We start from the raw sequence: 51,970 nt of genomic DNA, 5'->3' as shown, positions 1-51,970 counted from the left end.
GGTCTGGCCCTCATCCTTTCTGGGACGTGCTCATGGTTTCCGCCGCGAGCTTGATCGCCGCACGGACGCGGTTATAGGTGCCACAGCGGCAGATATTGGTGATTTCCGCGCTGATATCGTCGTCGCTTGGGGTTGGTGTGCTGTTGAGCAGGGCGGCAGCCGCCATGATCATGCCGGCCTGACAGTAGCCGCATTGCGGAACGTCGAGCGCAAGCCAGGCTTGCTGGACCGGATGAGAGCCGTCCTCGGACAAGCCCTCGATCGTGACGATCTGTTGATCCTGCGCGATCGCGCTTGCCGGCATGGTGCAGGAACGCGTCGCCACGCCGTCGATAAGCACGGTGCAGGCGCCACATTGCGCAACCCCGCAGCCGAATTTCGTGCCGGTGAGGCCCGCCTGTTCACGGAGCACCCAGAGAAGTGGCGTCTCCGGATCCACTTCGATATCCCTTGTTCGGCCGTTTATGGTCAATCGAGCCATGACATGATCCTATCGTTAGCGAGGAGAACGACGGCGGCGCACCGCCGGCATTCGCGTTGAACCGACCGGGGGAATGCCTAGTGGACCGGCCCTGTCGAAAGATTTTGCAGATAGGTGATGATGGCCGAGCGTTGCGCCTGATCGCGAACGCTCACGCTCATGGTCGTACCCGGCACGGCCTGGCGAGGATTGTTCAAGTAGGCGTGGAGGCGTTCCTCATCCCAGACGAAGCCGGAGGCGCTGAGCGCCTTCGAGTAGCGAGCGTCTGCGACACTGCCGGCAGCACGCCCGAAAAGCTCGGAGAGATGCGGGGCGGCGCGATTTTCGCCTGGGTCCACACTGTGGCAGGAGCCGCAACGGCTGCGGAAAAGCCTCTCGCCCTCGGCAGCGGCCGGTTCCTGTGCCAGACTCGCGTCGGGACAGAGCAGGATGCCGAGAATGCAGGCGGAGATCAGATGCTTGTTCTTCATAATGGTCCTCCGAACGGGCGGCTGCAGGGAGGGCGGAATGCCTCCGATGGAGATCGCTTCGAGAACCAACGGTAGTCGTCATTTGTCGCAGAGATTTGCCGCGGGAACGGCTGAGTTGTAACGAATTATCTCAGAAGCATGCTGGATAAGCCGCGCGCCAAACAGGCTGGCCGCCTGCCACAGACGCAGGGCGATCGAGTTCCCACGCCTCGGCGATAGGTTTGGCCCCTCAAGGTTTGCTCCGCCTGCGCGAGCTGTCCCGGCGGAAGTGCCCCGGATGAATATTCGGCCCTGCTGAGTTTTATATGCCGCATGCTCGGGCCGCCACGCGGCTTTGAATTTATATTTCCGGCTCCTTAAACCAAGCCACCCGGCATATCCTGATACAAATTACCATCGAACCTGGGAAAATATTGCGACAAGTTGCGGCTAAGCTTCGACCATCAATTCATCCCGCAAGGAAGTCCTGGAGCATGAAACGTAAACTCGCCGAGAGTGAGCCTGGGTATGTTCGTGATCGCCGTGAAGCTGTTGCGCGGCCAGCGGCGAATGTACTAGCGGGTTTACTTCTGAGCGCAGCTTCGATCCTCTGCGCCGCGATGATTGTTCCGGCGGCTGACCTTATCGAAGAGACCTGCACGGCTCAGACCGCAAGTGTCGAAAAACAAGCGCCGTGCCTGAAGCCGGCCCCGGCTCAGGTCTACGGCGCGCAAGCTTCATTGCAGCACACAAGCTGAAAGCCGACGTGGGCGTCGCCCGCCAACCAAGGGAGGGCGCGGCCGCACGCATCGCCATTGCACCGCCGGGATGCCGTATGCGCTCGACGCCGATCTGGACGGTAGGGTTGCCGTTATCGGCGCAGGGGGCCGCCGGAACGCCTATCCACAGCCAAGATAGCAGCGCTTCAAGCGCCCCGATCCGACTTGGGAAGCGTTATCGTCGCGCTCAGGCCATTCTTCAGTCGCGACAGGGTGATGTCCCCGCCGTGGTGGCGAACGGTTGCCCGGGCGATCGACAGGCCTAGGCCAACCCCGCCTGTTTCGCGATTTCGCGAGGACTCCAGTCGGAAGAATGGCTCAAAAACACGCTCGAAATCTGCTTCGGGAATCCCGGGCCCCTTATCCTCAATTGCGATTCGAACGGAGGAGGGCGTCTCATTGAGCTGGACGCGAGCCTCGTTGCCGTAGCGCACGGCGTTTTCGATCAGGTTGCGGACGGCGCGTCTGAGCCCGTCCGGACGACAGCGATAGGTGATCTTGGGGCTATCGAGAAATGTTACATTTTGCCCGAGGTCAGCAAGGTCGTCACAGAGGCTTTCGATCAGAGCGGTCAAATTGACGGTGCGTGTTGCCTCCGTCACCGCCTCCTCGCGCGCAAAGGCAAGCGCTGCCTCGGTCATCGTCTGGATCTCTTCGATCGTCGCCATCATTTTCTGCTGAGCGTCGCTATCCGTCACAAATTCAGCCCGCAGACGCAGCGAAGTCAGCGGTGTGCGAAGATCGTGACTGATCGCGGCGAGCATGCGCGTCCTATCCTCGACGAAGCGCGTAAGTCGCGCCTGCATCCGGTTGAAGGCCTCCGTCGTCCTGCGGATATCATCGGGGCCGGTTTCAGGCAGTGGCTCGACGGATTGGCCTCTGCCGAGCGCCTCCGCGGCGCCGGCCAGCCGGCGCATGGGTCTTGCCATGCGGTTAGCTACGAAGACACCGATCAACGCAAGCGTTGTGGCGGTGACAGCGAGCGAGACGAGGGACTGCGTGTTCCAGAAAGGATTCGGCATCGTCTTGCGATAGACGGAGTTCAGCCAACGCCCGTCGCTGAGTTGGACCGCAAGCCCCATGCCGTGGGAATCGCCGAGCGGCAGAAACTTGGCAAATCGGGGCAGGGTCCATATGTCGGACGAAAGGCGCGTCCAGCCCTCGGAGGCAATTGCCCTCTCGAAAAGCTGGAGACCCTTGCCTGACGGCGTCTTGGCTGGCGCAGCCGAGGTTAGCTCAGGCGGGCGATAGGCTGGGAGCAGGTTGGGTAGCGGCTCCTCCAGTTGCGCGACTGCCTGTTTTCGCCAGGCGAGCGTATCGACGGGATCCTGTCCCGACATCCAAAAGCGTGTATACGTTGTTCCGCTTGCCCGCAGGACATCGGTATGGAAACCTGGAGGAATGGACTCGAGCAGAGTTGCAAGCGACGCCGTGCGGCTCAAGAATTCACCCTTCGATGCCGCACGCAAAGCCTTGTCGCGTTCGTCCCAGGAGATCAGAAACCCGATCACTTGCGACAACACAAGCGCCATCAACAGAAAACAGATGAACTGAGCCGCGAGGCTCTTCCTCCACCATCGCATCAGTAGGCTTCTACCTCCGCCACGAAGCTGTATCCTCCACCCCAGTGCGTCTTGATCAAAGATGGATTTTTCGGGTCGCTCTCGATCTTCTTGCGCAACCGACTGACCTGGTTGTCAATGCTGCGATCGAAGCTCTCGGCGGCTCGCCCTGCGGTCAGATCAAGTAGCTGGTCACGGCTCAAGACCATACCGGGGTGTTCCAGGAAGGCATTGAGCAGCCGGAACTCCGCCGTGCTCAACGCCACGCTGACGCCATCGCGTCCGACGAGCTCCCGGCGTCCGGTGTCGAGTTCCCAGATATCGAAGCGGATGGTCTTGGCCTTGATCCTCCCGCGCTGGGGAGGAAGGCTGTTGACACGCCGCAGCACCGCCCGGATTCTTGCCAGGAGTTCGCGCGGGTTGAACGGCTTGGTGATGTAATCGTCGGCGCCGAGTTCCAGGCCGACGATCCGGTCCGTCCCGTCCGCCATCGCTGTCAGAAAGATGACCGGAAGCTCCGTTGTCGTGCGCAACTGACGGCAAACGGTCAATCCATCCTCGCCGGGCATCATGATGTCCAGCACGACGAGATCTGGGGCGCCTTTTTCCAGAAGACGTCGAAGCGCTTCGCCGCTTTCCGCGAGGGAAACGCGGTAACCCTGTTGTGTCAGATATTTTCCTACCAGGTCGCGAATATCGCGATGATCATCCACAACGGCAATGTGAGGGGTCGATTGCATATGGGTCCGCCCGGGGTGGAGTTGTCCTTAGAAACACATACCGCCACCGCTGAGGCGCCGCATTGAAAAAAGTGTATCAAACGGTATCAGTTGCGAAACTTCTATCGGTGGCCACGGCATTCTACCGCATACCCATATTTGCGCTGCAGCATGGCCGAGAGGTATAATTGAGGGCAGCGCAAGGCACCTACCCCGCCGCAACCTTGTTACACTTGGTCACAAACCGCGCATCGCGTCGCATACCCGTGCGACAAATCACGCCTAGGGTTCTCCCGTCCGAGGCCGTGCGTTCTCGCACCAGTCGTGACGTCGTCGCCATCGCGCCCCGATACCTCCCGAACCGGGGCGCGATGGAACAACGGACAAAGGAGAATTCCATGACAATCAAGCATTACATCGCAGCCGCTCTTACGTGGTTTGTTGTACTTGCGAGCGTCGCACCGGCGCTCGCCAACTTCGACTACTATGAAGGCGTCGACATCAATGCGAAGCGCGGCGCCGCTTCGGCCGTCAAGAAACCCGGCGGCGGCGCCACCGGTGGCATCAGGACAAATGCCGCCACCTATGGCTTTCCAAGCACGGCGAAACCGGTTCTACGGGTCGTGAAGGGCGGTGAAGGTGAATACTACCAGGGACTCAGCCGCCAGTGATCCAAACGACTTCGGGCGCTCCGGTGAGACAAATCAGCCTTCAGACTGAAAGAGGAGTTGGCACCGGGCCGCCCGGGGGTGCAAACTCCAATATGCATCAAAGGTTTCGCTCGGCCATCGGGCTAAATCCTCATAAAAGCCTCGCGATCTGCCTCCGATCGATCTGGCAGCGCCGTGTCAGGCCGAACTCAGGCGTGTTGACCCATAACGATCGCAGGCTCAAGGCTGCGCTCATGATCATGAACGCAACATCGAATAGCGCTCCCCATCGGCATCAAACGTGCCATCGCTACGTCCTCGGGAAGCAATGTAGATGCACATTGCAACCGCAGCCTAGCACGAGGGTCGCTGACGCCAGAACAAAATCACCTGATGAAAGCGGGCGTCAGCAGTACACTGCGGAGCGGTGCCGCAGGCGCAAGGCCGGCAGCACGTCGATTTCCGCGTTTCCCGTCGCGGCAATCAGGGCGTCATGGCCAGCTTCGACTTCTTGTCGACCCATTGCGGCGGAGCACCGTATTTTGAGGCAACGACGCCCAGCAGTCCCGGAGCACGGCCGAACGTTTCGCAGGCTGCATATTTCGGCTTTCCGCCGAACCACGACTTGACGCGCTGCCGCGAAGGTATCGACAGGTTCAACCCCTTCGGCTCCTTGCCAGTGATCAGCAGCCGCGATAAGTCGCTTGCGAACTTCGTCGCCAGACCGTAGGCGTCCCCGACCTGCGACACACGAGGATTGTCCTGGATCGAGTTTGCGCCCCGCGCCCAGAGCATCGCCGCGCTTTGGATTCCAGCCCTGTCTACTGCTTCAGCCTCAACCGCAAGTCCGCCCAATCCGAACGGCAGGCGCGGAATGCTGATAGGCAGCGCGAAACCGGAGCCGACGCTGACCGCCGTAGCAACACCCGCCATCGCCTTGTTGGTCGGAACGATGTCGGCGACGGTCGAATGAACGGTCAAGTCCGCCGGCTGATCGGCCGGAACCATCTGATACTTGTCGCTGAGCGCGACGCACAACGCACGATCGAGTGCATTCGTCACTAGAAAACGGTCTGCGTCGGACTTGATCTTGGACGCTGCACTGAAAGAGAATGTGGTCGGCAGGATCCGAACGGTCTTCACCTGCGCCAGATGGCGGCCGTCGACGTAGATCTGCTTTTTTGCCAGCGTCCCTTTGGGAGGACTGAGCTTGCTGTAGGAGCCGAGCGTTCCGGCCTGTTTAATTGGCACGGACGTGCATCCGGCAGCCACGGCGGTCAGAAGCAGCACGATCGACGACGAGAATAAATGTTTGATCGAAAAGGGAAATGACAGGCGAGATTTGCTGGAATTGCTGCGCACGCTCACGGGCCTCCGTCGTTGACTGTGCTAAGGACAGTGGTCAGCAACAATTGCCGCAGCATTACAGACATCGACGGGGCGGGGCTTGCCGCACCGGGCACAGGAAGAGGCGCCGCGGCAGCAACGAATGTCCAAGCCAACACAGGCGAGGGCCCGTCCGTCAAAGCCAGAACGTGACTTCGGTTCCCGTCGGGCCGCTCTTCAGGCTGACACCACCGCCGTGATTTTCGACGATCTGCTTGACGAGGCTGAGACCCAAGCCGGCGCCCTTGCTGCTGGGAGAAACCCGGTAGAATGGCTCAAACACCAGTTCCTGCTGATCGTCGGGAATGCCGCTTCCCTCGTCGGTCACGCCGATCCGGCCGTCTGCAGACACCGAGATGGTGATTGCGCCGGTGTTGCCGCCATATTCGATCGCATTGCGGACCAGGTTGCTGATTGCGCGTTCCAGGGCAGAGGGGCTCCCCTGGCGCACGAGATGTTCGATGGCGCTTTGCAGGGAAATCTGATAGCCGGCCCCGATCGCCAGCGGGGCGAGATCGGCCACCACCGTCTGGGCAATCGCGACGAGATCGACTGTCTCATGAAGTTCGGTCGCTTGGTCGTTTCGTTCGAAAGCAAGAAGCTGCTCGGCCGTGTCGGCCAGGCGTGCGACGTCCTTGAGCATTCGTCCGCGTTCCATGCCCTCCGGCATTCCGTCGATGCGGGTCTGCATGATGGCGATCGGCGTCCTGAGCTCATGGGCAGCATCGATCAAGAAGCGCTGGCGCTTTCGAAATTCGCTCTCAAGTCGCTCGAGTGCACCATTGAACGCGATGACAAGGGGAGCGACTTCCCGCGCAACCCCCTCGACGGGCAGGCGCGTATCCGGTCGGTGTGGCTCGATCTCCGAGGCTTTCTGCGCGACATCGCTTACCCTTGCAAGTTCGCGTCTGACGATCTGCGGAACGGCAACAAAAATCGCTGGCAGCGTGATCGCAATCAACGACACGTAAATCGGATAGGCTCGCAGCAACAACGCGAGGACCGGCCAACCTTTGCTGCTTGCGCCGCCGGAAAGTATTCTGACCTCACCGATCGCCGTTTCTGCACTGTCTATCGTCGCGATCTCCCTGGTGACGGCCGAGCCACGGATGTCGGCATCATCGAACAAATGCACCAGCCCCGCCAATTGGGCGTAGGCCGGCGGGATGGTTCCATAGGAGACGTGGGCACCGTCTGTGGTGGCCGCGACGAACCAGAGCGTGGCGTTCTGCTGTTTCAGCACCTGAAGCCCCGGCGTTTCCCGCAGCAGGAAGCGTCCCTGATGGTCGCGTGCCGCAGCTTCGCCGATGACCGCGCCGACTGTTTCCTCCATCGCCATGTTCGGAGACATGATCGTGGTTGCCCATACGCAAAGCCCGATGATCACCGCGGCAACCACGGCGACGATCACCAGGCTGAGTTGCCAGCTCAGCCGCCACCACAGAGACGGGTTCGATGTTTTCGCCACGCGTTTCATTCGTCCTTCAGCAGATATCCGACCCCGCGGATGTTATGGATGGCGATGCCAGCGCCCGCATCGAGCAATCGCTTGCGCAGCCTCGAAATATGCGCGTCGAGCGCGTTGGACTGGATCTCTTCCTCGTAGTTGTAGACGGCGGCCTCCAGCGTCGAGCGCAGGACCGTCTTGTCTTTGCGCTTGGCCAGTGCGACGAGAACGAGAAGTTCACGCCTTGGAAGATCGAACGGAGCGGCATCGATCGCGACGCTCAAGTTGAGCGGATCAATGCTCATGCGCCCGACGGTCAAGACAGGTTCGGCAAGGTTCGTCGGGCGGCGGAGCACCGCCCTGACGCGCGCCATCAGTTCCTCGACAAGAAACGGTTTGCCGAGATAGTCGTCGGCGCCGATGTCCAGACCCTTGACGCGTTCCAATGGCTCGTTTCTGGCCGTCATCACGATAATAGGAGTATCTCGCCCTGAGCGCCGCAACATCGGAATGAGCGTCAGCCCCTCGCCGTCGGGCAGACGACGATCGAGGAGGATGGCATCGTAGTCGTTCTGTAGCGTCAGTTCGAAGGCATCGGCAAGGCGCGCCGTTTGATCGGTGACGATGCCATGCTTGCTCAGCGCGACGGCGAGTGCCGCGGCCAGTTCCTTCTCGTCCTCGATCAAAAGAAGTCTCATCGTTGCACCGCTTTCTCTCGCTGCCTTCTCAACGGCTAGGATTGCGGCAGCATTACAAGAGACGAAGGAACTTATGTGCGCATTATCGCTCCAGGATGCACCGGCGTCGCCATTCCGTGTCTGGCATCGTAGGGATAGTTCGGATGGTCCTTGTGATTGATCGTCGAGAATGTCGAGAAGTTTGGCGACCGCCGCGGCAGAAACACCAGTAGCCGAAATACTCGTCGTATCTCGACAGATGGCTCTCGTTCCAATGAGCGTCGCTCATGGCCGGGTACCACCGCTGCATGAAGCCGTCGAGTTGCAAGGCCCGGTCCTTGCCTGCACAATAGAGCACCGATAAGGCTCGGATAGGGATCGGGCCGAAGCAGCCGCCGGGACGGATCGTGCGGCCGCCTTCCGAGATATCCCGCGCGCACGTCGACCAGCGCGTCGCAGGACTGTCCTGCAGCGGCGCAAGCGCCAGAAATTCAAACACAAGGGTGCATTTGTGGCGAGGGACCTCGAAGAGAATGCACCACCAGGCCAGGATGCGGTACGGTTCGTCGATCGTAGCCTTAAAGCATGCGACCGCTGGGTCGCCCGCCGAAAAGTCTGTTCAGCCGAAGGATCATCGACAAGGCGTCGAGTGCGCTGCGGACCAAATCTAGCACCTCGGCATCTGTGCGATGCGCCGAAAAGCCGGCGACGGCGTTTTGACAGGACGTGCGGAACAGATCCCAAGCAAACCCCAGCCGCTGTGAGGGGCGAGCCGCGGGCCACCGGCGCAGAAAGCAAGCTCCTCGGCGAGTTCCGCGTTTACCGCAAGGTAAATGGTAAAGTGTCCTTGGCTCTTAATTTGATGTTTCATGTTGTCCTTGTCCATAGAGACGGATCTCACCACTCAGGCCCCTTCGGATCGATCAGGACAGTGCGAGCCTCGTCTTCGGTAGAGGACCGTCTGGTCTTTTTCGGACTGGCGACGTCGAAGAGCCGCTTTATGAACGCAGCCGTGTCGAAACGGCTTGCGGCTTTCGTGTCATCGGCCCGTGTGGTGTTCTGGAAGACGAAGGCGTCGATATTGACCACGGGAAGCGCGGTGATCTGGCGTATCGTCTGAATGCCGGCCGTGTATGTCGCCGCCACGTCGAAGCGGCCGATCCCCGCCGCGGCCTGGAGTTCAGACACCGTGACGGCCGTCGTGACGACCATGCCGTGAGACGTCAGCAGTTCGCCCATGCGGACGGCAATGTCCGGTTGTTTGGCATAAAGGAGGACGGCGATCGGTCCTGGTTCGCGCAATGATTGCATTGAAAGATCCGATGAAAGGCGCTGCCGGTCGGCAGAGCCGGTTGCGATGTTAAGCCAACATCGCGGCGATTGGCTTGCCGCGATGTCTTTTGGTCGGCGCCTTAGAACCGGTAGCCGACGCCGAGGGGGCGAAGGGCTGGACATCCTCCTTGACAATCGGACTGTCTTTGGCATCCCCCAGCAGAAAGCCGCGCCCGCGGCCCCGGTGACCATCCAGTGCTCGGTCCACAGATAAGTAGTCGTTCCCTTGATATCGACGCGTTTGAAACCGTACTCGGCGGGACCGGAGCGCGCCGACTGGGCCGCGTTGATCCCGAAATAGGATTCCATGTGCTTGTCGTCGGCCCAGGTGCCGGAGAGATCGGCCGAGAAGATGAACCGTTCGTATTGATAGGAGGCTTTCGTTCCGACGGTGCCCGTCAGCCCCTCGCTGCCGCCGATCGTCTTGTCGAGCGCAGCATAGAACTCGAAAGGCCCGGTCTCGAAGCTCACCAGGCCTCCGACCACGCCGCCCGGATCGATGTCGCCCAGACCGCGAAGGTAATAGGAATCGTCCTCCTTTCGGCCCATGTCTGCGCCACCGGTGATGGCGAACCTGAAACCGCTCTGCTTCCAAACGTCGACCTTCAGCCCGTCCGTATCGAGGAAGACGCGGTCGCCGAAGTGCGCGGAGATGAGCGGGAAAGGCTGGACCTCATATTCGTCCGACCCTTCATACTCGGGAAGATAGACTGCGCCGAAGCCGGCGGTCACTTTCCAGTCGTGAAGCTTTCCGCGAATGCCGCCGACGCGTTCCTCCTCCTCGCTCGCGATGGGGATGTCGGCTTCCCCGGTATTGAAGTCGGCGGCGAGCGCGGCGGCCGGAGACAGCATCCAAGCCATCCCGATCGCTGCGAACGCAATATTGGCCCTCGTTCCCTCACGCATTGAGACGAAGGGGACACGCGCGAAGGCTTCGGACCTCGCTGTTTCATGGCGAAGTCGTTTCTCTGTGGTCACTTGGATATCTCCAGTTTTGACTGCGCAGAAGCCGCAAGCAAGCGGTTTGCGCTGGAAGAGTGGGGGAGGAGAGTTGCCGCTACATTACAACTTCGAAACGCCGCCTGGAGACGGTACCGAACGGCGGCACCGCGGCGGTGGACTCACTGCGGGCGACGCTGGCGAGCGAAGTAAGCGGTCTCGCCTGCTTGCTGCTATTGAAGCATCCGCCCGGAAATAATGATCAGCATGACGATCGGACCGCCAAGCAGCGCTGCGAACATCAGCGCCGAAAGCAATACCCGGCCGAGCAGGCGCGGTAGAAATCTCTTCTTGCCGCCATCGGTCTATCTCGCCTGCGTGGCATCGGGATGCTGCGGCAAAGCGCGTGAGCGGCGCGTGACCCGCAGCCTTACGCTGTCGATCAAGGAGAGGGCGGCAGGAACGACGACGAGCGTCAGGATGGTCGAACTGATGAGGCCTTCGATCACGGCGTGCGCCATGGGTGCCCGCTGTGCGCCGGCACCTGCGGCTGTCATGGCAAGCGGGAGCATGCCGAAGATCATCGCAAGTGTCGTCATGACGATCGGGCGCAACCGCACCATAGCGGCATTTTCCAGCGCTTGCGACAGCGGCAGTCCGCGCCGGCGTTCCCGGTTGGCGAAATCGACCAGCAGAATGCCATTCTTGGTCACGAGCCCCATCAGCATGATGAAGCCGATCATCGAACACATGTTGATCGTGCTTCCGGCGATCAGCAATCCGGCAAGCACGCCGACCAAGGAGAGAGGGAGCGCTGCCATGATGGCGGCCGGCTGGCTGAAGCTTCCAAATTGCGACGCCAGCACGACATAGATGAAGATGACCGCCATGACCAGCGGCTTCAGCATGCTGGTCGCCGCCTTGCCCAGATCTTCGGCGTCTCCGCCGAACTTGATTCGGTATCCGGACGGCAGCTTCTGGCGGGCAATCCGCGGTGCGAAACCAGCCCTTGAAGTCGGTACTCCATTCGTCGTTCACTGACGTTACCGCTGCATACGGCCGCCGCTGGTCGATGGGCCGACGGCGGCGCTTCACCGGCGCAACCAGTCCGGCCTGCTTGAGGATGTCTCCAATCGTCGACGCCGCAGGCCAGGTTACCTCCGGCGTCTGACGCCTAAGCTTTGCCAACAGCTTGCGCGGTCCCAGATCGGGAAAACGTTGCCGCATTGCGACGATCTCTTCGTTCAGCGCCTCCGCGGTCCGGTGCGGGCAGTGTAGTGGCGCGTGCGAGGGATCCATGAACCAGTCCGCAGCTCCGCTGTCGCGCCGACTGCGCCACGCGTAAAACGTATCGCGGCAGACGCCGTATCGACGGCAAAGCTCCGAAACGCTCCAGTTCCCGCTGTCATACTCCGCAAGCATCCGAACCCGTTCTTCCATCCGACAAGTCTCGTTAAAACGGCATCAAAAGGTCTCCCTTCGATGCCAATCTAACCTGTCGACAATCATTCCGCTCTAATCTGCCGATAATCTACCCGGTCTTAACCAGGGGGAACACCCGCCCGAGGCGGAGCCGAAGGGGCGACGCAAAATCCGCCTGGAGCGGATCCGCGTCGATCCTGCACGGAGCGAGCCGAGGGCGAGCGGAGGAAGGACGGGAAGACCGATTTTCCCTTGCAGGGGAGAGGCGGGCAGAGCCCTCTTTCCCCTCCGAAGCAGACAATGAGCATACTAGGCGAAGGCGCGGCCGAAGCCAGTTCGCGCACCGCTTGACCGGTTAAAAGGGCAGCCGCAGGAAGTTTAGCATAGCCCCGCCCTAAGGGCGGAAACCGGGACCGACTGCACCTGGCAACGGTTCATTTGGTCTTCCACCTCTGGTGCCGGCGTTTCCCACAAGCCTCCGGCGCGGGCGCGGGTTCCCTTCGGCTGCTTCGCTCACTGATGCTCGCTGCGGCCGCTCGTGCCGGCTATGCCGGCGCGGCTGGAAAACGCCTCCGGGGAATTCGGGCCGCGGCGTGAACGCTGAACTTCTCAATAGGGTGGGATGCGGTCATTCGCTGCGTCTTAAACGAACGACAGCTTTTGGGCCGACGAGCGGCCGCTTGCAAATCAGCGGCTGAAGCCGACGCGGAGCTGCCGCTTGTCAATATCCAGGGCATCCCCACCCAGGCCAATTCTTGACGACATCGACTTCAGTCCTTTGGCCGCTGTTGCCCCTTGGTCCAACTTCTCTTCGATCATCCTTCGACCGATAATCAGGCCGGCTCTCAAGATGCGTGCTGCCCTTTGGCTGGGGGATTAGCTTCCAGCACAAGCGATAGGCCCGCAGGGGAGGATATACCGGCGAGAGCGACTCCGGCTTGCAATCACTGCCGTACCGGCCGTGGCGTGCCGATAAGGGTACACCGTATGCATTTCGGATTTAATCAATATTGATCGAGGAGTAGAGCATGAGCCGTCCAGATGCCGAAAAGCGCGGAAACGCGCAAGATTCCTTCACGATAGATCGTCGAAGCCTCCTTCTGGGCGGTACGGTCCTTGCGGCTGCCGCTGCGGCAAGCGGTGCTGCGGCAGTTCGTACCGCACAGGCCCAGGAGCAACCGGCGGCAAGCACCAGCAAGCCGCCGAACGTCCTCGTCATCTTCGGCGACGACATAGGCATTCCACAAATCAGCGCCTACACCATGGGCCTGATGGGTTATCGTACACCGAACATCGATCGTATTGCCGCCGAGGGTGCGATCTTCACCGATGCCTATGGGCAGCAGAGCTGCACCGCAGGGCGCGCTTCCTTCATTCTCGGCCAGGAACCGTTTCGCACGGGGCTGCTGACGATCGGCATGCCCGGCGACCCACACGGCATTCAGGACTGGATGCCGACCATCGCCGACGTCATGAAGTCCAAGGGTTATGCGACCGGCCAGTTCGGCAAGAATCACCTGGGCGACCGCGACGAGCATCTGCCGACAAACCACGGCTTCGACGAATTCTTCGGCAACCTCTACCACCTGAATGCCGAAGAGGAGCCGGAAGGCTACTTCTATCCGAAGGACGAGGAATTCCGGAAAAACTTCGGGCCGCGCGGTGTCATCAAATCGAGCGCGGATGGAAAGATCGAGGATACCGGAGCACTCAACACCAAGCGCATGGAGACCGTCGACGAAGAGTTCCTCGCGGCCGCGAAGGATTTCATCGATCGCCAAACGAAGGCCGACAAGCCGTTCTTCTGCTGGTTCAACTCGACCCGCATGCACGTGTTTACCCACCTGAAACCGGAATCCATGGGCAAGACCGGCAAGGGCATCCACGCCGACGGCATGGTGGAGCATGATGGCCATGTCGGCCAGCTGCTGCAGCAGCTCGACGACCTCGGCATCACCGAGAACACGATCGTGCTCTACACGACCGACAACGGCGCCGAGCTCGCTTTGTGGCCGGATGGCGCGATGACCATGTTCCATGGCGAAAAAGGAACGACGTGGGAAGGAGGCTTTCGCATTCCCATGATGGTGCGCTGGCCGGGCGTGGTGAAGCCGGGCACGCAGATTAACGATCCCGTGACGCTGATGGACTGGATGCCGACCTTCGCGGCCGCGGCCGGCATCGCTGATGTCAAGGAGCAGATGAAGACGGGCTTCAAGTCCGGCGACAAGACCTTCAAGGTCCATCTCGACGGCTACGACCTCACCGCCCTCCTGAAGGGCGAGGCTAAGGAGCCGCCCCGCGAAGCGGTCTACTATTTCGATCAGGGCGGCAACCTGAATGCCATCCGGTGGAATGACTGGAAGCTCAGCTTTGCCGTCAACAGCGAGGGCAACATCGCCACAGCCACCCGTGAGACGCCAAGTTGGGCGAACATCGCCAATCTTCGAATGGACCCCTATGAACGGGGGACGAAAGAAGGCGGAGGCGCCATGGAGTTCATAGCCCGAAACATGTGGCTCCTCGTGCCGATCCAGAGCAAGATCAAGGAGTTCTTCCAGGATTTCGACCAGTACCCCTACCAGCCCGGCAGCACGCTTAACGCTAGCGGCATAAACTACAACCTGTTGCAGCAGCAGGCCGCGCTCAAGCGGCTTGGCGAGCTGGAGCGCCTGGCTCCTCGCTAGCCCAAAAGCGGGAGGCGAGATTTCTCGCGCCTCCCGCTTTTCCTGTTGTAGGTTTGCAGGATCCCGAACCTTGCCAATCCTACAGCGCCGCGCGTTTTGTCAGACGCGCAAAGGTGCTGTAGCACTTTGATTTACCGCATTTTTTGGCCTAGCTCGGATGCGATTAATAAGCATCACGGTCGATCGCCGCTGCCCTCGCGGGTGGCGTCCGCTCCGATCATGGCGGGATTGAGCGGGGGCAGCGCGGCTCGGCGGCCACCCCATGCCTCGTCGCCTCTCACCATCCAGAGCTTCCGCGCCTTTCGGATGCCGGGAAGAAGCGGTTTCATGGGCGCTTCCGGCAAGGACTTATCCGAAAAGCCATATTGTGCTCTTTGATAGGCGTCGTAGGCGTTGCGCGTCTTGATGTCGGCAAAGCGATCAAGCCAGCGCCCAAAGGGGACAAGCCCTGCCCTGCGCGACCAGGCGTCGAGCGCCTTCGCCATCTCGGCTGTAGAGCCGTCGTGGCAGGCATGTTCGAAGCGCCGGAAATAGGCCGCTTCGGATTCCCGGCGAGCCGATTGACGCTTTTCCCAACGACTTTCCAGCCACGACAGGCCGCGGGCGAGGAACCAGATTGCAACGCCGGTCGCTGAAGCGGCGGCCGCGATGGCGCCAGCAAGCGACCAATCGAAAGGCGCGGGCTCGGCTCCGGGCATTGGCGGTGCTATCGCTGTGGACGACGCGGGAGCAGCCGCAACCGACACGCTCACAGCAGGCGCGCTTGCCGACTGCGTCATCGCCGTCGTCGGATCGAACCAGCTGAGGTCGATTGCCGGGAGCAGGAAAGTCCCGGAATTCTGGAAGAGGTAGCCCGCAACGTCCTTGCGCACGCCGGCAACCGGCTGGCCGTTGCGGTCCGTTTCTTCCGAAAGTGCGGGATCCTGCCGGTAGAGGCGCACCCCCTCCGGTGCTGAAAAATCCGGCTCGGGGATCATCATGGCGCGAAGTCCTACGGCGCGCACGGTGACCGTCCGGACCAGTGTGTCACCCGCCTTCAAAGCTGCCGGATCCCGATCCAGCTCCTGGCGGATGCTGACCTTTGCGGCAACCACACCGGGACGTTCTCCGGCACTCGCCGGCGCTTCCCGAACGGTGAAGCGAAGCGGTGGAAGCGTAACTTCACCGCGGGTGGCCTGAGGAGGTACTGCCGCATAGCCGAAAGTGATCACGGCAGGAGGCAAGGTGAAATCGCCCGGCGACTGGGGCGTGACGATATAGGTGCGGCGAATGCCGGAGTAAGAGGTCCCGTCGATCGTTTCGTTGAGGTTGAGCGCCCGCCCGTCGTCAAGCGTCACGATCGCGCCCGGCAGGTCGATCGCAGGGAACTGCGGCGGTTGCAGGAAGTAGTTCGGGACGAGCACGTCGACGTCTATGAGAATTTGCTGGCCGGCATAGAGCGTTCCCTTCGACTGCAGTGAAGCCCGGGCGAGCGGATCGGCGGATAGGGCCGGGCCTGCGGCAGCGATCCAGCAGAACAGCGCTGCAATAAGCCGGTACAAACGTGACGCTCGCGTCATCATTGCCGGTTCCCTTCCGATGCCTCGATCGCGAACTTGCGTGCCAGAAGGGCGGCCGGCGAAACCTGGATGTTGCGCATCCACATCTCCGCCGTCTGCGCGCCCGCCTGAACCTGACCTTCCTTGCCGTGCTTGGCCTTGTCGTCGAACTGGACGTCGTCCGGATCCAGTCCGGCGGCCTCCTGCTGCTTTTCCTCTTCCTGCTTGTCCTTCTCTTTCCTGCGCCGTTCCGCCAGCGCCAGATTGGTCTTTGCCTCGGCCCAATCGGCGCGCTGCCTGAGAGCCTGCCGGTAGGCGGCGATCGCTTCGTCGGGCTTGTCCAGATGCATCAGGGCGTTGCCTTGATTGAAATAGCTCTCCGGTGCCGTGGACTGGGCAAAGGCGTCGATCGCGTCCTGGTAACGGCCGGCGCGATAGAACGAAACACCGCGCCATTGCGCCTCGGCGAAGTGTTCTGCCGCGGCGGCATAGTCGCCGCGGGAGAAAGCGCGTTGTCCCTGCTGGTCGGGCGTCAGCCACATGTCCGCGAGATCCGCCGCCTCCGCCCGCCCGGAGATGGCGAACGACAGGAGCACCACGATAGCCCCGAGCCAACGGACGCTCTGGCCCCGGCGGAAGGTGAACGCGACCAGGATCGCGACCGCGATGGTCAGGTACCAACCCATATCGCGCCAACGGGTAAGACCCTCCTCCGTTCTTTGTGCGAAGGACGTCTGTATACGCCGGACGATCCAGTCGACGTCGCCATCATCGAGGGTGACCGTCGCCACCTGCGCAGGGGAGGCGGACTGAAGTTCCTTCAAGGCGTCGACGTCGAGTCGCGCCTGAACGCGAGCGCCGGTGCCGTCGGTCAGATACGCGCCGCTTCCGATCTTCACGGGGCCGCCTTCTTCGGTGCCGATGCCCAGCACCATCAGGTCGTTGCGGCCCTTATATCGCGAGAAAGCGGCAGATGCGCCCTGCTCGACCCCATCGGTCAGAAACAGGATCGTGCCCGGCGCCGGCTCGGCGGCCAGGGCCGCCTCTGCGGCTTCGAGCGCCATGTCGGTATCCTTGCCTTCGACGGGCATTAGCGCTGGCGACAGCGCTGCGAGATAGGTGGCGACGAGCGACGCGTCCTCGGTCAGGGGCAGCACCATGTGGGCCGAGCCGGCATAGGCGAACAATGCCGTCCGGGCGCCTTTCCGTCTGGCCATGATGTCGCGCACCTTGAGCTTGGCGCGCTCGAGCCGCGTCGGCGAGATGTCGGTCGCATTCATCGTCTGGCCAAGGTCGACCGCGATGGCGAGCGGCGCCGTGTCTTCCACGAAGGGCGGACGCTCGCGTTCCCAGGTCGGGCCGGCCGCGGCAAGGCCCGAGAGGGCAATGAGGCCGGCCACCAGATAGACGGGCCGAAACCCGCGGACCTTGCCGTGGTCGATGAGGAGGTGGTCGAGCAGATTGGGAGCGATCAGGTGCTTCCAGCGGGAGCGCATATCCGATTGCCGGCGCATGAGCCATACGAGCAGTCCCGCCGCCAGGACAGCAAGCAGCCACCACGGGCGAAGGAAATGGAAATCGGCGATCATGCTTCTGCCTCGCTGTTACGCCTGCGGGCGGCGCGGATCGACCGAAGCCACATCAGGCCGTGATAGCCGAGCACGAGGAGAACGGCGGCACCCAGCGGGTAGTGGAACAGCTCGATGCGCGGACGCCAGCTCAGCGTCTTCTGGTTCGCCGGCGTTATGCTGTCGAGCAGCGCGTAGATATCTGCAAGCGCCTGCTGGTCCTGGCCGAAGAAATATCGCCCTCCCGTCGCCGAAGCGATCTTCTGCAGAACCGCCGTGTCGAGCTTCTCCTCCCCTTCGGCATTTGGATCGCCGATCCCGATCGCATGGATGCGGATGTTGTTCTGACCCGCGATCTCGGCTGCCTTGTCGGGCGGCATCTTGCTTGCGGTGTCGTTGCCGTCGGTCAGGACCACCAGCACTTTGTCGGGCGCCTGGCTCTCCTCGAACAGCTTGATCGACAGCCCGATCGCGTCGCCCAGCGCGGTTCGCGGGCCGGCCATTCCGGGCAAGGCGCCCGTCAGCATGGATCGGACGGTCGTATGATCCATGGTAAAGGGAACGAGCGGGTAGGGAGCGTCGCCGAAGGCGATCAAGCCCAGCCGATCATGCGGGCGGCGCTCGACGAAGTCCGCCACCACGGCCTTCACCGCATCGACCCGCGCCTCGAGATTGCCCTGCGGATCGCTGAAGTCGCGCGTGTCCATCGATTGGGAAAGGTCGAGGGCGAGCATGAGATCGCGCTGAGGCTCGGTCTTCTCGATCGGCGGCTCGACGAACTGCGGGCGGGCGAGCGCCGTCAGCACCAGAAGCCAGCAGACCGGGGCGATGATCTTCTGCAGCAGGTTGGCACGCGGCACGACCGAGCCTTCCGTCGGGCCGATGCCTGCGGCTTTGGTGATGTCCTCGAAGAAGGGAATGCGCACTGCCGGCGTCTGCTCCCGGTACGGCGGCAGCAGCCACCAGACGAGAAGCGGCGCGGGCAGGAGCATGAGGAGCCAGGGATGGTCAAGGACGTACATCGTGGGCCTCGATCCATTGGCGAGCCGCCGCGAGGGTCTGGCGCGCCTTAGCCTCGTCCGTCGAGGCTAGCGCCGACGGGCGGTATTCGCTCTCGGCGAAGAAGCGATGGGCTTCATCGTCTATCCTTGCCGTGCCGGCATATGCGCGCAGGAAATCGGACCAGCCTTCGCCGCTGAGAGAGGCGACCGTTTCCCTTTGCCAGGCCGCGAGCGCGGTGCGCTTGAGAAGCATCGGCAGGCTTTGCAAGGCGTGCCTGCGCCCGGCCGGCGTGTCGATGGCTTTTTCCAGATGGGAGAGTTCCGCGAGCGCTTCCCGGCGGTAACGGTTCCGTGCGCGTCGGCGGAGCCAATTGCAGAGGACCGCGGCGAGGACGAGCGCGACCGCCGCCATGAGCGCCGCCCAGCCCCAAGTGGCCGGCATCATCGATACGGGCGGCGGCAAGGCGATATCGGCCATCTGCCTTAGGGTGGCGTCGAGCATCGGGTCGGGCGCGGGGGTAGGATCCATCTACCGCCTCCTTTGTCGCCAGGCGAGCTGGCCGAGGAGCGTGCGCAATTGCGGTGCCACTTCTTCAGCCGCGGAGACCGGCAGCATGGGCAGCCCCATCTCTTCCTGCCACGAAAGCAGTTCGCGGCCTCTGTTGCGCGCAAAACTGCCTACCGCATCGCGAACATTGCCGCGGCCGAACTGCAACTCGGCCTGGAGCGCGCCGCCGCTCACGACCATCTCGCCCTGGTGCGGAAGATCGAGGAGGAAGGGATCGTAGACGAGAACGGCGATGACGTCGTTTGCGACGGACATTCGCAGAAGAAGGTCGCGTGTCGCCGGCCCATGCCCGTCGAAATCGCTAACGACGATGATCAGATGGTCGTGCCGGGCGAGGGCTGCGACCTTGCCGAGGACGGCATTCAGCTGACCGGGCGATCTCTCGATATCCGAGCCTGCACTGAGCGCATTGTTCTGAACCGAAATCGTTTCGGCCAAACGGATGACGGCCCCACGGCTCCGGTGCGGCCGGATGGATTCCTGCTTCAAGTCGTTGAAGACCACGCCACCGACGCGGTCGCCGAGCGCCGTCACGCGCCATGCGCAAAGCGCCGCGACCTCGGCGGCGGCTACCGATTTCATCGACCGGCGGCTTCCGAAGAACATGTTGGTGCGCTGGTCGACGATGATGAGGGCGGGGCGGTCCTTCTCTTCGTTATAGACACGCACGAAAGGCTGCCCGGTGCGGGCGGTGACGCGCCAGTCGATCGTGCGGATATCGTCCCCCGGCATATAGGTTCGAAGTTCCTCGAAGCTGAGGCCACGACCGCGCATGCGCGACTCATGGCGCCCGGCGAGGAAGCGGCGAACGGGGGCCTTGCGCAGGAACGTCAGGTCGGAGGCGATCGATTCCAGGGCCACGAGATTGTCGACGGAAACGTAGGCGCCATCCGTATCGCCAGCGGCCCGGCGTAGGATCTCCTTCGTTCTTCCGAATGCGGGCAGAGAAATTGCCATCGCAAGGCCTCCCGATCAGGCGGTTGCCACTTTCTCCACGATACGGTCCACGGCCTGGTCCGCGGTGATTCCGCCGGCATGGGCTTCGTAGGAGAGCACGAGCCTGTGGCGGAATACATCGTGGACGATCGCCTGGACGTCGTCCGGCGTCACGAAATCGCGACCCTTCAACCAGGCGTGAGCACGCGAGACCTTGTCGAGCCCGATCACGCCGCGCGGACTGGCGCCGACCTGGATCCACTTGGCGAGCTCCGGATCGATCTTGTCAGGATAGCGCGTCGCCATGACGAGCGCGACGATATAGTCCTCGACCGCCTTGGAGACGGCAACCTCCGATATCTCCCTTCGCGCGGCGAGCACCACGTCGGCGGCGAGCTTCTGCTCCTCGGCGCTCTTGGCGTGCGGCTCCTTTTCCTCGGAACGGACGAGTTCCATGATTGCGACTTCCGAATTCGCATCCGGATAGTCGACGCGGACATGCATCAGGAACCGATCGAGCTGAGCCTCGGGCAGGGGATAGGTGCCCTCCTGCTCGATCGGGTTCTGCGTAGCCATGACGAGGAAGAGGGCTGGCAGCGGGTGGCTCTGGCCGCCGACCGTGACCTGCCTTTCCTCCATCGCCTCGAGCAATGCGGACTGCACCTTTGCCGGGGCGCGGTTGATCTCGTCGGCGAGGATCAGATTGGCGAAGACCGGCCCCTCCTGGAACTTGAACTCGCCCTTGCCGGCTTCGCTGAAATAGACTTCGGAGCCGGTGATGTCGGAGGGCAGCAGGTCGGGGGTGAACTGGATGCGCGACAGGCTCGCTTCGAGGTTCTTGGCGAGGCTCTTGATCGCCCGGGTCTTGGCAAGCCCGGGCAGACCCTCGACAAGAAGGTGGCCGTTGCCGAGCAGGCCGAGTAGGAGACGCTCGATCATGGCTTCCTGGCCGATGATCGATTGCCCGATCCTTTTGCCGAGTGCTTGGATGTCTTCCCGGTTTCCCATCGCGTTCCCCTCTGTCCATTTACGCATTCGAGCATTTCGGTTTCGGTGCACTGCGCCGTGCACCTGAAGGCTGCATCAAGATACGCGCCGGGGTTATGAAGCTCCCCTGGCACGCGTTAACTTGCCAGCATCATGGCCAGGGCGACCACCACAGGCCCCATGAGCGGCAGCAATACGTTCGAGATCGCGTAGGTAACCGTATATCCGATCACGGGAATGGAATTCCCGGCCTGGGAGACGAGCGCGCTTATCGTCGGCGTGCTGCAATGCTGCCCGGCGATCACGCCCAGGAGAATAGGCGTTTCGATCTTCATCAGCTTCGAGCCGACCAGCAAAGAGACGAAAGCCGGGATGAAAGAGACGAGCAGGCCCAGGACAGGCAGGATCAGCCCGTATTGCATGACCAGGTCGATCGCGTCGGGTCCGGCGCTGAGGCCGATCGCCGCGATGAACGCTGCCAGACCGAACTCCTTGGCGAAGTCCGCTGCGGCGACCGGCAGGTTGGCGCGTGCCGGGCTGCGCATGTTGAGCCAGCTGAAGGCAAGCCCGGAGATCAAAGCACCGCCGCCCGAGCCCAGCGTCAGTTCCAGCGCGCCGATCGTGAGACTGAAGTGGCCGATCAGGAGACCGACGACGATGCCGAGCCCGAGAAAGATGAAATCGGTCCTCTCGCCCGGTGGCAGCGTCTTGCCGAGTTCGGCCGCAGCCCCGGCAACCGCCTGCTCTGGACCGTAGAGCGTAACGATATCGCCTTGCTGGAGGATCGTCCCGGAGAGCGCGGGAATGTGCTGTCCCATGCGACGGACGCTCGAGATGAATATGCCGCGCTGCAATTCGGGCGCCGCCATCTGCCTCAACTGCCGTATCTGGCGGCCGAAGGCCTCCTTGCGCACGAGCACGACGTCGCGTGTCGTCAGGGCGAAACTCGTCTCCTGGGGAACCGGCACTTCGTCGCCCAGCCGGTCGCGAACCGCGATCACAGCGTTGCGGCGTCCGCGCACGAACGCGATGTCGTCCGGCTCCAGCAGGAAATCGCCCGTCGTTTCGAGAATTTCGCCGTGGCGCTGCACGCGTTCGAGAGCGACGGCAAAGTTCCGGCTTTTCTCGAATTCGCCGACGGTCTGGCCCGCTGCAGGGCCGGCTCGGAAGGCGCGGCCGACGAATATGGGAAGGCCTTCCGCCTGGTCGTCCTCTTCATCGGTCGAGCCGAGCTTGCGCGCGAGCTCCTGCGCCTCCTTTCTGAGATCGGCCTTCAGGATCAACGGGGCGATCTGGGTCGTGAAGATGACGATGGCGATGAGGCCGAAGAGATAGGTGAGGCTATAGGCGGTCGCGACATTCGCTTGCAGGAGCTCGATGTCCCCGGGCGGCAAAGGCAGGTGCGAAATCGCTTCCGATGCGGTTCCGAGGACGGCGGACTCGGTCGCCGAACCGGCAAAGAGCCCCGCGGCCGTGCCCACGTCGAGGCGAAAGACGAGGATCGATACCGCCAGGAGCAGGAGGACGCAAACAACCTCGATGATCGAAAAGATCCCGTATCGCCATCCGCCGCGGATATTGGCGAAGAACTGCGGTCCGGCCGAGAAGCCGAGCGCGTAGATGAAGAGGGCGAAAGCGGCATCCTTGAGATCCGGGCTTATCCGCACTCCAAGCTGTCCTAGGGCGAGCGCGACGAAAAGCGTTCCGCAAACCCCGCCGAGTTGCACGGGGCCGACCTTCAGCCGACCGATGAGATAGCCAAGCGCGAGCGATATGAAGAGGGCTATGACAGGGTCGGTCAGAAACGACATGGAAAAGTCCGTTGCGCATCAAAAGGTCGATGGAGTTCCAGTCTCGTGCGGGCGACATCGCCGCCCGCACGAGAGCGAAATCAGCGCTTCTCGTATTCCTCGTGGAATTCGTCTGCCATTCGCTTGAGGGCCTGCCCGATCGCGGCATATTCGTATTCGTTGAGATTGGCGAGGGAGGCGCGGCCAGCCGGTTTCTGCGTACCGAAGCCCGTTCCCGGCAGAAGCACGATGCCCGTCTCGTCGGCTATGCGGAACAGCAGTTCACGGCCGTTGAACTTTTTCGTCACCCATTTGGCGAATTCCTTGCCGTAAAGCTTGCGGGCGAGATCCTCGAGGTCCAGCAGGGTGTAGTAGTCGACGGCATTCGGATCGGCCTCCAGGGACAGGCCGAGTTCGCGATAGAGCGCCGCCTCGCGCTTGCGGATGATGTTTTTGAGCGATGTCTTGTAGCTGTCTGCCTCGTCCATCAGCGCGAACAGCGAGAAGAGGACGAGTTGTACCTGCTGCGGGGTCGAGAGGCCGGCGGTGTGGTTGAGGGCCACCGTTCGGCTGTCGGCGACGAGCCGGTCGATGAACTTCAGCGAGCGCACATCCGGCAACAGCGAACCATAGCGGCGGTCGAGCGCCTCCTTTGCTTCCTCGGGAAGATCGGCGAGCCTCTGGTCGAGGACGTTCTGCCGATGCGTCGCGACCACCCCGAGCCGCCATCCGGTCGCACCGAAATATTTCGAATAGGAATAGACGAGGATAGTGTTCTGCGGGCATATCGCGAAGAGCGACCGGAAATCATCCGCAAATGTGCCGTAGACGTCATCCGTCAGAATGATGAGATCCGGGCGGTCGTTGGCGACGATGTCGGCGATCCGCTTCAGGCTTCTGTCGTCAAGTTTCACCGATGGGGGATTGCTGGGATTTATGCAGAAGAAGACCTTGATCGCGGGATCTTTCAGCTTGTCGAGCTCTTCGTCGGAATATTGCCAGCCATTGGCCGGATCCGCGTTCAGCGCCACCTCCTCAAGTGCGTATTCATCGAGTTCCGGGATTTCGATGTAGGGCGTGAAGACCGGCATGCCGATCGCAACCCTGTCGCCTTTCTTCACGAGGTGGTTCTGCTTGAGGGTGTTGAAGATGTAGGTCATTGCCGCCGTTCCGCCTTCGACGGCGAACAGATCGATGCTGTTCGGCGGCAGAAAGCCGCCAACCATCTCCTTGACGATGTAGTGCTTGGCGATTTCCTCGCCTATCCTGAGCATTCGCGGCGGAACCGGATAGTTGCAGCCGATAATGCCTTCGACCATTTCATGCAGGAACTCGGAGGCGGAAAGCCCAAGCTGGTCGCGCACATAGCTCAGCGCGCGCGCCAGAAAGGCAACGCCCTCCATAAGGTGGTTTTCAGAGGCGAAGCGCTCGAACCGGGACTCGATGCCCTCTATGTTGGGCAATCCTCCGATACCCTTCTGGAGGTAGGAGAAGGAAAGCTCCGACTCGGCGGTCGCAAAGAGGCCAAGCTGAAAGAAAGCGCGGCGAGGAAGCGTCGCCAGAAAATTCGGATTGCCGCGGCCGGCATTCAGCATCAGGCGGTTCTGTTTGGCCGAGGCGAGCTTGATCAGTTCGTCCTTCAGCTCGAACGGGCTCAGTTTTGCATAGCGGCTATAGTCTGTCTTCATCGGGGTTCTCCCTGCATGAGCGAGATCAGGCAAAAGCGACGACCAGCGGCCCGAGCAATGTCAAGAAGACATTCGCCAGGGCATAGGTGATTGCGAAGGGAACGGTCGGAACGGAATTGCCGGCCTTGTCGAGAATTTCGCCGAAAGCCGGATTGGCACTGCGGGAACCGGAAAGGGCGCCGGCAAAGATGGCCGCATTGTCGTAGCGCAGCAGATATCTGCCGACCGCCATGGTGACGAGCAGCGGAAAGATAGTGACCACCACGCCGATCAGGAAGATCGAGAGGCCGTGCTCGGCGATCGTCGTCACGGCCTGCTGCCCCGACTGCAGGCCGACCACCGCCACGAAGCCGGCAAGACCCAGATCCCGCAGAAGCGTCGAAGCGCCGGTCGGCATGTTGCCGACCGCCATGTTCCGCGTCCTCAGCCAACCGAAGAAGAGGCCCGACAAAAGTGCGCCGCCGCCGCTTCCAAGCGTCAGCGGTATCGAGCCAAGGCGGACCACGATCAGACCAACGAGAAGGCCGAAGACCAGCCCCAGTCCGTGATAGACGAAATCGGTCTTGTCGCTCGGGACGATGGTGGTCCCTACGCGATTTGCGACGCGTGCGACGTCGTCGGTCGTGCCGTAAAGGGTTACCACGTCGCCGGCTGCGATCAGCGTGTCCTTGGCGAGGGCAAGTTTCTGCCCGCCGCGCTTGACCTCGATCACGAAGATTCCGTGCTTCAGTTCCCGACTGGTCTTCTCGCGGATGTCCGCCACCGTATGGCCGACGAAATCGCGACTGGAGATCACGACGTCGCGCGTGACGACGATGACGTCCATCCCTTCGGAGGATTGAAGCTCGCTTCCGAGCATTGGCGCCGCCGAAACAACGGCGTCACGCCGTCCGACGACAAGCACGATGTCGCCGGTTTCAAGCTTCAGCCCCGGATCGTTGCCGATGAGCTTGCCGCCGCGTTTGACGCGTTCGATCGAGATCGTTGCGGCCGGCCCCTGTCCCTCGAGTTCCAAGATCGTTCGGCCGGCGGCCTTGTCGACGCTGAAAAGGCGCCCGACCAGCATGGGCAGCGCCGGTTGCTCGCCTATGCCGTAGACGCTGGCGCCGGCCAGCATCTCGGCTTCCGCCTTGATCGCGTCGTCGCGGATGCTGCGGCCCATGAACCATTCGAGAATGTTGACGCAGACGATGATCGCGCCGAAGGAGCCGAAGATGTAAGTGACGGCATAGCCGATGGCGACATTGGCCTGCAGCCTCTGCGCCTCCTCGGCCGCAAGGCCGAGCTTCCCGATGGCCGCGCCGGCAGTGCCGATGATCGCGGACTGGGTCAAGCCGCCGGCGGCAATCCCCGCCGCCAGCCCCTTATCGAGCCCGAACAGGCGGGCAAGGACGACGACGGTGACGAGGCCGGTGATCGCCAGCACCGCGGCCATGATGATCTCGCGTATCGACTGCCGGCCGAGAGAACGGAAGAATTGCGGCCCGCTTTCGAAGCCTACGGCATAAATGAAGAGCGCGAACAGGACGGCTTTGACGCCATTGTCTATGGTCACGCCGATCTGGCTGATCAGGACTGCGACGAGGAGCGAACCGGCCACGCCGCCAAGCTGGAACTTGCCGAACTGGAACTTGCCGATCCAATACCCACCCGCGAGCGCCAGGAACAGCGCGATTTCGGGAGACTGGTGCAGAAGAGACTGGATGAATGTCACTGATGCCCCCTCGAAAGACCGTGTGAGAAACGGGAATTCCACGCTTTGGCGATTTAAACGAGAACCAATGAACGACTACACTCAAATCTGCAGGGCCGGGGTCGGCTCGGCGTCTTGGACCCTTGCGCCCAGCCCGGACTTCGCCGCTCATAGGAGGAGCAGCTTCTTCAACACCGAAAAGACCTCCTTGTAGGGCAGCTTCGTAGCGCCGGCGACGGCAAAGGGGATGAGCGCGGCCGCAGCGACAGGCAGCACCGCGGTTCGGCTGACCAGGATCGTCGAAAGCTTGCGCGTCGCCTCGAACAGCTTGCTCGGATCGGGAATATCGTCCTCCGGCTCGGGCGTGGGATTGTCAAAGACGTTGCGGCCAATGGATTTTCGTTCGACGGCCCGATGGTAGCGCGTCGCCTGCGCGCCGAGCAATGCGAGGCCCTCTTCCTTCAGGCGCGCGAGCGGGGGCGTGAAGGCCGAAAGCGGGTAGGCGAAGAAGAGGATCACGATCGCCAGCCATCCGCTCATGACCATGCTGAAGGTCGTCATCGACAGAGTGTCCTGCAGGAGGTTCTTGGCGATTGCCGCGGCAATGGCCGAGCTCATGCCGAAGACGAACAACGCATAGGCGTTCGGATATTGCGCCAGGAACGCGAGCCCGCCCTTGCCGTCGGGATGCGCGGCCACGAGCCGGAGATCTAATCTCGCGATGCGGCGCAGGAGCTGCGCCCAGACGAGGTGTCGCCAGATGCCGCGCAGAAAGAGGAAAACGAAAAGCGGCAGACTGAAGCAAATCGACCACCAGCCGGCGGCAGTAATCCTGTTGCCTTCGGGCCGATGCTCGACCGCCCAGGAAGAAGCGTCGACCGTGTGAAAGTTGAGGTAGGAAAAGAGCCCGGCAACGATCGCAAGCACAAGGCAAACCAGTTCCGCCGCGTGAGAATCGCGCTGGCGCAGCGCCTCGGTGACCTCCTGCGTGGCTTGCGGGACTGCCGCTGGAGCGATGATCGGGGCGCGCACGAATTGCGCCAACCGGGCCCTGAGGCCGCGCTCGATCTGTCCTTCGGCAAGGACGAAGGCGCCGATCGCGACCAGGAACTTCGCCCATACGCCCGGATCCGCAAGATAGGCCCCCTGTCCATGATCGAGTGAGAGGCTGCGCGGGATACCGAGGAGAAAGGGCACGCCCCAGGCCAGCGCGACGAACAGGACGGCTCGTGTTCCCGAGCGCAGCGTATTCTCCCGAAGGAGCTTCAAGCGATGTTGAAGTTCGAAAAACGGTCCGCCGTGCGATGCGCGAAAGTCGACGAGGGCGGCAGAGGATGCCTTTTCTCCCGCGTGGTTGCCCGCCGGCGGATGCGCAATATCGTTCACGCTTGTGACCACCATAGCCTATTTCAACGATGGGCGCCCCGGGCACGCGCATGTGCTGGTGAGCCCCGAGTGTATCCATCCGCGATTTTTCGGATGAACGATAGATGGACCAAGGGCCAACTTCAGCTTGTCGAACCACTCGTCGTCGGACAGCTGCGGGTGTAAACTGCCGGCGCGGCTACCCCTAAAACTTGACGGCTTGCAATTCCGGCGAGCAAATCGCACAACGATGAATTGTCACGGGTTTGTCATGAGTTACCCATCATATCTGCGTGGTGCCCGTTGACGAGGCACGGAGGCCGACAGCACAACGCATGAGACTCCAAATTCGCCCGTTGGTATTTGTCCTTGTCTTGTTGGCCTTCCCAGCGACGGCCATCGAAGGGCAAACTGCGGCGCCAAAGCGGGTACTCATCGTTTATGAGAACGAAAGCACGCTCTACGCAGCCGTACAGGTGGCGGCCGGAATTCGCCAGCATATGGAGGCGAATTCGTCCGAGCACATCGAGTTCTATACGGAATATCTCGACACCGTCCGCTTTCCGTCGCCCGACCATGCAAGCCGCCTCGTGGCCTTTCTCGAAGCGAAATACCGGCAGCTCCATCTGGACGTCGTCATGGCCGGCGGTCCTGGCGCTCTGCGCTTCGTCCTAAAGAACCGAGACCGTCTGGCCGAGGGCGTACCCGTCGTCTTCGGCGCGGTCACGGAGAACTCCATCGGCGACGACCTGCCGCCGGACGTCAAGGGCATTGTCAGCCGCTTCGACCTGGGCAGAACGGTACAATTGGCCAGCCGCCTTCAGCCGAGGGCGCGAAGGGTCGTGATCATGTCCGGTTCGGCGGATTTTGACCGGAGCTGGGATGCGACGGCGCGCCGCGTCCTGGGCGAGCGTTACGCCGGCCTCGATGTCGAATATGTGTCCGGCCTCTCGCTCGCCGGCTTCCGAAGCAAAGCCGCCGAGCTGCCTTCCGATTCGGTTCTCGTGATACTCACCGTCTTCCAGGATGCGGAGGGCACGAAGTTCGTGCCGCGCGAAGCGGCCACCAGGATCGCGGCAGCGTCGAGCGTGCCGGTCTACAGCGTGTACAGCTCCTATTTCGGTTCGCACGTCGCCGCCGGCTACGTAGGCACGTTCCAGTCGATCGGAGCGCAGATGGCCGCACTGTCGTTGGACATCATCAAGGGCGACCTTTCGGCACCTCCGACGACGCCCGCGCGGGAAGTCGCGCTTGTCGATTGGCGTGAGGTTCGGCGATGGGGGATAGATGACCTCCTGATACCGGAAGGCGCCGAGATTCTGAACGACGAGCCAACCGCTTGGGAGCGCTACCGCCTGGCCATCATCGCTGCCCTTCTGGTGATCGTCGCGCAGATGCTGACCATCGCCGCGCTCACCTACCAGAACCGGCGCAGCCGCAAGCTCGAAGCGACGCTCGTCTCCGAGCGCCTGGAGCTTGCTCATCTCTCCAGGAGGTCTCAGCTCGGGGAACTCTCAGGAGCCCTGGCGCATGAACTCACCCAGCCGCTGACCTCGATCCTTGCCAATGCAGAGGCGGGGCAGAGGCTCGCAACGGATGAAGCTCCGGAGATCGACGAGATCCGCGCGATTTTCGATGACATCGTCGCCGACGACAAGCGGGCCGCCGCGGTCATTACGCAACTGCGCAGCATGATGCTGAAGGGCGAAGCTTCGCGGGAAGTTCTCGACCTAAACGAAGCGGTGCACTCGACCGTCGCCTTGGCGCGCGCCGAGCTGCTTGCGCGCCGAACCGAGGTGGAGGTCATCGAGCAGATCGCGCCCCTTTCCGTGAAGGCAAACCTCGTGCAGTTGCAACAGGTGATCCTCAACCTGCTTCTGAATGCAGCCGATGCCATGGCGGCCATCCCGCCAAAGCGACGCAGGGTTGAAATCACACTCGGCAAGCGCGAAAATGGTGACTGTGAACTGACTGTCGCCGACAGAGGGCCGGGAATTCCGCCCGAATTGCGAACCGAGGTCTTTAAACCGTTCGTCAGCTCGAAGAAGACCGGCCTTGGTCTCGGCCTTGCGATCTGCCGGACCATCATCGAGTCCCAGGGTGGGACGCTGTTTTTCGACGACGGTGTGACGCGCGGAGCACGGGCCGTCGTCATACTGCCTTCAGCCTAGAGGTGTGCCATGAGGGAAAGCACCGGCAAAGTACTGCTCGTCGACGACGACGAAAGCATATTGCGGTCGCTCGGAAGGTTGCTCGGCGCCTCGGGCTATCATGTGCTCTCTTTCCAGAGCGCCCGAGCACTGCTGGACTCCGGCGAAACCGAAACGGCCGATTGCATCATCCTGGATCTCGGCCTGCCAGACTCCGACGGTCTTCACGTCCAGGAGACGCTTGCTGCCGCCGGGGGAGGCCAGTCGATCGTCTTCCTGACGGGTCGGGGAGATATTCCGGCAAGCGTGCGGGCGATGAGGGCCGGCGCCGTGGACTTCCTGACAAAACCGGTCGAGGCCGAGACCCTGCTTGCCGCCGTCAACATGGCGCGCCAGCGTGCCTGCGCGTTGCGTGAAGTCGAGGAGAAAAAGGCAAGCGTCGTGAGGCGGCTCGACAGCCTCACGGCGCGTGAAGCGCAGGTGATGCATCTGGTCGTCGCCGGCCGGCTGAACAAGCAGATAGCCGCCGATCTCGGCATTATGGAGAAAACCATCAAGGTCCACCGTGGCCGCGTGATGGCGAAACTGGGGGTGCGAACGGTCGCCGACCTCGTTCGCCTCGTCGTCTCAGGCCCGCCAGACGCGGCATTGGGCCCAAGTCCAACTACGATCAGAGAAGGCAATGAGCTATGAATGATGGATGAGCGGACAACAGACCATCATCGCGATTGTAGACGACGACGAGCTAGTCCGTCGCGCCCTTTGTCGCCTGGTGCTGTCATTGTCCTTCACGCCGGTAGCGTTCGCCTCCGGTGAGTCGTTTCTGAAAGCGCTCGATCAGACTTCGCCGTCCTGCGTCCTCTTGGACTTTCACATGCCGAGCCTGAACGGCCTCGACGTATTGCACGAGCTCAGGGCACGACAGTCGATGCCGGCCGTTATCGTGATAACCGGTGCGGACGAAGATGGCCTGCGTGAGAGCTGCATGCGTGCCGGCGCCGCGGGCTTCCTCAACAAGCCGCTCTCCCGCGACACGCTGTCTTCGGCGATCGCAGCCGTGCAGGAAGATCGCAACGCCAGGTCGAGCCGGCGTCAAGAATGAGGCCGGTTATCCGCCTGCTGCACGGAACGGCACGAGGAGCCTACTGCATGCTGCCTTTAATCGGATCCGATCAAAGGCCAAAAACATGTAGCAAAACAAAATTGCTACAGTGATTGCTGCGCGTCCGATAAGACGCACGGCGCTGTAGTGACCGAGCTCGCTTGATGCTGCGGTCGCAGCCTCTGCGGGCGCGGAGAGGTCTGGCGCGGCCGGTGCTTGGCTTACTTCGGATAGATGACCTTCCAGTCGTCCTTCATGCTGACGATCGTCCAGCCGCGCGCGGGCGCCTCGTCCAGACCACGGGCAAGCCGGCCGAAATGGGAGTCCCGGTCGTAGGCGTTTTCGCGCTCCGCATCATCGTGATGGACGATCAGGCCGAAACGGCGCCCAGGTCCGGACGTCGTCCATTCAAGCATCTCGAAATCGCCGTCCGAATTGCCGAAGGCGGCGATCGGCCGCCGGCCGATGAACTTGTGGATGCCGACAGGCTTGCCTGGACCGTCGTCGATGAAGTCGATTTCCGGCAGGCGTAGGATCGCCGGCACGCCGTTGCGCGGCTCGTACTTCGTCTTGATGCTGGAGCCGACGACGTTCTCCGGGGGGATACCGTAAACCCGCTCGGTCCACGGGCGCATGAATTCCACGCCGCCGCCCGAGACGATGAAGACCTTGAACTCCTTGGCCTTCAGGTAATCGATCAATTCGACCATTGGCTGAAAGATGTGGGCGGTATAGGGTTTACCCGATACCGGGTGCCGGGCGGAAGCGGTCCAGTCGGAAACGATCTTTTCGAATTCCTCGGTGGACATGCCGGCATGGGTGGCCGCAAGGAGTTCCACCAATCCCTTCTGGCCGCTGGCCGCAACGCCCGCCATGTCGCCGGAAAGCACGGATTTGAACGGCTCCTTCGTCTGCCATTCCGGATGTTGCGGCGCCAGCTGCTTCACGCGGTCGAGGACGAACGCAAGCTGGACATACATCGGCTGCTCGCCCCAGAGCGTTCCGTCGTTGTCGAAGACCGCCACACGATCCGCCGGCTCGACGAAATCGGCGCCTCCCTCGGTCGTCGTCGCGGCAACGAAATCGACGATCCGTGACTTTGCCTCTCCATCGACCCATGACGGGAGGACCTCAGCGTCGGCCGCGAGCGCGGGTGCAACGGACGATGCCGCGACTGCGAACGCCGCTATCTTCAGGGCCGAGCGGCGGTTGACTTCGAACATGTTCTCACTCCCTGCAAATTCAGGATTGCCGCAGCGTTGGTGAGCTGCAGCGCCTTGCGTCGGTTTCTGCACCTTGTGTGCCCCGCAATGAGCGGACGAACGAAGCGGTTTGTGCCTCGGTTCATGGAACCGAGGACCGACGCCAACGGGCCGGTCCTCACGCGTTCGAGTGCGAATCCGGCTCAATTCCTCATGCCGGCTCGCAGGCTCTCCTCTATTTTGCTGAGGTTGAACGAGCCCGGCGTCTGACTTGGCGGGTAGTCCTTCATCGTCTGCAGGAATCTTGCCGCCATCCCCTGAATCGGAACCACGACGAAGGCGCGTTCGAGGAACCAGTCGTTGTAGGTGTTCGCATTGTGTTGCGCCTTCTCGAACGGGTCGCGCCGCAGATTGAACAACAGCGGCACGCGCAATTCGGTGAATGGCTCGCGCCAGACGCCGAAGGCTTCACCGCGGTTCTCCAGGAACACGACCTTCCAATCGTCGTAGCGGGCCGCGACGACCTGTCCGTCGTCGTTCACGTACCAGAATTCGTGACGCGGCGACTGGTCGACTTTGCCTGCGAGGTAGTCGAGTTGATTGTAGCCGTCGATGTAGTTGCGATAGCGGCGACCGTTGAGTTCGACCCCGTTCGCCAGCTTCTCCTTTACGTCCGTTGCGCCGGCGATCGCCGCAAAGGTCGGCAGCCAGTCCTCGTGCGCAACGATGCCGTTGAGGGTCTTGCCTGCGGGAAATTGAGCCGGCCAGCGAACAAAGGCGGGGACTCGATAGGCGCCCTCCCAGTTCGAATTCTTCTCGCTCCTGAACTGGGTCGTGGCGGCATCGGGCCAGGTGTTGTAATGCGGCCCGTTGTCGGTCGAGTACATGACGAGGGTGTTCTCGGCGATTCCGAGGTCGTCGAGGAGCTTCAGCAATTCGCCGACATGCATGTCATGTTCGACCATGCCGTCGTGATACTCGTCGCCGCTTGGTCCCGATATGCCGGTGTGTTCCGCCTTCACATGCGTGCGAAAATGCATGCGCGTGCCGTTCCACCAGACGAAGAAGGGCGTGCCTGCCTGATTTTGACGGGTAATGAAATCCTTGGCCGCGGCGAGGGTCTCCTCGTCGATCGTTTCCATCCGCTTTTTGGTCAGCGCGCCCGTATCCTCAACCTTGCCATCGGCGAAGGAGTGAATAACACCACGCGGACCGAAACGCCGGCGGAACTCCGCGTCCCTGGGATAGTCGCGGTTCTCCGGTTCTTCCTCCGCATTGAGGTGATAAAGGTTGCCGAAGAACTCGTCGAAGCCGTGGTTGGTCGGCAGGTGCTCGTCGCGGTCGCCCTGGTGGTTCTTGCCGAACTGGCCCGTCGCATAGCCTTGGCTCTTGAGAACGGTCGCCATAGTGATGTCGGTTTCCTGCCAGCCTTCCGTCGCGCCGGGGAGACCTACTTTGGTCATCCCGGTACGCACCGGCACATTGCCGCCGATGAAGGCGGCGCGCCCGGCCGTGCAGCTCTGCTGCCCATAGTAATCGGTGAAAGACAAGCCTTCCTGAGCGATGCGGTCGATGTTCGGCGTCCTGTAGCCCATCATGCCGCGGTTGTTGTGGCTGATGTTCCAGGTGCCGATGTCATCGCCCCAGATGACCAGAATGTTCGGCCGGTTGGCTGGTGCGCCAGCGGCTGGCGCTTGGGTCTGGGTTTGTGTCTGGGCTTGGGCACGGGCAGGCTGTGCGTTGCCGGTGAGAACGGTGGAAGCGGCGGCGATGGCCGTACCGCCGAGCAGGACGCTGCGCCGGGTGAGGCTGGCCTGCTCGCGGGGGCCGCTCTCGACGGTGTCGCGCGCGTCTTTGATCGTCGTCTCGTCTTTCATCAGGATTTCTCCTCTGGTGCAGCGCCGGTGGGGAGAGGATGCGATTCAAGGCCGGTGCAGGGCTCAGTCCCGCACCCGCGGCCTGGCCGCAGTATGATTCGGCCCTTTTCCGGTGAGAGATAGTTGGACCAAAGGCCAACTTGTCGTGTCCTGTTGGTCGTAATTCATTGGAAGCGAGGTACTTTGGCGAACGAGTGTTCCGGGGAGGCGTCACTTTATGCCATCCTTCGCCCGCGACGGATTGGACGAAAGCACTGCATCAAGCCCGGAGCGACGCGCGCCGCCCGGGGTGCAATGCCCCTCGAATTCGCCGGTTGCAAGCAAGGTGGCGGTCACGGATTGTCTTGATTTTCCGCGATTCATCGCCCTCCACCGGTGACCTAAGACAGGAGAGTGATCCGTGACACTCAGGCTTCCGCTCCCAGTCCTTGTCGTGACTGCCGCCATCTCCGGCACTGCCCACGCACAGGATTCGTCCGGCGCGGACCTCGCCAAACAACTCTCCAATCCGATCGCATCGCTGATCAGCGTGCCCGTCCAGTTAAATTACGATCGCGGCTACGGTCCGGACGACGGTCACCGGGTCACGCTGAACATCCAGCCGGTGATACCGATCTCGCTCAACGAGGACTGGAACCTGATTTCGCGAACGATCCTGCCGGTGATCTCGCAGGACGACACTGCCGGCCCTTCGGGCGATCAGTTCGGCCTCGGCGACACCGTGCAGAGCTTCTTCTTCTCGCCCAAGGAGCCGACGGCCGGCGGGATCATCTGGGGCGCCGGTCCGGTCTTTCTGATCCCGACGGCAACGGACGATCTCCTCGGCGGCGAGAAATGGGGCATCGGTCCAACCGTGGTGGCGCTGAAGCAGGACGGACCTTGGACATATGGCGCGCTCGTGAACCACATCTGGTCCTTCGCCGGCGATGACGACAGGGCGGACGTCAATTCGACCTTCCTGCAGCCCTTCGTTTCCTACACCACGCCGGACGCCTGGACCTTCGCCGTCAACACCGAAAGCACCTATGATTGGGAGAGCGACGAGTGGTCCGTTCCGATCAACTTCCAGGTGTCGAAGCTGGTCAAATTCGGCGAACAGCCGGTGAGCTTTACCGCCGGCGCCCGCTACTGGGCGGCGGCGCCCGACAATGGTCCGCAGGGGTGGGGTGCACGCGTCGCCGTCACGTTCCTGTTCCCGAAGTGAGTTAAAGCGCAGCGAGACTCGTTGGAGGGCGCATTGCGCCGATCGAGGTCGCCGCAGAACGAAGGCATGAGACCGGGACCGGGCAACCGCGCCGAAACCGCAACCTCGAAGGGCAAAAGCGTGGGGAGTAATGCTATGCCAAATGAGTTGCTCAGATTGTTCGTACGTCCAATCGGTGTTGCGGGCCTGGCAATGCTGATAGCCGCCAGTCCGACGCTGATTCCTCGGAGCCTTGCTCAGGGGACCGCTGCAGGCCAGGCGAGCGCGCCAAGCGAGGACCAACCCGATCTCTTGTCCGAGGACGAGCTCGAGGTCATGGTCGCGCGCATCGCGCTTTATCCGGACGAGTTGGTCGCGCTCATCAGCACCGCGTCGCTCTACCCACTGCAGATCGTCGAGGCGCAGCGCTTCCTCGAACAGAAGAAGACAAACAAGGACCTGCAGCCGAAGGATAGCTGGGACGACAGCGTGATATCGCTTCTCAACTACCCCGACATCGTCAAGATGATGAGCGACGACCTCAACTGGACCCAGGCGCTCGGCGGCGCGCTCGCCTATCAGCAGAAGGATGTGCTGGTCGCCATCCAGACCTTGCGCGACAAGGCCGTGGCGGACGGCGTGATCAAGACGGACGACAAGGTGAAGGTCGTCAACGAGGGCGACAATGTCGTCATCCAGGCGGCGGATCCGGAAAAAATCTATGTTCCCCGGTACGAGCCGCAAATGCTCTACGAGCCAGGCTACGCGCCGGCGCCAATCGCCTATTACGAGAACCCCTATCCCAACTATTATTATCCCTCGGCGCCGTACTTCGCGGCTGCGATCACCGGTGCCGCGATATGGGCGGCGGCGGTGGATTGGGACGACTGGGGCGTCTGGGGTGGGCATTGGGACGGCGATGTCGATATCGACTGCGACAATTGCTTCAACGACATCGACATCGACCGCGACAAGTTCAAGATCAACGACGTCGACTGGAAGAACGTCGACCGGTCCAAGATCAAATTCGATAAGAACCAGTTCGCCAATCTCGATCGCGACAAGTTCAAGAACGACTTCAAGGCGAACCGCAACAACAACATCGCCAATCGTGCGAAGGAGGTCCGTCGCGGCCGCGCGGACACGATCGCGCACAGGCCGGGCAAGGTTTCGGTCGACGACATCCGCAAGAGCAGGGTCGACGCGAACCGCGGTCGGGCAGAACGCGAGCGGGCGGCGAACGTTCAGCGGCGCGCGGGTGGAGAAGCTGCCGTGAACCGCGCCCGCGCCAGCACCGTAAAACACGCCACCTCCAGGCCGCATGTCAACCGCAAGGTCACGAGGCCGAAGCCCGGCGAGCATGTGCAGCACCGCTCCGGCGGCAAGCATTCCGCGCTTGGCAAAGTCGGCCACAAGCGGCAGACGCATATATCGTCCAACCGTGGACGTCATTCCATGGGCGGCGGCCATCGTGGCGGTGGCGGACACAAGATGGTGAAGCGCGGCGGTGGACGTCGCCGGTAATCGGATCGGGAGGCTACGATGACGAAGTCCATTCGTGAAGGGATCGCGCTCCCGCTTCTCGGGATGATCCTACTTGGCAGCACCGCCCTTATGCCGGTGGCGCTTACGCCGGCCCTGGCGCAGGAAGCCGGCGATGAGACGCCGCTTTCGGAATATGCGGCGGCCGAGGATCCGCCGGTCTTCGACACGCCGGAAGCGGCGGTGGAGGCGTTCAAGTCGACGGTCACCGGTGGCGACTTCGACAAGCTCGCCGCCCTCGTCGGGCTCGACGCAGCCAAGGCCAAGGCGAGCGAGGGCGTGATGGACACCTATGCCGAGATCAAGGAAGGGGTGAAGGAGAAGGTCGTCGTGGAGGACGTTGAGGGCCGCAAGGTCATCGAGATCGGCGAGGAACTCTGGCCCTTTCCCTTCCCGATCGCGAAGGGGGACGATGGCAAATGGGCGTTCGACACCTTCGTCGGCCTGGAAGAGATCGCCAACCGCCGGGTCGGCGAGAACGAGCTCGCCACGCTTGCCACCATGCGCGCCTATGTCGAGGCGCAGGAGGAATACGCGCTCGACGATCATGACGGCGACGGCGTCATGGAATACGCCCAGAAGCTGATCAGCAGCGAGGGCGCGCAGGATGGCATGTATTGGCCGGCCGAGCAGTTCGGCGGCGAGGAAAGCCCGGCGGCTGCGGCTCTTGCCGAGGGTGCCGCTCTGGACCGGGCGAAGGCCGGCGAAGGCTTTCAGGGCTATCGCTACCGCATCCTGACCAGCCAGGGTGAGAATATTGCCGGCGGGAAATACGACTACGTCATCAACGGCAACATGATCGCCGGCTTCGGCCTGGTGGCCTGGCCGGTGAAATACGGGGTCAGCGGCGTGAACACCTTCGTGGTCAACCGCAACGGCATCGTCTACGAGGCCGATCTCGGCGAGGACACGGAGAAGACCGCAGCAGCGATCCGCACGTTCAATCCGAACGACGACTGGGAAGTCGTCCAGGACTGAGGACCGATGTCGAATGTGTTCGGGAGATCGTCGATGAAGTCTGCTGCACTGGAGCATCGACCGGCGGCGGAGATGGTCTGGGTTCCCGGTGCGACGTTCATGATGGGATCGAACGACCATTACCCCGAGGAAGCGCCCGTTCATCCCGTAACCGTCGACGGCTTCTGGATCGACGAGGCGCCGGTGACGAATCGGCAATTCCTCGAATTCGTAAATTCGACGGGGCATGTGACCTTTGCGGAAAGAAAGCCGCGCGCCGAAGACTATCCGGGCGCCCCTCCTGCCAATCTGAGGGCCGGCTCGCTGGTGTTCACGCCTCCGAAGCGCCCGCTGCAGGGGAACGACATATCGCAATGGTGGATCTTCACGCTCGGCGCCAACTGGCGGCACCCGCTGGGGCGCAAGAGCAGCATCGGAGCCATACTGGATCACCCGGTCGTCCATGTCGCCTATGACGATGCCAAGGCTTATGCCGAATGGGTCGGCAAGGAGCTGCCGACCGAGGCCGAATGGGAACTCGCCGCGCGTGGCGGTCTTGAAGACGCCGAGTTCGCCTGCGGCGACGAGCTTGTGCCGGGCGGAAATCACATGGCCAATACCTGGCAGGGGAGCTTCCCAATCGAAAATGCGATGGAGGACGGGTTCGCGCGAACGTCGCCGGTGAGATTTTATCCTCCGAACGGCTATGGCCTCTATGACATGATCGGCAATGTCTGGGAGTGGACCTCGGACTATTGGTCCGTGCGCCATGTCGAGCCGGCCGCCAAGCCCTGCTGCATTCCGAGCAATCCGCTGAACACGAATGCCGATGCGAGCGTCGATCCAGCGGCCAGGGTGAAGGTTGTGCGGCGCGTGCTCAAGGGCGGATCGCACCTTTGTGCGCCGAACTACTGCCGGCGGTACCGTCCCGCGGCGCGGCACGCCCAGGAGATCGACACGACGACAAGCCACGTTGGTTTCCGTTGCGTGAGGCGGACCCCATGATGCGACGGGTGCGGAGCATGCTTGGCGACCAAGCCCACCATTGTGGAAGACTGGCGCAATCCATGTATCTCGGTGGGGCTCTGATTGCGGGCATCCCGGGCCTTAGTCCAACCGGGGAAGCATTTGCTGCGAACTGCAACTCGCGCGGCGGCCTGGCCTATCTCGGAAACACGCAAGGGGCGACGCGATCAGTCTGGCTTTCGGGGACCAGTGCTGGCTCTTTCAGCCTCGAGGCGGCCCAGGGCAATGAAACCGTCGATACCTGGAATAAAAGCAAACGCGGTCTCCACCTCTCGCTTTCGCCGGTCGTTTCGAGCGGCAACGGCGGGACGCACAAGCTCTACGACACATCGGCCGGCAAGCCTTGTCTGCTCGACACGCAGAACCAGAAGCGCGGGCCGCGTCCTGACATCACCTGGCCGCAGGGCCTACCGGATGTCGGCCCGCAGCCTGTCTTCCCGGATTTCTCCCTGCCTGACGGCCGCCCTGACGTCGGCCCGCAGCCCGTCTTCCCGGACTTCTCCCTGCCTGACGGCCGCCCTGACGTCGGCCCGCAGCCCGTCTTCCCGGACTTCTCCCTGCCTGACGGCCGCCCTGACGTCGGCCCGCAGCCCGTCTTCCCGGATTTCTCCCTGCCTGACGGCCGCCCTGACGTCGGCCCGCAGCCCGTCTTTCCTGGGTTCGCTCCGCCCACCCCGACCCCGGCTAGAGGTGGCCGCGTGACCGCGGCCCGGACGCCGCAGACCTGTATCGACCCCCGCTCCGTTGACACCAATCAGCGGCGCGACCTGCCGATCTGCCCGGAGCTCGTTCCCGAAGAGGCAGCCGCCCAGGGAAGCGCGCAGTCGCCAGCGGTGCCGTTGACGCCCGGCCGTGATCTGCCTGCTCCCTCGCTGTGGAATTTCTGGTGGGATGCGCGGTTCGCCGACATCTCCGACGAGCGCTACGAGCGCGACAGCGACACGCTTGCCCGCTCGCTGGACATGGGCCTCGATCGCCGTATTACCGACGACCTTGTCCTCGGCATGTCCTTTTCGTTGGAAGACAGTTCGACGGACGCCTTCAGCGGGTCCCTGGACATCGATACCGAAGGCTTCAGCTTCGGCCCCTATTTGGCTTATCGCCTGTCGAAGCACTGGGTGGTCGACGCTTCCCTGACCTACGGCCGCTACAATAACGATGTCGACCTGAGCGTACTCGGCGGCGACTACGATTCAGAGCGCTTCGCCGGCGAGGTGTCGCTACATGGTCAATACAAGTTCGGGGCCTATTTCATCCGCCCAAAGGCATCCGTCACCTTTTCACACGTCGACAGCGATGGTTACGATCTCTCGGGCAATATTCTCAATCTTCCGGTGAGCGTGTCGCTTCCGGGCGACAGCTACAATTATGGGGTCCTGGATCTGTCGACAGAGGTCAGCCGGTTCTTTCGCCTGCCCGACGGACAGCCGTTCCTCGTCTTCGCCGAGCTAGGCGCTCAATATGAATTCGAGCGGCCGAACGACGGCAAGATTCTCACCGGTGATCTTAACGAAGCAACGCCGTCGCCCTGGGTGTTTTCACTCCGCTCGGGTTTCAGGATGCTGTTGAACAATAACCTGCAGATCGAAGCGACCGGAGGATATCTGAGCCTCGGCCAGGACGACCTCGACATATGGGAGGGCAAGCTGCATGTCTCCTGGAGCTTCTGAACGCGGGAGGTGCCCTCCCGGCAGTTTGCTGATGGACCTCGTGCTCCGGCCCCACAATTGCCAGTCAACTGATGTGGTGGCAAATGTGTCAGCAGCGCCGAATCGTGGGGGACAGGACAGTTGCTGAGGGACGTGCGCTTGCAAGAAAATGTGTCCTCTGTTGCGAAGGTTGGCCGGCGAGCCGCTGTGGCCTTCGTTGCGCTGTCTCTTGTTTCGGGTTGCGGGGGTCACCCTAAAGGCGTGATGACTCCGGTGGCGCTGGCGCAGCCGTCGAACACCTCGCAGGTCGACATGCTGGTGGCGACCACGCGCCAGCCCTCGGGCGACCCGGCGACCCTGTTTTCGGGAGAGCGCAGCCCGACGCTTTCGATGACCGAGGTGGGGGTTTCGATCCCGCCGGACTCGCGCCGCGCGCCGGGCACGGTGCAGTGGCCGCGCAAGCTGCCACCCAATCCGGAAACCGATTTCGCCGTCACGCGCGTGCGCGAAATGGCATCGGAAGACGAGGCGCGCACCTGGTTCCGCGCCCATAACAAGGACGGCCATGTGCTTCTTTTCGTGCATGGCTTCAACAACCGCTATGAGGACGGCGTCTTCCGGCTGGCCCAGATTGTCCATGATTCCGGTGCGCAGGCGACACCTATGCTGTTCACCTGGCCGTCGCGTGCGCGGGTGTTCGACTATAATTACGACAAGGAGAGCACCAACTATTCGCGCACCGCGCTCGAGGATACGCTGCGCACGCTGGCAAATGCCCCGAACGTCAAGGACGTCACCATCCTTGCCCATTCTATGGGAACCTGGCTGACGATGGAGGCGCTGCGCCAGATGGGAATTCGCGACGGGAAGATCGCGCCGAAGATCGAGAACGTGATTCTCGCTTCGCCCGACATCGACCTCGACGTCTTCGCCAAGCAGTGGACCGATATGGGCGATGAACGGCCGAAATTTACGATCTTCGTCTCGCAGGACGACCGGGCGCTGGCGCTTTCGCGACTGATCTCGGGGGATGTCTCGCGGCTCGGCGCGATCGACCCCAGCGCCGAACCCTATCGCACGCAGCTAGAGACAGCCGGCATTACTGCGATCGACCTCACCAAGGTCGAGACGGATGACGGCTTGCACCACGGCAAGTTCGCTGAGAGCCCCGAGATCGTGCAACTGATCGGGCAGCGGATCATCAAGGGGCAGACGCTGACCGACTCCGAGATCACTTTGGGCGAGGGGATCACCGCCGTCGTCGCCGGCACGGCCAAGAATGTCGGCACCGTCGCGGCCGCCACGATTACAGCGCCTGTCACCATCATCGAAGGCCGCGGCGCACCGCCCAAGAAGGTCAATCTCGAGGAGACGTTGACAAGCAATGGGAGGGCCGAAAATGTGTCTCGTTAGAGATTCGAACGGATTTAAGTATTGGCCGGAATCGGCCGCAAACAGCGCGCATTGATTGGAGGATGTGATGACGTCTCGCTTCGTACGGGCCCTGATCTCCATCGGAGGCTGCCTGCTTGCCGGCGGCGCAACGGCCGCGGATATCTATTCTCCGGTGACGCCGGAGGTCCAGCAGGTCACGACCGAGAGCGGCTGGACGTTTTCCTTCGCGCCGTACTTCTGGGCGGCGGGGCTCTCAGGAGATATTCAGCAGTTCGGTCTGCCTGCCGTCGACGTGATGCCAGCTTCAGCGATGTGTTCGACCACCTCGACTTTGCTGCAATGGCGATCGGCGAGGCGCGCTATGGGCCCTATAGCATCTTCGGCGACGTGCTGTACACTAAACTTTCGGGTCAGGGCGGCACGCCCAGGGGCATTCTCGCAACCGACGTCGAACTCTCGACGGAGACTTTCGCCGGCTTGATCGGCGCCGGCTATACAGTCTTTCACGACAGTTCCCTGCGGCTCGATGTCGTGGGTGGCCTGCGTGTCTGGTCCGTCGAAACTGAACTCTCCTTCAGCGGCGGCATTCTCGACGGGGTTTCGAGAGAGGACGACGCGGCCTGGGTGGACGGGCTGGCCGGCTTTCGCGGAACTTATTCGATCACGCCGGAAATCTACCTCACGGGATGGGGACTGGTCGGCGCCGGCGGTGCCGATCTCGATTGGGACGTGGCCGCCGCGATCGGTTACCGGTTCAGTGACACCATATCTGCCGTCGCCGGATATCGCGCGCTTGGGGTCGACTACAGCGATGACGGGTTTGTCTTCGACGTCGTTCAGCAGGGGCCGATCCTGGGTTTGGTGGTGCGGTTTTAAGCCTTGGCGCCGGAATCCGCCAGGGCCGGCCGGGAGATAGCTTCCCTCCGTTGCCCCCTGATCGAGGAGAACGCGAAGCCTACGCCAGAGGAGGTCGATTTTCCTCGCCCCGGGGCGATCAGCGCCATGTCCTCCTGAGCCTGCTGAACCGCGTTGCTCGCCATCGCGGGCAACTCGGACAATGTCATCCTCTGCGCCTCCTGCATTCAAGGCCCGGATGAGCCTGCCTCTGATGGAACTGCGCCGGGCGATTGAGCCCGCCGTGGCGGAATTGGCAGCCTTGCGCGCCAAGGACCACGAAATATTGGTTATCACGGATGCATTCCGCGCCAGGAGAAGGCCGATACCCTGCAGAGCTTTTCGGAAGCGGATTTGGCTTTCCATCGGTCGCCGTTTGTAGCTTCGGGCAACCCGGTCTTCATGCAGCTCGAGGAAACCGCTTCCCTGTTCCATAATGCTGATTATCTGATCAGTTGGTGTAGCCGCAAAGTTAAAGTGTCCTGTTTCTGCAATGTAAGAATGTCACTCTCCCCGGGTTTAGATGACCTGGGAGATTGCGGATGGGATTGATTGCGATGAGCGAGCGTGATCTGCAGCGGATTGAGGTTTTGTCGAAGGTCATCGATGGTCGGATGACGCTGGTAACGGCCGCTCATGTTCTGGGGTTAAGCACGCGCCAGGTGCGTCGACTGCTGGAGCGGATCCGGACGGATGGTGCCGCATCGATCCGGCACAAGGCGATCGGTCGGCCATCGAACAACCGGATCAGCGACGGCGTTCGGGATTATGCAGTGACGCTGGTTCGCGAACGCTATGCCGACTTTGGTCCGACGCTAGCGGCAGAGAAGCTTGCCGAGCGCGATGGCTTGCGGGTGTCGCGCGAGACCTTGCGCAAATGGATGTCGGAGGCCGGACTTTGGCTGTCGCGCAAGCAGCGGCGCACCTTCCACCAGCCACGATTGCGACGCGAGGCCTATGGCGAGCTGGTGCAGATCGATGGATCGGAGCACCGCTGGTTCGAGGATCGCGGTGATCCATGCTCGCTGCTGGTGTTCATCGATGATGCGACCGGCAAGCTGATGCAGTTGCGTTTCGTGCGCTCGGAAAGTGCGTTCAGCTATTTCGAGGCGCTGGAGCTTTATCTCAAAAATCATGGTGCTCCGGTCGCCTTCTATTCCGACAAGCATTCCGTGTTCCGGGTGGCGAAGAAAGACGCCAAGGGCGGCCAGGGCATGACCCAGTTCGGGCGTGCGCTTTCAGAGCTAAACATTGAGATTCTTTGTGCAAATTCGAGCCAGGCGAAGGGCCGTGTCGAGCGGATGAACCGGACGCTGCAGGACCGTTTGATTAAGGATCTGCGCCTGGAGGGCATCTGTGGCATGGACGACGGCAACGCCTTCCTGCCTCGGTTCATGGAGGGCTATAACCGGCAGTTTGCCATTACCCCTGCCCGACCTGATGACCTGCACCGGTCGCTGAATCTTGCCCCGGATCGGCTCAAGGAGATCCTGTGCAAACGCGAGCAGCGCTACGTCGGTGCGCAGCTGACGTTTTCGTTCGAGCGCCAGCGGATCATGCTTGAGGAGACCGAGGTGACGCGCGGGCTGGTCGGTCGCTATGTCGAGACCTACGCCTATGCCGACGGCCGGCTCGATGTGCGGTGGAAAGGCCATTCCCTGCCCTACCGGGTATTCGACAAGGACCAGCGGGTGACGCATGCGGCGATCACCGAGAACAAGCGGCTCGGTGATGTCCTGGCCTACATCAAGGCGCGCCAGGACGAGCGGCCGGCGCCGAAGGTGAAGACCAACAGCGAGAAGATCGGCTACCGACCGCGTGGCCGCAAGCCGGGCAAGCGGACGGATTTCACCAACGATCCAGCGGTCATTGCCCGACGGCGACAAGCGCTCTCTGAGCTCGATGCGGCGGAATGACTGGCTGCTGCAACTGTCAAAGCTAAAGCCGATGGGTGCGTCTCATCCGCCCCCTCCCTTCCCTTGCAACCCGGCCCAGCCGGTCCGGTCGGGGGCTTGCCTCAGCGCCAGTGGAGATGCCGCGTGTCGTATTTCTAAATGGTTGGTGACGCACCCAAAGTGACATTTCAACTTTGCCCAACGGCGGACAGTTTAACCTTGCCGCCACAGCTTGTGTAGCGGCCGTTTAGAGATGCGACATATGAGCCAGTTAGAGATGCGACAGTCGTCGCCGCTTGGGATGCTGGTCAAACGTCAACGTTTGGAAGGAAGACTGGCGACGTGAAGCGTGGCTGAGACCATGAGCGTTCGGAGTCGTCATGTCTTGTTTGATCACCATGTCGCAGAAGGAATTGCATCGTCTTGAACTGATCCAGCGGATTCGCGGCCGCAGCCTGAGCGTCGTCCAGGCGGCCGAACTGCTCGGCCTTAGCCGCAGTCAGGTGCACCGGCTGCTGCAGGCCTATGACCAGGCCGGCGCCGACGGGCTGGTCTCGAAGAAGCGCGGCCGGCCGAGCAACCGGCGCCATAGCGAGGATTTCCGCAACCTGGTGCTCGACCTGGTGCGTGAGCATTACGTGGATTTCGGACCAACGGGGGGTTCTCGCTTGAAACGGCGCCTCGGCGCGTCTTAGCCCACTCACTGCAAGTTTGAGCCGCTGCTCAGGGGCGAGTTTATCGGGTCGGTGGCCGTAGATTGCCTTTGACCGACCGGGTGCCACGCCAATCCCTCTGGCGGCAAAGCCGCCACCTCAAGGATACTGCCCTCCAATGCCGTTCTTATACCATAGTAAGAGATGACGTCTGTCGCGCCGACGCGCATCAGAATACCTACGTCGACGGCTCTCACGACGGCCTCTCCATCGATGAACCGGAAGATCTTTTCCGTTCCGTTGTCCACAGTCGACACGCAAAACTCCGCGACCCGGAGGAAAACACTCTCGATGATGTTCCTTTTACCTGCGACGAAGACGCAGCACTCGGCGAGGTGCTCGTACATGACCGCTCCTTATTGCTTCACTTTCGGCTGAGAGTCCTGTGTACCGGCAGGCGCTTATCTGGCCGATATTTCTTTCAGCACGTCTTGGATCGCGATGCCCAACCCGCGGATGTCATCTTCCGAATGTCCGGCTGTGGGGCAAAGCCGCAACCCTGCCCTCCCTCGCGGTACCGTGGGAAAGAAGATCGCCGATGTATAAAAGCCGCGATCGAGCAAGGCTCTTGCGGCTCCGATGGCCGTCATCTCATCACCTATCTCAACCGTTCGTATCGGCAACGGCGAGCCTTGCTGCTCTGTCGGAACGAGGCTGTCGAACAAGGCGGTTCTGCTCCGGAGCCTCTGTTGTAGCTCAGTGAGTTCTTCCGTCAGATGCAGTTGCTGCGATGCTCGCGCCGCGCCGATTGCCGCGACATTAAGCGACGCCGAAAACGCATGAGCGACCGCGAACCTTCGAAACAGTTCCTCTTGCCGCGCCGTTCCGAGCATGATCAAGCCGCCCGAGGCGCCGAAGCCCTTTCCGAGCGAAGCCGCAACTATCGTTCGCTCACCCAATGGGCCGCTCATTTGCGATCTGGCAAACCCTTCGCCGTGTTTGCCGAAGATCGATACGCCGTGTGCGTCATCGATATAGAGGAAGAGACCGTAGCGCTCCTGCAGGCGCCTTAGGCGCGCGAGATCGGCGCTCCCGCCCATTGAATAGACGCCGTCGCAAACGAAGGCAACGGATCCGTTGGTGCGGCAGAGCATCTCGAGCGCCTCGAGATCGTTGTGAGCGATGGTCTCGACACGGGTTTCGGCGGCAATGGTTCCCTTGTGAAAAGCAAGTGTCGCGTGGGCCAAGCGATCGAACACCATCAGCGGCTTAACGCCACCGGTGAGATGGCCGGAAGCAATCAGCGGCAGCGCGCCCATGTTGGCCGCGAGCACTGTGGTATAAGTAATCACTCGCGCATCGAACAATTCCGACAGCGCCGCCTCCAGGTCACCGAGAATCGAGAAATTGAGACGCGTTCTTGCGCATGACCAATGAAGCGTGCCGTATTCTTTCATTGCTTCAACGGCACCCGCAACAATCTGCGGATGGTTGTCCAAGCCGAGATAGGAGCAACGCACAAAGTCAACCACTCGGCGTCCACGGTCATGGGTTAGTGCCACGGCACGATCCGCCAGGGGACGCCCGTAAATCGCCATCAAGCCCTGAAAATGCGCCGCATCGAAATGGCTTTGGGCGTATTGGATCAAGCTGGCGGTATTCCTTGGAGCACCTTTGCCAGCAATGCTTCCCTGCCCCAGCGCTTTTCCTTCCATTCGATAATCTCCCGACACTTGAACATGAATGTACAGGAGCTTTATTTCGTTTGCCGCCGAACTCAACGAAGTATTTGCAAAATATTTTCAAGCTTAGTTTCGAAATGCGCGACAAAAATTAAAGGTAGCATTTCCTTTCCACAAATTTTGAAACAAACATGAGAAGTGTGAAGCTTACGCAGAGTCAATCGCACCGTCATCAATGTCGATTGCATAGCCCGTGGCCCGTATTGTGCGAATAAGAGGACGGCCGGTCAGGCGCTCGAGCTCCCGACGCAACCGCGCGACATGCACGTCCACGGTGCGCGGCTGCACGTAGCGATTAGATGGCCAAGCCGCTTCGATCAGTTCCAAACGGCTGCGCACCCGGCCTGGCGCTTCCAGCAGGCATCGCAACAAGTTGAATTCGATAGGGCCGAATTGAACTTCTTCATCACCATACCTGACGAGACGGCGTCCGGGCGCTATTCTTAACGCGCCAAAGATCGCAGCCGCCTCTTCCCTAGCGGGATCTATCGGCTGCTTATCATTTGCACCGTTGTGCGGCAAAGAACCAAGATAGGCCAGCAGCCTTGCCGGAGAGACAGGGCGCACGAAGTTTTCGTCAATTCCCGCTCTCAACAATGCCAAATAGTACCGCTCGTTCCCCGACGAAACGAGCGCGATAGTCGGGATGCGCGAGGTTATTTCATTGGCCTTTATGGCAGCACATGTTCTCACTGTGAGCTCTGGATCCTGTGCCGAATCCAGTATGATCGCTGTGATCGGCCTTAGCGCGGCTTGGTCCACTACCTCTTCCTCGCCCAGCAACAGCGTCTGAAATCCTTCCGACGCAAGGATATGTGCAAGCAGCACGTAGAAGTTTGCATTACCCGAGCAAATCAAGACCAAGGGTTTGGTGTACTGATTTTCCATGCGGCCAAGCTGCCTCATCGCCGTTCTCTTCCCGATATTTGATGTCACAAAAATTGGAAATAGTATGCGCACCGCTTCCGCGTAATCCCTAGATTTCTGTGGGTTTCGTGCATAATCGTCATAAATACTTACCAATAACGCATTTATCGCCAGTTTTTGTTGCAACATTTTTGTTGATTTTCGCCGTAAGTTGAGCACTCTGTGGATTCAGCGAACCGGGTTCGCTATTCATGCATCATGACCCCAGAGAACGCGCCCGAACCGATGAAGACCAGCCTCGATCATCTTCCACAGCGAAAGCAGCGCGAGCTCGCGCGCATCGTCGAGGTTTTGCACGAGGAATTCGAGGACGCCCTCAAGGAGGCAACGGCCGACTTCAAGAAGCGTGGCCGCATTCTGAAGATCATCCTCTTCGGATCCTACGCCCGTGGAACATGGGTCGACGAGCCGCACACGAAAAAGGGATATAAATCGGACTACGACCTGTTAATTGTCGTCAATAACCGTAAGTTGACGGACTTTGCGGCTTACTGGCACAAGGCTCAGGATCGGCTGCTTCGGCTACAAGGCGTGGAAACGCCGGTGAATTTTGTCGTCCATTCACGCCGCGAGGTGAATACCGCTCTGCGAGGAGGACTATATTTCTTCGTCGATATTCGCAAGGAAGGCGTCATACTCTACGAATTGGACGATGAACCATTGGCGGCGCCAAGGCCGCTGAGTCCTACTGACGAATATGAAACCGCGAAGAGACATTTCGTCCGGCTCCAGAGGGCGAATAATTCCTTGAAGCTCGCGAAAATGGCCGCTGCTGAGCGGGCGATGCTCAACGACGCTGCTTTTCTCCTCCATCAAGCGATGGAGCATTCGTACGCGACGTTGCTCCTCACACTCACTAACTACTCCCCTCCCTCGCATAACTTGAAGCACCTGCGTCAGTTAGCAGAGGACAGGGACGAACGTCTCGTCGCTGTTTGGCCGCGCGATCGGCAACGCTACAGCGCCTGGTTCAACATCATCAACGAAGCCTATGTGAAGGCTAGATACTCGGATCACTACGAAATCAGTCAAGAGGCACTTGACTGGCTCGCGGAAAAAGTCAGCGACTTAATCGCTCAAGTGGAGATCATATGTAAGCAACACGTCGAGCAATTGCGCATGCAGGCGGAGAGAGGCCAGAATTAAACTGTCCCCTGTACTCTCCCTTAGCAGGACATGTTTGCCAGGGACGGCACGAAGAGAACCGACTGGGTTCAGTGGCTCACAAAAGCTGAGTTCCAACGTCCGGCAAACCCATTGATCCCCTGCGCCGGACAGCAGGAGGTTCAGCGTGTCCAAGATTTTCGACAACCCCGCCGTCGGGGAGCAAAGCCCCCGGAAAGATGGCTTCTGGCAGAAGCACCAACAGGAGGTAGTGGTTGAGGCGGCGATCGGTCTCTATGGCAGCGAGGCCGCAACTGCGGCAGCCTATTGCGCGCTCGAGGCCTGGACCGAGCGCCGAGACAGCGATTACGGCTTCTGGTTTGAGGTATTCCTACGGCTCAGAGACCGCTTGATCTAGCGGTTCATCTGGTCAGAGGGTGCGCCTTGCGCTGATCCGGCAAGGCGCTACCCGGCCGGATGGAAAACGCTCAATTTCCCCCCGGGCGCAGCGACCCCGTCGAGCGAGTAGCCAATGGATCTTACGGTGCGGATAACATCAGGCCCAAATTGATTCAACGCGCGCCTGATGTGGCCGATATGGATATCGACGGTACGGGGCTCGACTTCGGCTTCAGGCGGCCAGCCGGCGGCGATGAGATCGTCACGGCTGTGCACCACATCCGGCATCTTCAAGAATTGTAGAAGCAGTCTGAACTGTAGCGCGGAAAGGCTAACCGCGTGTCCGTTCCGCATTACGCGAATTCTGGTGACATTCATCTCAATATCCGCGTGCCGGAATATCTGCTCGCGCGAGACGCCAGCGCGGGAGCTACAGGGCAAGCTCATTTGAATGCCCTTGAGAAACGCGAGCAGATGTCGCGGATCGTAAGGACTGCATATGACGACGTCGATTCCGAGACTGCGCAGATTGTTGCTCGGTGCATTTGTTAAGACGGCGACTGGCGGGCGATCGCTGGTCGCCTTGATGCGGCGGCAAAGACCATACGCCTCCAGTTGCCGATCGGAACAATCAACCAAGACAGCGAGCGGCTTCCTGACCCCGATTGTACCGACCAGTTCGCTCACATTGGAGCAATGCCGGACGGGAAATCCCTCGGTCTCGAGAATGTACTCGAGCAGAAGAAAAAGCTCGGCGTTGCACGTATATATCAGAACACCCGCATGCATTTCGCACCCGGCCTCCAACTTCAAAGTGGCACGAATTCTCCGCCATTGACGTCTATGATCGCGCCGTTGATGAAGGCGGCTTTGTCGGAGATGAGGAAACCGATGGCCGCCGCTACTTCTTCAGGTTCACCGATGCGGCCCGCGGGAATGCGGGCAACCGCCGCACGATTGACTACGCTGTCACGCGGACCAGCCATCTCGGTGGCAATCCTGCCTGGCGCAACGACATTCACCGTAATTCCTTTCCCGGCATACCGCGCGACTAGCGAGCGGGCGAAGCCCGCAAGTGCGGCTTTAGAGGCGACGTAAGCTGTTCCCGCAATTTTGGGCAGCGCTCGGCCGGCGATAGACCCGACAAGAACAACGCGGCCAAAGTTTTGCGCGGCCATGCCGGGCAAGACCGCCTGGCAGCAGAGCATTGTCCCGGTCAGGTTGACTGAAAGAACGGCATTCCACTCTTCGAGCGTGATCTCCTGGAATGGGGTCGGCCCGTCAGGCCCCTTCGGCGATATGCCCGCATTGCAAACGAGGATCTCCGCCCTGCCCCAGCGCTCGTCCAATTCCCGAAAGAAGGACGTTATCTGCGTCGGTTCAGCCAAATCGATAGAGCGCGCGAACACACGCTCGGAGCCGAAGTCCTGCGAAAGCGCCTCGGCTGCGCTTTCAACATTGATGGGCCTCTGCCCGAAGATGGCGCACCGGTTTCCACGCTCCAGAAGGTGACGGGCGGTTGCCAATCCAATTCCGGAAGTGCCGCCGGTGACGACGGCAATTGTTGACGTGGAATCGCGACTCATGCTGCTTCGTCCATCTTTGCGAAGAGTGAGAGAGGGGGATGCGCCGCCGGGTCGGTCATCACTTCGATTAATAGCGGCCCCTGGTCCATGCCACGATGCAAGTGAAAGGCAAGCTCACCCGGGTCTTCGACACGAACGGCCGGGCAGCCGCAGGCTTCGGCCAGTTTTGCGTGATCGACCTCGGCAAAGTGGCATGCCGTCGTGTAGGTGCCGAACTTCACCGTTTCCGCATCGCGCTGGAATCCGAGGATGCCATTGTTGAGGACGACGATCGTAACAGGAAGCTTCATCCGCACCATGGTCTCAAGCTCGGCCCAGCTGTGGGCAAAGCCGCCGTCACCGACGATCGCAATGACCGGCTTGCCCGGTCGGGCAACCTTGGCCCCGATTGCGAGCGGCACACCCCAACCGAGCCCTGCAAGCCCGCGTGGCGTGATAAAGCGCATTCCGCTCGCTCGCGCTCTCAGTTGACCCAGAACCCACATGGACGAGTAGCTCGCGTCGGCGACGACAGTTACATCGTCGGTTAGCAGGTCCTGGAGTTCAGCCATAACTCGCTCGGGGCGTATCGGTCGGGAACGCGATGTCACCACGTCGTGGCGATCAAGCTCGAACCCCTTCCAGTATTGGGCAATGCATTCCTCCAGCCGTGCGCGATCCCCATGCCGCCGCGTGAGGTCGACGCGGGTCAGCGCCGCTCTTAGGGCGGCAAGCGATTCCCGGGCATCGCCCACGAGCCGAATGGCCTCGTAGTTCCGTCCGATCTCCACCGGATCGACGTCAATATGCACCACCCTCGCGCTGGAGGGAATTTGGCGCCAGGTGTCGGTGCCGTTCTGGTTGGTACGCGTTCCGATGAGAATGACCAAATCGGCATCTTCAACCAAACCGTACGAGTATCGACCGAGCGAACGCGGGCCGACCAGCGAGCCAAGGACGCCGGCGGAAAGCGGGTGATACTCATCGACTGCCCCCTTCCCCATATTCGTGGTGAAGACCGGCAGGCATGCTTCCTGCTGCAGC

The 51,970-nt window shown here is 61.5% G+C and carries 43 protein-coding genes and 4 pseudogenes (1 of these 47 only partly in view); 17 read left to right on the top strand and 30 right to left on the bottom strand.

From position 1 onward, the window contains the following. Positions 1 to 10: 10 nt before the first annotated feature. Together PZL22_RS31340 and PZL22_RS31335 are read right to left on the bottom strand one after the other, a co-directional pair. Positions 11 to 481, bottom strand: coding sequence for a (2Fe-2S)-binding protein (locus tag PZL22_RS31340; protein WP_015242247.1), 471 nt, complete (start codon positions 479 to 481; stop codon positions 11 to 13). A 77-nt stretch (positions 482 to 558) separates the two neighbouring features. Continuing rightward, the gene (locus tag PZL22_RS31335; RefSeq protein ID WP_088198213.1) at positions 559 to 951 is read right to left on the bottom strand and encodes a c-type cytochrome; all 393 of its coding nucleotides are present in this window, start codon (positions 949 to 951) and stop codon (positions 559 to 561) included. Positions 952 to 1,424: 473 nt separating this feature from the next. Here PZL22_RS31335 and PZL22_RS31330 point away from each other — a divergent pair, with 473 nt between their 5' ends. Continuing rightward, positions 1,425 to 1,688: a hypothetical protein gene (locus tag PZL22_RS31330; RefSeq protein WP_088198212.1), complete on the top strand. Its 264-nt coding sequence runs from the start codon at positions 1,425 to 1,427 to the stop codon at positions 1,686 to 1,688. A gap of 167 nt (positions 1,689 to 1,855) precedes the next feature. Here the strand turns inward: PZL22_RS31330 and PZL22_RS31325 are convergent, their stop codons facing one another. Then, positions 1,856 to 3,292, bottom strand: a complete 1,437-nt coding sequence (locus PZL22_RS31325; protein WP_028004425.1) for a sensor histidine kinase — start codon at positions 3,290 to 3,292, stop codon at positions 1,856 to 1,858. After that, entirely contained in the window at positions 3,292 to 4,011 is a 720-nt protein-coding gene (locus tag PZL22_RS31320) for a response regulator (protein WP_027992214.1), read from the bottom strand. The genes PZL22_RS31325 and PZL22_RS31320 overlap by 1 nt, the downstream gene beginning before the upstream one ends. 377 nt (positions 4,012 to 4,388) lie before the next feature. Between PZL22_RS31320 and PZL22_RS31315 the strand changes: the two genes are divergently transcribed. Next, positions 4,389 to 4,661: a hypothetical protein gene (locus tag PZL22_RS31315; protein WP_127621821.1), complete on the top strand. Its 273-nt coding sequence runs from the start codon at positions 4,389 to 4,391 to the stop codon at positions 4,659 to 4,661. A gap of 462 nt (positions 4,662 to 5,123) precedes the next feature. On the opposite strand, the gene PZL22_RS31310 is transcribed toward PZL22_RS31315, so the two are convergent. From PZL22_RS31310 to PZL22_RS31285, 7 genes and pseudogenes are all read right to left on the bottom strand, one after another. Beyond that, positions 5,124 to 5,957: a DUF3313 domain-containing protein gene (locus PZL22_RS31310; protein ID WP_234843360.1), complete on the bottom strand. Its 834-nt coding sequence runs from the start codon at positions 5,955 to 5,957 to the stop codon at positions 5,124 to 5,126. A gap of 205 nt (positions 5,958 to 6,162) precedes the next feature. Further along, on the bottom strand, positions 6,163 to 7,503 hold the full coding sequence (locus PZL22_RS31305) for a sensor histidine kinase (RefSeq protein ID WP_127621822.1): 1,341 nt from the start codon (positions 7,501 to 7,503) through the stop codon (positions 6,163 to 6,165). Next, positions 7,500 to 8,171, bottom strand: coding sequence for a response regulator transcription factor (locus tag PZL22_RS31300; protein WP_028004428.1), 672 nt, complete (start codon positions 8,169 to 8,171; stop codon positions 7,500 to 7,502). Before PZL22_RS31300 ends, PZL22_RS31305 begins: the two co-directional genes overlap by 4 nt. Positions 8,172 to 8,253: 82 nt before the next feature. Continuing rightward, on the bottom strand, positions 8,254 to 8,460 hold the full coding sequence (locus tag PZL22_RS31760; RefSeq protein ID WP_488175798.1) for a hypothetical protein: 207 nt from the start codon (positions 8,458 to 8,460) through the stop codon (positions 8,254 to 8,256). A gap of 587 nt (positions 8,461 to 9,047) precedes the next feature. Beyond that, positions 9,048 to 10,334: a MipA/OmpV family protein gene (locus PZL22_RS31295; protein WP_234843356.1), complete on the bottom strand. Its 1,287-nt coding sequence runs from the start codon at positions 10,332 to 10,334 to the stop codon at positions 9,048 to 9,050. A gap of 452 nt (positions 10,335 to 10,786) precedes the next feature. Continuing rightward, a pseudogene (locus PZL22_RS31290) lies at positions 10,787 to 11,407 on the bottom strand (efflux RND transporter permease subunit); the annotation flags it as partial. Between the two features lie 355 nt (positions 11,408 to 11,762). Then, positions 11,763 to 11,843 (bottom strand): annotated as a pseudogene (locus PZL22_RS31285) (hypothetical protein); the annotation flags it as partial. Positions 11,844 to 12,871: 1,028 nt separating this feature from the next. Between PZL22_RS31285 and PZL22_RS31280 the strand changes: the two are divergent. Further along, positions 12,872 to 14,530, top strand: a complete 1,659-nt coding sequence (locus PZL22_RS31280) for an arylsulfatase (RefSeq protein WP_088198206.1) — start codon at positions 12,872 to 12,874, stop codon at positions 14,528 to 14,530. Between the two features lie 173 nt (positions 14,531 to 14,703). Here the strand turns inward: PZL22_RS31280 and PZL22_RS31275 are convergent, their stop codons facing one another. The 10 genes from PZL22_RS31275 to PZL22_RS31230 form a co-directional block, all read right to left on the bottom strand. Next, positions 14,704 to 16,089 carry a BatD family protein gene (locus PZL22_RS31275; RefSeq protein WP_234843357.1) on the bottom strand — a complete coding sequence of 462 codons (1,386 nt, stop codon included), beginning with the start codon at positions 16,087 to 16,089 and terminating at the stop codon, positions 14,704 to 14,706. Continuing rightward, positions 16,089 to 17,657 (bottom strand): VWA domain-containing protein, encoded by a 1,569-nt coding sequence (locus tag PZL22_RS31270; RefSeq protein WP_284718759.1) that lies wholly within the window; start codon positions 17,655 to 17,657, stop codon positions 16,089 to 16,091. Before PZL22_RS31270 ends, PZL22_RS31275 begins: the two co-directional genes overlap by 1 nt. After that, a complete protein-coding gene (locus tag PZL22_RS31265) occupies positions 17,654 to 18,658 on the bottom strand; it encodes a vWA domain-containing protein (RefSeq protein ID WP_088198203.1) in 1,005 nt (334 codons plus the stop codon). The genes PZL22_RS31270 and PZL22_RS31265 overlap by 4 nt, the downstream gene beginning before the upstream one ends. Further along, complete coding sequence (locus PZL22_RS31260; RefSeq protein ID WP_127621825.1) at positions 18,645 to 19,166, bottom strand: DUF4381 domain-containing protein; 522 nt, start codon at positions 19,164 to 19,166, stop codon at positions 18,645 to 18,647. Before PZL22_RS31260 ends, PZL22_RS31265 begins: the two co-directional genes overlap by 14 nt. Further along, positions 19,167 to 20,162 carry a DUF58 domain-containing protein gene (locus PZL22_RS31255; RefSeq protein WP_088198201.1) on the bottom strand — a complete coding sequence of 332 codons (996 nt, stop codon included), beginning with the start codon at positions 20,160 to 20,162 and terminating at the stop codon, positions 19,167 to 19,169. 15 nt (positions 20,163 to 20,177) lie between these two features. Further along, positions 20,178 to 21,149 (bottom strand): AAA family ATPase, encoded by a 972-nt coding sequence (locus tag PZL22_RS31250; protein ID WP_088198200.1) that lies wholly within the window; start codon positions 21,147 to 21,149, stop codon positions 20,178 to 20,180. 116 nt (positions 21,150 to 21,265) lie between these two features. Further along, positions 21,266 to 22,939, bottom strand: coding sequence for an aspartate-alanine antiporter (aspT, locus tag PZL22_RS31245; protein WP_127621826.1), 1,674 nt, complete (start codon positions 22,937 to 22,939; stop codon positions 21,266 to 21,268). Between the two features lie 80 nt (positions 22,940 to 23,019). After that, positions 23,020 to 24,606 carry a bifunctional aspartate transaminase/aspartate 4-decarboxylase gene (locus tag PZL22_RS31240; protein WP_088198198.1) on the bottom strand — a complete coding sequence of 529 codons (1,587 nt, stop codon included), beginning with the start codon at positions 24,604 to 24,606 and terminating at the stop codon, positions 23,020 to 23,022. A 25-nt stretch (positions 24,607 to 24,631) separates the two neighbouring features. Continuing rightward, positions 24,632 to 26,320: an aspartate-alanine antiporter gene (aspT, locus tag PZL22_RS31235; protein ID WP_127634355.1), complete on the bottom strand. Its 1,689-nt coding sequence runs from the start codon at positions 26,318 to 26,320 to the stop codon at positions 24,632 to 24,634. A gap of 147 nt (positions 26,321 to 26,467) precedes the next feature. Continuing rightward, positions 26,468 to 27,700, bottom strand: coding sequence for a hypothetical protein (locus PZL22_RS31230; protein WP_153491712.1), 1,233 nt, complete (start codon positions 27,698 to 27,700; stop codon positions 26,468 to 26,470). A 299-nt stretch (positions 27,701 to 27,999) separates the two neighbouring features. On the opposite strand from PZL22_RS31230, the gene PZL22_RS31225 reads away from it, so the two are divergent. Genes PZL22_RS31225 through PZL22_RS31215 form a run of 3 tightly spaced genes read left to right on the top strand, consistent with a single transcriptional unit; the run spans position 28,000 to position 30,916 of the window. Then, positions 28,000 to 29,835, top strand: coding sequence for a sensor histidine kinase (locus tag PZL22_RS31225; protein ID WP_127621828.1), 1,836 nt, complete (start codon positions 28,000 to 28,002; stop codon positions 29,833 to 29,835). Between the two features lie 9 nt (positions 29,836 to 29,844). After that, complete coding sequence (locus PZL22_RS31220) at positions 29,845 to 30,507, top strand: response regulator transcription factor (RefSeq protein ID WP_234837686.1); 663 nt, start codon at positions 29,845 to 29,847, stop codon at positions 30,505 to 30,507. A 7-nt stretch (positions 30,508 to 30,514) separates the two neighbouring features. Next, the gene (locus PZL22_RS31215; RefSeq protein WP_088198195.1) at positions 30,515 to 30,916 is read left to right on the top strand and encodes a response regulator transcription factor; all 402 of its coding nucleotides are present in this window, start codon (positions 30,515 to 30,517) and stop codon (positions 30,914 to 30,916) included. Between the two features lie 221 nt (positions 30,917 to 31,137). Here PZL22_RS31215 and PZL22_RS31210 read toward each other — a convergent pair whose 3' ends face one another. Further along, a complete protein-coding gene (locus tag PZL22_RS31210; protein WP_088198194.1) occupies positions 31,138 to 32,139 on the bottom strand; it encodes an HAD family hydrolase in 1,002 nt (333 codons plus the stop codon). A 182-nt stretch (positions 32,140 to 32,321) separates the two neighbouring features. Further along, positions 32,322 to 33,995, bottom strand: coding sequence for an arylsulfatase (locus PZL22_RS31205; RefSeq protein WP_088198193.1), 1,674 nt, complete (start codon positions 33,993 to 33,995; stop codon positions 32,322 to 32,324). A 400-nt stretch (positions 33,996 to 34,395) separates the two neighbouring features. Here PZL22_RS31205 and PZL22_RS31200 point away from each other — a divergent pair, with 400 nt between their 5' ends. The 7 genes and pseudogenes from PZL22_RS31200 (at position 34,396) to PZL22_RS31170 (ending at position 42,623) form a co-directional block, all read left to right on the top strand. After that, positions 34,396 to 35,199 carry a hypothetical protein gene (locus tag PZL22_RS31200; protein WP_088198192.1) on the top strand — a complete coding sequence of 268 codons (804 nt, stop codon included), beginning with the start codon at positions 34,396 to 34,398 and terminating at the stop codon, positions 35,197 to 35,199. Between the two features lie 135 nt (positions 35,200 to 35,334). Continuing rightward, a complete protein-coding gene (locus PZL22_RS31195; protein ID WP_127621830.1) occupies positions 35,335 to 36,702 on the top strand; it encodes a DUF3300 domain-containing protein in 1,368 nt (455 codons plus the stop codon). Positions 36,703 to 36,720: 18 nt separating this feature from the next. Beyond that, positions 36,721 to 37,698, top strand: a complete 978-nt coding sequence (locus PZL22_RS31190; protein WP_127621831.1) for a DUF2950 family protein — start codon at positions 36,721 to 36,723, stop codon at positions 37,696 to 37,698. Between the two features lie 33 nt (positions 37,699 to 37,731). Next, positions 37,732 to 38,682 (top strand): formylglycine-generating enzyme family protein, encoded by a 951-nt coding sequence (locus tag PZL22_RS31185; protein WP_284718758.1) that lies wholly within the window; start codon positions 37,732 to 37,734, stop codon positions 38,680 to 38,682. Between the two features lie 17 nt (positions 38,683 to 38,699). Then, a complete protein-coding gene (locus PZL22_RS31180) occupies positions 38,700 to 40,373 on the top strand; it encodes an autotransporter outer membrane beta-barrel domain-containing protein (protein WP_284718757.1) in 1,674 nt (557 codons plus the stop codon). A gap of 120 nt (positions 40,374 to 40,493) precedes the next feature. Further along, a complete protein-coding gene (locus PZL22_RS31175) occupies positions 40,494 to 41,765 on the top strand; it encodes an alpha/beta hydrolase (protein WP_088198188.1) in 1,272 nt (423 codons plus the stop codon). 67 nt (positions 41,766 to 41,832) lie between these two features. Continuing rightward, positions 41,833 to 42,623 (top strand): annotated as a pseudogene (locus PZL22_RS31170) (hypothetical protein). Here PZL22_RS31170 and PZL22_RS31165 read toward each other — a convergent pair. Beyond that, positions 42,620 to 42,811, bottom strand: coding sequence for a hypothetical protein (locus PZL22_RS31165; protein ID WP_127525945.1), 192 nt, complete (start codon positions 42,809 to 42,811; stop codon positions 42,620 to 42,622). The pseudogene PZL22_RS31170 and the gene PZL22_RS31165 sit on opposite strands and share 4 nt — an antisense overlap. Before the next feature lie 372 nt (positions 42,812 to 43,183). Between PZL22_RS31165 and PZL22_RS31160 the strand changes: the two genes are divergently transcribed. Further along, positions 43,184 to 44,557, top strand: coding sequence for an ISNCY family transposase (locus PZL22_RS31160; protein ID WP_014528618.1), 1,374 nt, complete (start codon positions 43,184 to 43,186; stop codon positions 44,555 to 44,557). Positions 44,558 to 44,916: 359 nt separating this feature from the next. Further along, positions 44,917 to 45,192: pseudogene (locus PZL22_RS31155) on the top strand (helix-turn-helix domain-containing protein); the annotation flags it as partial. Between the two features lie 44 nt (positions 45,193 to 45,236). Here PZL22_RS31155 and rctB read toward each other — a convergent pair. The 3 genes from rctB to PZL22_RS31140 form a co-directional block, all read right to left on the bottom strand. Then, a complete protein-coding gene (gene rctB, locus PZL22_RS31150; RefSeq protein ID WP_127622986.1) occupies positions 45,237 to 45,596 on the bottom strand; it encodes an SMa0974 family conjugal transfer regulator in 360 nt (119 codons plus the stop codon). A gap of 54 nt (positions 45,597 to 45,650) precedes the next feature. After that, entirely contained in the window at positions 45,651 to 46,904 is a 1,254-nt protein-coding gene (locus tag PZL22_RS31145) for an 8-amino-7-oxononanoate synthase family protein (protein WP_127701450.1), read from the bottom strand. Positions 46,905 to 47,078: 174 nt separating this feature from the next. Then, a complete protein-coding gene (locus PZL22_RS31140) occupies positions 47,079 to 47,837 on the bottom strand; it encodes a winged helix-turn-helix transcriptional regulator (RefSeq protein ID WP_127623000.1) in 759 nt (252 codons plus the stop codon). Between the two features lie 246 nt (positions 47,838 to 48,083). Between PZL22_RS31140 and PZL22_RS31135 the strand changes: the two genes are divergently transcribed. Continuing rightward, positions 48,084 to 49,004, top strand: coding sequence for a nucleotidyltransferase and HEPN domain-containing protein (locus PZL22_RS31135; RefSeq protein ID WP_027993986.1), 921 nt, complete (start codon positions 48,084 to 48,086; stop codon positions 49,002 to 49,004). A 145-nt stretch (positions 49,005 to 49,149) separates the two neighbouring features. Further along, entirely contained in the window at positions 49,150 to 49,380 is a 231-nt protein-coding gene (locus tag PZL22_RS31130; RefSeq protein ID WP_127701451.1) for a Y4oE-related protein, read from the top strand. Between the two features lie 47 nt (positions 49,381 to 49,427). Here PZL22_RS31130 and rctC read toward each other — a convergent pair whose 3' ends face one another. The 3 genes in view from rctC to PZL22_RS31115 are tightly spaced (at most 20 nt apart) and all read right to left on the bottom strand, a layout consistent with a single transcriptional unit that may run on beyond the window. Continuing rightward, on the bottom strand, positions 49,428 to 50,150 hold the full coding sequence (gene rctC / locus PZL22_RS31125; RefSeq protein ID WP_127701452.1) for an OmpR family response regulator RctC: 723 nt from the start codon (positions 50,148 to 50,150) through the stop codon (positions 49,428 to 49,430). A gap of 20 nt (positions 50,151 to 50,170) precedes the next feature. Next, positions 50,171 to 50,947, bottom strand: a complete 777-nt coding sequence (locus PZL22_RS31120) for an SDR family oxidoreductase (protein WP_127701453.1) — start codon at positions 50,945 to 50,947, stop codon at positions 50,171 to 50,173. Further along, positions 50,944 to 51,970: the 3' portion of an acetolactate synthase catalytic subunit gene (locus PZL22_RS31115; RefSeq protein WP_015242376.1), read on the bottom strand. 686 nt of this gene lie beyond the right edge of the window; only the last 1,027 of its 1,713 coding nucleotides appear in the window; the start codon falls outside the window, past its right edge; it ends in the stop codon at positions 50,944 to 50,946. The genes PZL22_RS31120 and PZL22_RS31115 overlap by 4 nt, the downstream gene beginning before the upstream one ends.

Origin of the sequence: Ensifer meliloti (genome assembly GCF_030064585.1) — a bacterium.
Taxonomy (GTDB): domain Bacteria; phylum Pseudomonadota; class Alphaproteobacteria; order Rhizobiales; family Rhizobiaceae; genus Sinorhizobium; species Sinorhizobium meliloti.
Note: the sequence above shows the minus strand (reverse complement) of the source record. Positions and strands in the feature narration are given on the sequence as shown.

Excerpts from the sequence above, each read along its gene's own strand:
- rctB (WP_127622986.1), bottom strand. The coding sequence starts at position 45,596 with ATGTACGAGCACCTCGCCGAGTGCTGCGTCTTCGTCGCAGGTAAAAGG.
- PZL22_RS31265 (WP_088198203.1), bottom strand. The coding sequence starts at position 18,658 with ATGTACGTCCTTGACCATCCCTGGCTCCTCATGCTCCTGCCCGCGCCG.
- PZL22_RS31315 (WP_127621821.1), top strand. The coding sequence starts at position 4,389 with ATGACAATCAAGCATTACATCGCAGCCGCTCTTACGTGGTTTGTTGTA.
- PZL22_RS31165 (WP_127525945.1), bottom strand. The coding sequence starts at position 42,811 with ATGACATTGTCCGAGTTGCCCGCGATGGCGAGCAACGCGGTTCAGCAG.
- PZL22_RS31210 (WP_088198194.1), bottom strand. The coding sequence starts at position 32,139 with ATGTTCGAAGTCAACCGCCGCTCGGCCCTGAAGATAGCGGCGTTCGCA.
- PZL22_RS31160 (WP_014528618.1), top strand. The coding sequence starts at position 43,184 with ATGGGATTGATTGCGATGAGCGAGCGTGATCTGCAGCGGATTGAGGTT.
- PZL22_RS31330 (WP_088198212.1), top strand. The coding sequence starts at position 1,425 with ATGAAACGTAAACTCGCCGAGAGTGAGCCTGGGTATGTTCGTGATCGC.
- PZL22_RS31280 (WP_088198206.1), top strand. The coding sequence starts at position 12,872 with ATGAGCCGTCCAGATGCCGAAAAGCGCGGAAACGCGCAAGATTCCTTC.
- aspT (WP_127621826.1), bottom strand. The coding sequence starts at position 22,939 with ATGTCGTTTCTGACCGACCCTGTCATAGCCCTCTTCATATCGCTCGCG.
- PZL22_RS31135 (WP_027993986.1), top strand. The coding sequence starts at position 48,084 with ATGAAGACCAGCCTCGATCATCTTCCACAGCGAAAGCAGCGCGAGCTC.
- PZL22_RS31295 (WP_234843356.1), bottom strand. The coding sequence starts at position 10,334 with ATGCTGTCTCCGGCCGCCGCGCTCGCCGCCGACTTCAATACCGGGGAA.
- PZL22_RS31230 (WP_153491712.1), bottom strand. The coding sequence starts at position 27,700 with ATGGTGGTCACAAGCGTGAACGATATTGCGCATCCGCCGGCGGGCAAC.
- PZL22_RS31325 (WP_028004425.1), bottom strand. The coding sequence starts at position 3,292 with ATGCGATGGTGGAGGAAGAGCCTCGCGGCTCAGTTCATCTGTTTTCTG.
- PZL22_RS31215 (WP_088198195.1), top strand. The coding sequence starts at position 30,515 with ATGAGCGGACAACAGACCATCATCGCGATTGTAGACGACGACGAGCTA.
- PZL22_RS31250 (WP_088198200.1), bottom strand. The coding sequence starts at position 21,149 with ATGGGAAACCGGGAAGACATCCAAGCACTCGGCAAAAGGATCGGGCAA.
- PZL22_RS31225 (WP_127621828.1), top strand. The coding sequence starts at position 28,000 with ATGAGACTCCAAATTCGCCCGTTGGTATTTGTCCTTGTCTTGTTGGCC.
- PZL22_RS31260 (WP_127621825.1), bottom strand. The coding sequence starts at position 19,166 with ATGGATCCTACCCCCGCGCCCGACCCGATGCTCGACGCCACCCTAAGG.
- PZL22_RS31195 (WP_127621830.1), top strand. The coding sequence starts at position 35,335 with ATGCCAAATGAGTTGCTCAGATTGTTCGTACGTCCAATCGGTGTTGCG.
- PZL22_RS31220 (WP_234837686.1), top strand. The coding sequence starts at position 29,845 with ATGAGGGAAAGCACCGGCAAAGTACTGCTCGTCGACGACGACGAAAGC.
- PZL22_RS31305 (WP_127621822.1), bottom strand. The coding sequence starts at position 7,503 with ATGAAACGCGTGGCGAAAACATCGAACCCGTCTCTGTGGTGGCGGCTG.
- rctC (WP_127701452.1), bottom strand. The coding sequence starts at position 50,150 with ATGCATGCGGGTGTTCTGATATATACGTGCAACGCCGAGCTTTTTCTT.
- PZL22_RS31320 (WP_027992214.1), bottom strand. The coding sequence starts at position 4,011 with ATGCAATCGACCCCTCACATTGCCGTTGTGGATGATCATCGCGATATT.
- PZL22_RS31205 (WP_088198193.1), bottom strand. The coding sequence starts at position 33,995 with ATGAAAGACGAGACGACGATCAAAGACGCGCGCGACACCGTCGAGAGC.
- PZL22_RS31760 (WP_488175798.1), bottom strand. The coding sequence starts at position 8,460 with ATGCAGCGGTGGTACCCGGCCATGAGCGACGCTCATTGGAACGAGAGC.
- PZL22_RS31300 (WP_028004428.1), bottom strand. The coding sequence starts at position 8,171 with ATGAGACTTCTTTTGATCGAGGACGAGAAGGAACTGGCCGCGGCACTC.
- PZL22_RS31140 (WP_127623000.1), bottom strand. The coding sequence starts at position 47,837 with ATGAGGCAGCTTGGCCGCATGGAAAATCAGTACACCAAACCCTTGGTC.
- PZL22_RS31180 (WP_284718757.1), top strand. The coding sequence starts at position 38,700 with ATGCTTGGCGACCAAGCCCACCATTGTGGAAGACTGGCGCAATCCATG.
- PZL22_RS31255 (WP_088198201.1), bottom strand. The coding sequence starts at position 20,162 with ATGGCAATTTCTCTGCCCGCATTCGGAAGAACGAAGGAGATCCTACGC.
- PZL22_RS31190 (WP_127621831.1), top strand. The coding sequence starts at position 36,721 with ATGACGAAGTCCATTCGTGAAGGGATCGCGCTCCCGCTTCTCGGGATG.
- PZL22_RS31275 (WP_234843357.1), bottom strand. The coding sequence starts at position 16,089 with ATGACGCGAGCGTCACGTTTGTACCGGCTTATTGCAGCGCTGTTCTGC.
- PZL22_RS31185 (WP_284718758.1), top strand. The coding sequence starts at position 37,732 with ATGAAGTCTGCTGCACTGGAGCATCGACCGGCGGCGGAGATGGTCTGG.
- PZL22_RS31120 (WP_127701453.1), bottom strand. The coding sequence starts at position 50,947 with ATGAGTCGCGATTCCACGTCAACAATTGCCGTCGTCACCGGCGGCACT.
- PZL22_RS31145 (WP_127701450.1), bottom strand. The coding sequence starts at position 46,904 with ATGGAAGGAAAAGCGCTGGGGCAGGGAAGCATTGCTGGCAAAGGTGCT.
- PZL22_RS31270 (WP_284718759.1), bottom strand. The coding sequence starts at position 17,657 with ATGATCGCCGATTTCCATTTCCTTCGCCCGTGGTGGCTGCTTGCTGTC.
- PZL22_RS31335 (WP_088198213.1), bottom strand. The coding sequence starts at position 951 with ATGAAGAACAAGCATCTGATCTCCGCCTGCATTCTCGGCATCCTGCTC.
- PZL22_RS31240 (WP_088198198.1), bottom strand. The coding sequence starts at position 24,606 with ATGAAGACAGACTATAGCCGCTATGCAAAACTGAGCCCGTTCGAGCTG.
- PZL22_RS31340 (WP_015242247.1), bottom strand. The coding sequence starts at position 481 with ATGGCTCGATTGACCATAAACGGCCGAACAAGGGATATCGAAGTGGAT.